This window comes from Streptomyces sp. NPDC005202 (assembly GCF_040608235.1).
Lineage (GTDB): Bacteria > Actinomycetota > Actinomycetes > Streptomycetales > Streptomycetaceae > Streptomyces.
Window position 1 is genome coordinate 1 of sequence record NZ_JBEXHW010000023.1, and the last position, 56884, is coordinate 56884.

Consider the following 56884-nt stretch of genomic DNA (forward strand, 5'->3'; position numbering starts at 1 on the left):
CCGCACCCACCCCATACGACAACGTCAGCCTTCAAGACCACAACCAGGTCTTGAAGGCCGACGTCACGCCCGGCCCCGAATTAACCAACAGCGTCGGCACCGCCCCGGGGCCCTCAGCGCTGTCGCCTGCCCGGCCGCCTGTCACATTCCTCCGCCGCCCCGGGTCATACCGGCGAACGCACACCGGCGGGCGCCCTACCCGGTGTGGAATAGAAAGGAGTGTCGTACAGGCGGACCAACCGTAGTCAGCAGTGGAAGTCTGCGGTCAGTCGATGGCGACGCCAGGAATGAAGGCCACAAGCCCGGACAGGAAGCTACCGATCGCGGCCAGCGTGACGAGGGTCGCCTTGGCGTCCGAGAACAGGCCAGAGCAGAACTCGCGCACTTGACGCCGAAGGATCAGCATCTTGAGTTTCTGCCATCGGTGTTGGCGGATGTGGCAGCCCATGAGGAGGCCGGTTGCGTTGTTGCGGCAACCGTCGTTCCGTCCCCTGACTGGAGCTCCGCAGGTCACCGGAGCTTGAAAGAAGGACCAGAGGAGCACTGCAGCGGACAGGACGGCGATCACCACCGGTCCCGCTGCTCGATTGATCCATGCCGCGATGAGTAGAGCACCGGCCAAGACGCCCCACCACTGCCCCAGACCGCCAAGCCGACCGCTCCTAGCCCCCGAAGTCGCCATGCCTGTAATCGTGGCGAGCGCCCAGGCGAATCATGCCTTCAGCGAGCGGTATGGCCGAAAATGCGCAGCAGCAGGCTGACGTTCTGCCCAGACGGTGTGCAATCTTCCGGCGGTGCCGCCGGTCACGAATCAGGCCGTCGGCAACGGTTGGTCAGACACCGGCCCGGATCGCTACTGCTCCGTGACTTCAGGCGCCGGGGCGATGCCCGTCGGGCAGGACGCCCCCCAGTTCGTCTCGAATGGGTCACTTAGCTTGACCCCCGTCCCACCCAGGCCGCAGTACCCGTTCGGGTTTTTGCTGTCCGAAAGGTACTGCTGGTGGTAGGCCTCGGCCGGGTAGAAGGGGTGGCCGTCCGCCGGGAGGATCTCCGTGGTGATCGTGCCGTAGCCCGAGGCGGTGAGGACCTTCTGGTAGGAGGCGCGGGAGGCTTCGGCGGTCGTGGCCTGGGCGGGGGTGTGGGTGTAGATCGCGGAGCGGTACTGGGTGCCCACGTCGTTGCCCTGGCGGAAGCCCTGCGTGGGGTCGTGGGACTCCCAGAAGGTCCTCAGGAGGCGGTCGTAGGAGATCACCTTCGGGTCGTAGACCACGCGGACCACCTCCGCGTGGCCGGTCAGGCCCGAGCAGACCTCCTCGTACGTGGGGTTCTCGGTGTAGCCGCCCTGGTAGCCGACCAGGGTCGTCCACACGCCCGCCGGGAGCTGCCAGAACTTGCGCTCGGCGCCCCAGAAGCAGCCGAGGCCGAAGTCGGCGATCTCCAGGCCCTCGGGGTAGGGGCCGAGGAGCGGGTTGCCGAGGACCGTGTGGCGGTCGGGGACCGTGAAGGCCGGCTCCGGGCGGCCGCGCAGAGCCTGCTCGGGGGTCGGCAGCTGGGGCGTACGGCTGTGCAGGAACATGCGGTCTCCAATCGGGGGTCCGCACAATTCAACGTGCGGGCACGCGCGGGAATTCCGGTATGCCGCCGGGCTCAGTGCGGCAGGGTCGCCGGGTTGCCGCCGTTCGCCTCGTAGCCCGCCACCGCCAGGGCCCGGTAGACGGCGAACTCCGCGGCCGGGTCCTCGGACAGCGTCCACGGCAGGGCCCCCACGTGGCCGTCGACGTGTATCAGCTGGTTCATGGCCTCCGCCCAGCGCTCGGCGCGGACCAGAAAGAAGACCAGCAGGTGGCGGACGTGCGCCAGCATCGGGTCGTCGGGGCGTGCCGCGTGCACCGCGAAGAGCGCGCCGTGGATCGCCTTCGTCACGACCTCGCTCTGGTAGAAGCTGCTGACCAGGTTCACCTCGGGGAGGTGCTCGAAGACCGCGAACAGGGGCATGGCCGCCAGGAGCGAACCCTGGGGAGCGCGGGCCGCCGCGGCCTCCGCGAAGGAGTAGGCCAGCTCGCGGGAGCCGTGCCACTTCTCGCACCAGTAGTGCAGAGCCGCCAGGTGCGCACCCATGTGGTTCGGCGCGCGGTCGAGGATCTTCAGCCAGAGCTTTTCGAACTCCGGCTGTGAGTACGCCAGTCCGCGCGCCACCGACAGCTCGACGATGTACGGGATCGGGTCACCGGGGGCCAGCAGCGCCGCCTGGCCGCACGCGTCCCTGGCCTCCTCCATGATGATCCGGAACTCGTCCGTCCCCCGCGTCGACGTCCGCCACGCCTGCTGCACCAGGAACTCGGCGTGCACCGCCGCGCCGCCCGGGTCCTTGGGCGCCTCGGCCCGCCACACCCTGAGCCACTGTCCGCCGGGCGTCTCGCTGACCCCGCCGGGCCGCTGCTGCAGTTCCAGCGCCGCGGCACCGGCGAAGGCCTGCACGCGCTGCCAGCGCAGCTCGCTCTCCGTCTCGGTGCCCGCGAGGAGCTGGGACGCCGCGCGGTAGTCCTGCGTGCGCTGCACCAGGTCCAGGACGTCCAGCAGGTCCTGGTCGGGGCCGGGCATGCGGACGTCCAGCTCCTCCTGCCGGGCGAATCCGTAGTTCGCCGGGTCCGCGGCGTCCGGGTGTCCCGGCGGCACCTGCTCGATCATTCCGCGCCTGCGCCGCAGGAACGGAAGCAGCACGAAGCCCAGCATGACCAGCGCCATCAGGACCCAGAAAATCTCCATGGCTCAAGCGAACCAGACGGCGCCGACAATTGGCCAACCCGTGCGACGGACCTGTGGAAAACCGCCGGGTGCGGGACGGGCAACCGGCGGAAACGCGGTCGAGCAGCCGTGGGGGATCAGCGGATACGCGGTCGGGCAGCCGTGGGGGATCAGCGGCGCGCAACGGTCGACGGCACGGTCGGCCCGTCGGGGAAAGCCCTGCCGTTCCGCTGCCCGGGCCCCGCCACCCGTCACCAGCCCCGCGCGCGCACTACCCTCGGTGCTCATGAGCGACAGGCACATCAGTCAGCACTTCGAGACCCTCGCGATCCACGCGGGCAACACCGCCGATCCCTTCACCGGCGCGGTCGTCCCGCCGATCTACCAGGTCTCGACCTACAAGCAGGACGGCGTGGGCGGCCTGCGCGGCGGCTACGAGTACAGCCGCAGCGCCAACCCGACCAGGGCCGCCCTCGAGGAGAACCTCGCCGCCCTGGAGGGGGGCAGCCGGGGGCTCGCGTTCGCGTCCGGACTGGCGGCCGAGGACTGCCTGTTGCGTACGCTGCTCAGCCCCGGCGACCACGTGGTCATCCCGAACGACGCCTACGGCGGCACGTTCCGCCTCTTCGCCAAGGTCGTCTCGCGGTGGGGCGTGGAGTGGTCGGTCGCGGACACCGGCGATCCGGCCGCCGTACGGGCCGCCATCACCCCGAAGACCAAGGTCGTGTGGGTGGAGACCCCCTCCAACCCGCTGCTCGGCATCACCGACATCGCCGCCGTCGCTCAGATCGCCCGGGACGCGGGCGCCCGGCTCGTCGTCGACAACACCTTCGCCACGCCGTACCTGCAGCAGCCGCTGTCGCTCGGCGCGGACGTGGTCGTGCACTCGCTGACCAAGTACATGGGCGGCCACTCGGACGTCGTCGGCGGCGCGCTGATCGTCAACGACGCCGGGCTGGGCGACGAGCTGGCCTACCACCAGAACGCGATGGGCGCGGTCGCGGGGCCCTTCGACTCCTGGCTGGTGCTGCGCGGCACCAAGACGCTCGCGGTGCGCATGGACCGGCACAGCGAGAACGCCACCAGGGTCGCCGACATGCTGTCCCGGCACGCGCGCGTGACGCAGGTGCTGTACCCGGGCCTGCCCGAGCACCCCGGTCACGAGGTCGCCGCCAAGCAGATGAAGGCGTTCGGCGGCATGGTCTCCTTCCGGGTCGAGGGCGGCGAGGAGGCGGCCGTCGAGGTCTGCAACCGTGCCAAGGTGTTCACGCTCGGCGAGTCGCTCGGCGGCGTCGAGTCGCTGATCGAGCACCCCGGGCGCATGACGCACGCCTCCGCGGCCGGCTCCGCCCTGGAGGTCCCCGCCGACCTGGTTCGCCTGTCCGTGGGCATCGAGAACGTCGACGACCTGCTGGAAGACCTGAGGCAGGCCCTCGGCTAGCCATCAGGACAGGGCCGCGGTCGGCGGCGGGCAACCGGGTCCGGGATCGCGGTCCTGCCAAGGGGCCGCGGTCTACCAACCGGTCACGGGTGGAGTCGTCTGCGACGGCGGCTCCACCCAGGGACGGGCCGTCAGCGCCCACACGACGAAGGCCACGGTCGCGGCGCACAGCAGCAGCCACATCATGCGGCGGGCGACCGTCCGGCGGCGCAGCATGCGCCCGCCGCGCCGCACGACGTCCGCGTACAGCTCCGGCGGCACCTGTGGCGGCGCCTGCTCCAGGATCCGCCGCACGGCCGCCTCGCGTTCCGTCCGGTTCACACCCGCCTCCCCTTCACACCCGCCTCCCCCTCACTCGGCCGCCTCCGGTCCCTGCCGGACCACCGTCGCCGTCGCGCCCGTCCTGCCGTTCCCCGGAGGCGGCTTCCGGTTCCGCCGGGGTCACCCGTCCCCGGCGCCGGCAACCCGTCGCTCCTCGACGCGGACACCCGGCACCGTTCCGGCTCCCGGCCGCCACATCCGTGACCTGCCCCGCGCGTTCACGACGGAGCCACCTTCGGGCCGCGTACCGCCGGTGCGGGGCCGCGTGGGAGGTGGGTGAGGGTGGCGATCGCGCGGTCGCAGATGGCGCGGACGCGCTCCGTGGGCAGGCCGAGCAGGGCCGCCGCCTGTTCCTCGGCGACCCCCTCGTACAGCCTGAGGACGATGATCAGGCGTTCCTGGGCCGTGAGGGCGGCCAGGGTGCCGGCGGGCTGCGGGCGGGCGCGGCCGAGGCCGAGGCCGCCGTACTGGTGCCACGCCTCGCGGGCGAAGCGGGTGGCCAGATACTGGCGGGCGCGGTCGTACGGGTCCTCGCCGCGCAGCCGGTCCCAGCACGCGTACGTCTGGGCGAGGGCCAGCGTCAGTAGCCGCCGCGCGCGCGGGTTGTCGTCCGGGGCCTCCGCGGTGAGCAGTGTGGCGGCATGCAGCAGCCGTCCGGCCGCGCCCGCGACGAACGCCTCGAACTCCCGGGCCCGGTCGACGCCTTGGGACGCCTGCCGTTCTCGCACCGTGCCTCCCGCCAAGGGCGACCGTGACGAATCGGGACCCCGTCCGCGTACGGGATACGGAAACCGTGTACGACGAGGGCCCGGTCTCATATGAGGCCGGGGGTGGCCTTTCGGTCAAGAGTCGCGCAGGCGGCTCAGGACGGCGAGGGCGTTTCCGTCACCGGCATGCCCTGGGCCGCCTGGCGGGCGGAGAGCGCGATGTTGAAGCGCGTCAGGAGCGTGCAGAAGGCCTCGCGCTCCTCCGGTGCCCAGTCGTGGGTCAGCTCGGCCATCAGCTGACGCCTCGAGGAGCGCACCTCGTCCAGCCGCGACAGCCCGCGCGGGGACAGCTGCAGCACCACCGCCCGCCCGTCCTCGGGGTGCGAGGTGCGCTTGACGAGCCCGGAGTCGACGAGCGGGGCCACCTGCCGGGTGACCGTGGAGGAGTCGATGCCCATGCTCGCCGCGAGCGCCTTGACGCCCATCGGCCCCTCCTTGTCGAGGCGGTTGAGCAGCAGGTACGCGGCGCGGTCCATGGAGTTGCGCACCTGCCCGACCCCGCCGAGCCGGGTCTGTTCGGCACGGCGGGCGAACAGCGCCACCTCGTGCTGCAGCGTGTCGAGAAGACTGGTGTCACCGACGGTCGTCATGTCCATCGACATTTCAGGTGTTGTGGGCATGGCCGGGGGCTCACTTCATGAAGGGGGTGCTGGGTTGGGGGACAGGGTACGCGGCCGGGGGGCGGGTCGTACCGGCGCTGCGCAAACCGGTCTCGGAGGTTGGTCACACCGGCCTCGCGTGCCTGGGAACTGCGAGACTCGAGTCATGAACTACAGCACGGCTGACTCCTTGCGGCCCGTCACCCTAGACGATGTGCGCGGAGCCCAGAAGATGCTCTCGGGCGTCGCGCGGGTGACCGCGATGGAGGGCAGCAGGCACCTGTCCCAGATGGTGGGCGCGCCGGTGCACCTGAAGTGCGAGAACCTCCAGCGGACGGGGTCGTTCAAGCTGCGCGGCGCATACGTCCGGATCGCCGGACTGCTGCCCGAGGAGCGCGCCGTCGGCGTGGTGGCCGCGAGCGCCGGCAACCACGCGCAGGGCGTGGCGCTGGCGTCGTCGCTGCTCGGCGTGCACGCCACGGTGTTCATGCCGAAGGGGGCCCCGCTGCCGAAGATCAGCGCCACGGGGGACTACGGCGCCGAGGTGCGCCTGCACGGCCAGGTGGTCGACGAGACGCTGGCCGCCGCCCAGGAGTACGCGGCCGCGACCGGCGCGGTGTTCATCCACCCCTTCGACCACCCCGACATCATCGCGGGTCAGGGCACGGTCGGGCTGGAGATCCTGGAGCAGTGCCCGGAGGTGCGCACGATCGTCGTCGGCATCGGCGGCGGAGGGCTGGCGGCCGGCATCGCGGTCGCGGTGAAGGCGCTGCGGCCGGACGTGCGGATCGTCGGCGTGCAGGCGGAGGGCTCGGCGGCGTATCCGCCCTCGCTGGCGGCCGGACGTCCCGTGGCGATCGAGAATCCGGTGACGATGGCCGACGGCATCAAGATCGGGCGGCCGGGCGACGTGCCGTTCGGGATCATCTGCGACCTGGTGGACGAGGTCCGCACGGTCAGCGAGGACGAGCTGTCCGCCGCGCTGCTGCTGTGCCTGGAGCGGGCCAAGCTGGTCGTCGAGCCGGCCGGCGCGAGCCCGGTCGCGGCGCTGCTGAGCGAGCCGGGCGGCTTCGAGGGGCCGGTCGTGGCGGTGCTGTCCGGCGGCAACGTCGATCCGGTGCTGTTGCAGCGCATCCTGCGGCACGGCATGGCTGCGCAGGGCCGCTACCTGGCCGTTCGGCTGCGCCTGACCGACCGGCCGGGCGCCCTCGCGACGCTGCTGGGGGTGTTGTCAGTGGTCGACGCTAACGTCCTCGATGTGAGCCACGTACGGACCGACCCACGGCTCGGGCTCACGGAGGCGGAGGTGGAGCTGCACCTGGAGACGAAGGGACCGGCGCACTGCGCCGAGGTTGGCCAGGCCCTGCGCGACGCCGGCTACACGGTCATCGACTGAGGCCGCGGCAGCGGCGGAGCCGCAGGTCACGGACCCCTTCGTCACCGGGTCGGTCAATTCCGTTGAGAGACGCGATACATCGCGTTATGGTGTGTCTCGCACCATCCCTCAGGCGAAGCAACACGTACAAACCAGGCACAAACCAAGTTTTTTCCGAAATCCCCGACGACGTGGAGATTCACATGCCAGGCGCCATCTATGCCGAAGGCCTGGTGAAGACCTTCGGTGACGTAAGGGCTCTGGACGGCGTCGACCTCGATGTCCCCGAGGGCACGGTGCTGGGACTGCTCGGGCCGAACGGCGCGGGCAAGACCACCACCGTCCGCTGTCTGACGACCCTGCTGCGCCCCGACAGCGGCAAGGCCGTTGTCGCGGGCCTCGACGTGCTCAAGCAGCCCAACGAGGTGCGGCGATCGATCGGCCTGTCCGGCCAGTTCGCCGCGGTCGACGAGTACCTGACCGGCCGCGAGAACCTCCAGATGGTCGGGCAGCTCTACCAGATGAAGGCCAGGGCCGCGAAGACCCGTGCCGAGGAGCTGCTGGAGCAGTTCAACCTCGCGGACGCCGCCGACCGGCCCGCGAAGACCTACTCCGGCGGCATGCGCCGCCGGCTCGACCTGGCGGCGGCGCTGGTCGTCTCCCCGCCGGTGATGTTCATGGACGAGCCGACGACCGGCCTCGACCCGCGCAACCGCCAGCAGTTGTGGGAGGTCATCAAGCAGCTGGTCTCGGGTGGTACGACCCTGCTGCTGACCACCCAGTACCTGGAAGAGGCCGACCACCTGGCGCACGACATAGCGGTGGTCGACCACGGCCGTGTCATCGCCCGCGGCACCTCCGACCAGCTCAAGGCCCGCACCGGCGGCGAGCGCGTCGAGGTCGTCGTGCACGAGCGAGAGCACATCCCCGCCGCCTCCGAGGTGCTGCGCGGCTTCGGCAAGGGCGACACCACCGTCGAGGAGCACACCCGCAAGCTCACCGTGCCCGTCACCGGCGGCGCGAAGCTGCTGGCCGAGGTCATCCGCGAGCTGGACACCCGTGGCATCGAGATCGACGACATCGGACTGCGCCGCCCGACCCTCGACGACGTGTTCCTGTCCCTGACGGGCCACGTGGCCGAGGTGAAGGACGAGGAGAACGGCGCCACCGGCGCGGACGCCAAGGACCGCAGGCGCAAGAAGGAGCCCGTCAAGTGAGTGCTGTCACCGACACCGCCCGGGTCGTGGCGCCCGGCAACCCCGTCAGTCAGTCCGTCCGCGACTCGCTGGTCGTCGCCAAGCGCAACCTGATTCGCATGTCACGGATTCCCGAGGTGGTCATCTTCGGGCTGATCCAGCCGATCATGTTCGTGGTGCTGTTCAGCTACGTGTTCGGCGGCTCCATGAACATCGGCGGCAGCACGAGCCCGTCCGTGTACCGCGAGTTCCTGATGGCCGGCATCTTCGCGCAGACCGTCACCTTCGCCACCGCGGGCGCCGGCGCGGGCATCGCCGAGGACATGCACAAGGGGCTCATCGACCGCTTCCGCTCGCTGCCCATGGCGCGCGGCGCCGTACTGACCGGCCGGACGCTCGCCGACCTGGTACAGACGGCGCTCACCCTGGTCGTGCTGGCCGTGGTCGCCCTGCTGGTCGGATGGCGCACCCACACCAACATCGGCGAGGTGCTGGGCGCCTTCGGGCTGCTCCTCCTGAGCGGGTACGCGTTCACCTGGATCGGCGCCCTGATCGGCCTGTCCGTGCGCACACCCGAGGCGGCCACCTCCGGCGGACTGGTCTGGCTCTTCCCGGTCACGTTCATCTCGAACGCATTCGTCGACTCCAGCCGGATGACGCCCTGGCTTCGGCACATCGCCGAGTGGAACCCCTTCAGCGCCACGGTCCAGGCCTGCCGCAAGCTCTTCGGCAACCCCGGGGTCTCGCCCTCGGACGCCTGGCCCATGCAGCACCCCGTCTGGGCCACGCTGATCTACTCGGCCCTGATCATCCTCATATTCCGGACCCTGGCGGTACGGAAGTACCGCTCGGCCACGGCGTGAGCAACGGGCGGCGCGGCCGACCCGGGCCTCGCCGCGGCTGACGGGGGCATGGCGAAGCCCCCGGCGCGCACAAGGGCGCCGGGGGCTTGCCGAAGGGCGTCTGCGCGGGGCTCAGCCCGAGTACGGCTCGGCCTTGAGGATCTTCACCGAGGCCTTCTTGCCGTTCGGGAGCTCGTACTCCGCGTCCTCGCCGACCTTGTGACCGATCACGCCGGCGCCCAGGGGCGACTGCGGCGAGTAGGTCTCGATGTCGGCGCTCGCGTACTCGCGCGAGGCCAGCAGGAAGGTCAGCGTGTCGTCCTCGTCACCGTCGAAGGCGATCGTGACGACCATGCCGGGCGCGACGGCGCCGTCCGCAGCCGGCGGCTCCCCGACCTTGGCGTTCTCAAGGAGCTGGGTCAGCTGGCGCACGCGGAGCTCCTGCTTGCCCTGCTCCTCCTTGGCCGCGTGGTACCCGCCGTTCTCGCGCAGGTCGCCCTCCTCGCGCGCGGCCGCGATCTTTGCGGCGATCTCCGTGCGCGCAGGACCAGTAAGGTACTCAAGCTCATCCTTGAGCTTGTTGTACGCCTCCTGGGTCAGCCAGGTGACGTTCTCGCTGGTCTGGGTCACAGGTGCTCCTCGTCGGTACTGGGAATACAAAGCATCGCCCTACCCAGAAGAATGTTCCCTCATGGATGGGCGAAACCACGAGCCTAACAATTCAGAAGCTCAAAGGGGAGGACATAAGCCATCAGAATGACGTCAACGCAGGTCACCGCGTACGTATTCCGGTCGATGCCGGAGCGTCAGTCGGCGTGGCAGCCGAGCAGCTCGGCCGTCGTGCCCCGGGACGTCGTACGCAGCGTGACGACCTTGTCGATCCGCGTCGCGTGTTGGTCGAAACGGAAGTCCGCGCGGCCCACCTCGTCGCCGTTCGCCGCCTGCGAGCGCAGGGTGCAGTAGCCGCGGGCGCCGGCGTCCTTGCGGACCTCCAGATGGACCTTCACCGCCTCGTCGGAGGTCTGGAACGTGATCACCTGGGCGCTGATCTTGTTCTGGCCGACATAGTGGTACGCGAAGTAGCCGATCACGGCGAGCAGGGCCGCGACGAGGACGGCACCCACGATCTTGAGCTTGCGGTCGGCACGCTCGTCCGAGGAGCGGCCGTAGCGGCCCTCCGGAAGCCGGGTGCTCGCCGTACTCATGATCGTCCTCTCGGCAGGGGCGGGACAAGGGTCCCGCAAGGGGCTCCCGGAGCCGTACCCCGGAATTATTCGCCCCCCGGTTCGGTCACTATAGAAGCCCCCGCCCGCCGCCCGACCGCCACCCCTGAACGACGTCCCTGCGGGACGGCACCTGTTGAATGCCCGCCGAAGCCGGGCGCCGACTTGACTGAGGATTGAGCCTTGACTGACCAACTGCGACTGATGGCCGTGCACGCGCACCCCGACGACGAGTCCAGCAAGGGCGCGGCCACCATGGCGAAGTACGTGTCCGAGGGGGTGGACGTGCTGGTGGTGACCTGCACGGGCGGAGAGCGCGGCTCCATCCTCAACCCCAAGCTGCAGGGCGACAAGTACGTCGAGGAGCACATCCACGAGGTACGCAAGAAGGAGATGGACGAGGCCCGCGAGATCCTCGGCGTCAAGCAGGAGTGGCTCGGCTTCGTCGACTCCGGCCTGCCGGAGGGCGACCCGCTGCCGCCGCTGCCGGAGGGGTGCTTCGCCCTGGAGGACGTCGACAAGGCGGCCGGTGAGCTGGTGAAGAAGATCCGCTCCTTCCGCCCGCAGGTGATCACCACCTACGACGAGAACGGCGGCTACCCGCACCCCGACCACATCATGACCCACAAGATCTCGATGGTGGCGTTCGAGAGCGCGGCGGACACCGAGAAGTACCCGGAGGACGAGTTCGGCCCGGCGTACCAGCCGCTGAAGCTGTACTACAACCAGGGCTTCAACCGCCCCCGCACCGAGGCGCTGCACAAGGCCATGCTGGACCGCGGCCTGGAGTCCCCCTACGGGGAGTGGCTCGAACGCTGGGACAAGTCGGGCCACAAGGACCGCACCCTCACCACGCACATCCCCTGCGCCGACTTCTTCGAGATCCGCGACAAGGCGCTGATCGCGCACGCCACGCAGATCGACCCCGACGGCGGCTGGTTCCGCGTGCCGATGGAGCTCCAGAAGGAGGTCTGGCCGACGGAGGAGTACGAGCTCGCCAAGTCCCTCGTGGACACCTCGCTCCCCGAGGACGACCTCTTTGCGGGCATCCGGCAGCCCTGAGGGACAATGCCTGACATGAGCGCAAGCGCGAGCCTGGCAATGACGCACCTCGTCTCCCTCGCGGAGGTCGACGAGAACAAGGTCACCCCTGGCGTCCTCGGCTTCATCGTCTTCGCGGCGATGGGCCTGGCGGTGTGGGCCCTGATGAAGTCGATGAACCGCCACATGGGCAAGGTCGACTTCAAGGAGGCACCGGATCCCAAGGCGGAGTCCGGGGCCCCCTCGGGCGACCCCAAGACCCACCAGGGCTGACGACCGGGCGGGCAGGGGCCGCCCTCACTGCTTCGCCGGCACCACCACCCCCATCACCTCGCGGGCGTGCCGGTCCGGCACCATGCCCAGGCGCCAGGCCTGCCAGCCCGCCTCCAGGCTCACGCCGCGCTCCAGGAGGAGCTGGTAGGCCTCCACGTAGTCGTCCAGCTTCTCGTCGCGCAGCGGGTGGCTGCCGCGGGCGAGCTGGGACAGGTCCTCCTGGGCCACCGCCGTGCCGACGTCCACGCCACCCGGGGCCGCGTAGGGCAGCAGGGTGCAGCGCAGGAAGCGGGCCCAGTCCTCGCCCCGGCGGTCGCCGTACGAGGTGAACAGGCCCACCGCCTCGTCGCACAGCGCCAGCGCCTGCCCCGTCCGGGCGTTGCCCGCGTCGACCACCGCGAGCTCCAGGCAGGTCCAGGCCTCGCCGTGGGCGACGCCGATGCGCTGGAAGTCGGCGCGGGCGTCCACCAGGAGCTGGCGGGCGAAGCCGGAGTTGCGCAGGGAGCCCGTCTGGGCCGCCCGCTGGTCGCGGGTCACCCGGGCCGAGTGGTGCCGGGCGCAGGCCAGGCCGTAGACGTCCCGCATCCGGGAGAACATCGTGCGGGAGCGCTCCAGCTCGCGGACCGCCTGATCCAGGTTGCCCGTCTCCTCCAGCGCCTGGCCCAGGTAGTACAGCGTCCAGGCCTCGCCGCGCGCGTCCTCGTTGTCGCGGTGCCGGGCAGCCGCCTGGCGCAGCCCGTCCACCGCCTCCGACGCATCCCCGGCCACCAGGCGGCCCCGGGCCAGCTGCGTCAGGGCCCAGGCCTCGCCGCGGGCGTCGTGGGTGCGGCCGTACCGGTCGAGGGCCTGCCGCAGTTCCTGCTCGGCGCGCGGCACGTCGCCCAAGCGCAGGGCCAGCTGGCCCAGCTGGAAGTGGGCCCAGGCCTCGCCGTGCAGCGAGCCGCCCTCCCGGTGCAGGACCAGGGAACGGGTCAGCAGGTCCAGGGCCTCCGCCAGGTGGGCCCGGTCCCGTTCGACCGCCGCCAGCGCGTGCATCGTCCAGGCGCGGTCGGTCGCCAGCCCGGGGGCCGCCTGGAGGTCGAGGGCCTCCCGGAGCTTGGCCGCCGCCTCGGTGAGGTTGCCCTGGTGGTGCAGGGTGATGCCGAGGGAGCACAGGGCGCGGGCCGCGCCCGCGTCGTGGTGGGCCTGCATGTACAGGTCCACGACGGAGGTCAGGGTGGAGCGTGCCTTGTCCAGCTCGCCCAGCTGACGGGCCGCGATGCCGGTGCGCCACTGCACCGAGCGGACCAGCAGGCCCTGGTCGACGGCCTGCGTCAGTTCGCTGATCTCGCCCAGGCGGTACAGGTCGCCGCGCAGCAGGCAGTAGTCGCACAGGGCGCCGAGCAGGTTGAGCACGGCCGCCTGGTTCACGTCCTCCGCGTGCCTGAGGGCCGCCGTGATGAAGCTCGACTCGTCGTCCAGCCAGCGCAGCGCCTCGTCGAGGGACGTGAAGCCGTGCGGGCTGAAGCGGTCCGAGCGGGTCGACATGTTGCCGTCGACCAGACGCAGCACCGAGTCGGCCAACTCGGCGTAGTTCACGATCAGCCGCTCCTGCGCCGCCGTCCGCTCGGCGGGGTCCTCCTCGTCGAGGAGGCGGGCGTGGGCGAAGGCGCGCACCAGGTCGTGCAAGCGGTAGCGGTTGCCCCGCACGTGGTCGATCAGGCCCGCCTGGGCGAGGGCCACCAGATTGCGGGTCGCCTCCGGCTCGTCCGTGGCCAGCAGCGCGGCCGCCGCGGCCGCACCGAGCGAGGCACGGCCGGCGAGGGCCAGCCGCCTCAGCAGCCGCCGGGCCGGCTCCGGCTGGTCGGTGTAGCGCAGCCACAGCACCCGCTCGACCGGCTCCACCGGGCCGTACGCGCCGAGGTCCGCGGCCAGTTGGCGGGGCGAGCGCGGGCCGAGGGAGGAGCCCGCGATGCGCAGCGCCAGCGGCAGCCCGCCGCACAACTCCCTGATCCGGTCGGCGGATTCGGCGTCGTAGGGACCTGAGCTGTCCTGCGCGACCGCGCCCAGCAGCTCCTCCGCGCCCGGCGCGTCCAGGGCCTCGACCGGCAGCTGGTACACCCAGGCGGCGAGGTCGGCCGGCAGGTCGAGAGGCTTGCGGGCGGTGACCAGGACGAGGCTGTCGGAGCGCTCGGGGACGAGGGCGCGGATCTGGTCGGGGTCGGAGGCGTCGTCGAGCACGATCGTGACCGGAAGGCCCGTCAGGTGCTGGTGGTACAGCTCGCTCAGCCGCTTGACCTGCTGGTCGGGGGAGGAGCGCTCGCGGAACAGCAGCTGTTCGCGGGGTGCGCCGAGCCGGTTCAGCAGGTGCAGCAGGGCGTCACGGGTGGGCAGCGGCGGCTCTTCCGGGCTGTCGCCGCGCAGGTCGACCACGACCGCGCCGCGGAACTGGTCCTTCAGGTCGTGCGCCGCGCGCACCGCGAGAGTGCTACGACCGGAGCCGGGCGCTCCGTGCAGCACGACCACCGTCGGCCGGGTCTGGGTGCTCGCGCGGGCCGCCTGCACCCACTGCCGGATCCGCGCCATCTCCTGCCGCCGCCCCGCGAACGCGCCCACCGGCTCGGGGAGTTGGCCGAACGACTGCTCCAGCACGCTGCGTCTGCGGGCCGCCGCGCTCTTGTCCGTGCCGCGCAGCCGGGGCGCCGTCTTCTTCGGGGTGGTGGAGGCGCTCAGCACGCGCTGCTGGTCGAGGAACGGGCGGATGCCGCGCACCTCCAGGGCGGTGAGCCACTGCAGGCGCAGCTGCTCCGGCCCGCCGGGCTGGCCGGCGGCGCCGGCACGGTGGTGGGCCGCGGGCAGGTGAGCGGCGGTCACCTTCACGACCGTGGCCGCCGCGCCGACGACGCCGGCGGTGACGCCCGCGCCGACCGCGGTGCCCGTGTCGGTGCCCAGCGCCACGTCCGCCACGGCGGCGGCGAGCGCGGCAACGGCCGCCACCAGCAGCGAAGTTGCGGCGCCCTCCTTCGCGTACCGCTGCGCGAACGTGAGCCGGCCGGCCTCCGCCTCGTCCAGAGCCCGTGTGTAGGCCTCGTACTCCTCGGCCGCCGACTCCGCCATGGCGTCCAGCGCGCCGCGGGCCTGGGACAGCAGGACACCGCCGTCCACCCGGCCGCCGGAGCGGCGCACCTCCTCCTCCACGGCCCGCGTCAGCAGCCGTTCGGCCTCCGCCCGATGACTGTCCCGCATGTCCCGTCCCCCTCCGGCGGCAACTCCTTTGCCTACGAGTGTCCTTCGGGTCGGACGCGAGCGCGAGAGGGCCGGATCACTCCGACGGGCGGTTCGAGGCGGCCGGGTGACGACTCCTCACTCCCGAATGCCGTGTCCCCGGCCCTTGGACAACGCCAGGAACACGCACGCGCAGGCCAGCCCCGCTTCCGCCACCGCACAGGCCAGAGCCTGGGCGAAGGCGGTACCCGCCTGGGTGGTGGTGATGTCGAACCAGGCGTCGAGTATGGCCACCGATGCGGTCGCGGACGCCGTCAGCCGGGCGCGGGAGTCGCCGCGCAGGCCCAGCAGGGCGGTCGCCGCGCAGCCGGTGGCCATGAGGACGTCGAGGCCGATCCAGGCCAGCGACCAGTTGTGCACCCGTGTGCTGGCCGGAAGCGTCGGCGCCAGCACCACCATCCACGGCACGAGCAGCACCGCCGCCGAGCCGAGCAGTATCAGCGTCCACCTCTTCACCCGTCGGGCCCCCTTCCGCTCCATGTCACAGGCCCACAGTAGAACCGCAGAGGGAATTCTGCAAAGAAAATTCTGCAGAAGTCTCTCTGTGGCCGGGATACCGTGTTCCCATGGCCGCCCCCGACCCGACCGAGCTCACCAGCCTCGAGCGCACCGCCCTCTACAAGTCCCTCGGCAACCCCCTGCGCCGCCGGATCCTCGAGTACCTCGGCCGGTACGGCGAGGCGAACTCCACCGTGCTGGCCCGCGAGCTCGGCGAGAGCTCCGGCACGACCAGCTACCACCTGCGCAAACTCGCCGAGCAGCGGCTCATCGAGGAGATCCCGGAGAAGTCCGGCGGCCGTGAGCGGTGGTGGCGGGCGCTGCCCTTCCGGCACACGGCACCCGACCCGGCGACGATGGCCCCGGAGGAGTACGCGGCCGCCGAGCACCTGGCCCTGCTGAAGATCGACGTGGATACCGAGCTGTTCCGCCGCGTCCACAAGGAGTACCGGGGGCCGGAGGGCTGGGCCCAGGTCATGCGGGCCGGAGCGTGGATGACCAAGGACGAGCTGCTGGACTTCGTCCGCGAGTACCAGGCACTCCTCGACCGCTACGGCCACCATCGCGAGGACGCCCCCGAAGGCGCGCGCCCGGTGAATCTCCGCTTCTACGCGGTACCCGACGCACCCGTACCCGACGCACCCGTACCCGACGCACCCCCGCCGGACGCCTCCCCGTCCTGCCCCCCCGTGGGAGAGTGGAACAGTGAACCGACTGGCCCATGAGACGTCCCCGTACCTGCTCCAGCACGCCGACAACCCGGTCGACTGGTGGCCCTGGTCGGCCGAGGCCTTCGAGGAAGCCCGCAAGAGCGACAGGCCCGTGCTGCTGAGCGTCGGCTACTCGAGTTGCCACTGGTGTCATGTCCTCGCAAGGGAAAGCTTCGAGGACGAAGCCACCGCCGCCTACATGAACGACCACTTCGTCAACATCAAGGTCGACCGCGAGGAGCGCCCCGACGTAGACGCCGTCTACATGGAGGCCGTGCAGGCGGCCACCGGGCAGGGCGGCTGGCCCATGACCGTGTTCCTCACCCCGGACGCCGAGCCCTTCTACTTCGGTACGTACTTCCCGCCCGCGCCCCGTCACGGCATGCCCTCCTTCCGCCAGGTCCTGGAAGGCGTCCACCAGGCCTGGGCCACCCGGCGGGATGAGGTCACCGAGGTCGCCGGGAAGATCGTGCGGGATCTCGCCGGGCGCGAGGTGAGCTTTGGCGGCACGCAGGTGCCCGGCGAGGAGGATCTCGCCCAGGCCCTCCTCGGCCTGACCCGCGAGTACGACCCGCAGCGCGGCGGATTCGGCGGGGCGCCCAAGTTCCCGCCGTCCATGGTGATCGAGTTCCTGCTGCGCCACCACGCCCGCACGGGCTCCGAGGGCGCGCTGCAGATGGCGCAGGACACCTGCGAGCGGATGGCGCGCGGCGGCATCTACGACCAGCTCGGCGGCGGCTTCGCCCGCTACTCCGTCGACCGCGACTGGGTCGTGCCGCACTTCGAGAAGATGCTGTACGACAACGCGCTGCTGTGCCGCGTCTACGCCCACCTCTGGCGGTCCACCGGTTCCGAGCTCGCCCGCCGCGTCGCCCTGGAGACCGCCGACTTCATGGTGCGCGAACTGCGCACGGACGAGGGCGGGTTCGCCTCCGCGCTGGATGCCGACAGTGAAGAGGAGGTGCCGCGCGAAGCGCGTCTTCAGAAGGGTGGTGGCGGGAGACGGGAGGGCGGCAACGGCAGGCACGTCGAGGGCGCGTACTACGTCTGGACCCCTGCGCAGCTCCGCGAGGTCCTCGGGGACGAAGACGCCGAACTCGCCGCCCAGTACTTCGGGGTGACCGAGGAGGGCACCTTCGAGCAGGGCTCTTCCGTCCTGCAACTCCCGCAGCGGGAGGGCGTGTTCGACGCGCGGAAGATCGACGCGATCAAGGCCCGCCTCCTCCGGGCCCGCAGCGCACGCCCCGCCCCCGGCCGCGACGACAAGGTCGTCGCCGCCTGGAACGGCCTCGCCATCGCGGCCCTCGCCGAGACCGGCGCCTATTTTGACCGTCCGGACCTGGTCGAGGCCGCGGTGGGCGCCGCCGATCTCCTCGTACGGCTGCATCTGGACGAGCACGCCCGCCTCGCCCGCACCAGCAAGGACGGGCAGGTCGGCGCCAACGCGGGCGTGCTGGAGGACTACGCCGATGTCGCCGAGGGATTCCTCGCGCTCGCGTCCGTGACGGGGGAGGGTGTCTGGCTCGACTTCGCCGGGCTCCTCCTCGACCAGGTTCTCGCCCGGTTCACCGACCCGGAGTCGGGTTCCCTGTACGACACCGACGCCGACGCCGAGAAGCTGATCCGCCGGCCCCAGGACCCCACCGACAGCGCCACCCCCTCGGGCTGGACCGCGGCCGCCGGCGCGCTGCTGAGCTATGCGGCGCACACGGGCTCCGAGTCCCACCGCACCGCCGCCGAGCGGGCGTTGGGCGTTGTCAGGGCGCTCGGCCCACGTGTCCCGCGGTTCATCGGCTGGGGGCTGGCTGTCGCCGAGGCCCTGCTCGACGGGCCGCGCGAGGTCGCGGTTGTCGGGCCGTCGCTCGACGTCGAGGCCGCAAAGGCCCTGCACCGTACGGCACTTCTGAGTCCCGCTCCCGGTGCGGTCGTCGCGTACGGCACTCCGGGGAGTGACGAGTTCCCGCTCCTCGCCGACCGTCCGCTCGTGGACGGTGAGCCAACCGCGTATGTCTGCCGTAACTTCACCTGTGACGCCCCGACGACCGACCCGGAGCGGCTGCGCGCGGCGCTGAGCGGCTGAGACGCGAAGCGGGCGGGTTCGTTCACGTTGTCGAAAATGAGCAGGTGTTCGGAAACGTCCCGATGGACCACCCCCGTTCCGAAACACGCTATTTATCGGAAGGGCGCTCATACTTCACAGTTCCCCCCTAGTCTCTCCACAGTGACGCGACGGGTGTGACTCGCCGTCGCGACAGGGGGATTCGGGATCTGGGGGGATCTGTTTGCTGACGTCTGTCTTCGTTGCTGCCGTCTCGCTGGCCCTGTTCGGGATGGCGGCCTTCACCTTGTGGTGGCAGATGCACGCGTGGCGTACGCCCGAGGTGCTGGCCTCCACCCGGTTCAGCAGACCGGACGGCGACGAGCACGTGTCGTTCTCGCTGCTGCTGCCCGCGCGGCACGAGCAGGCCGTGCTCGACCACACCATCCAGCGGCTGCTCACGTCCACGCACACCGACTTCGAGATCATCGTCATCGTCGGGCACGACGACCCGGAGACCACCGCGGTGGCCCGGAAGGCGGCCGAGCGCGACGAGCGCGTCCGTGTGGTCGTCGACACCCACGAGAAGAAGAACAAGCCGAAGGCCATGAACACGGCGCTGCCGCACTGCCGCGGCGACGTCGTCGGGGTCTTCGACGCCGAGGACCAGGTCCACCCGGAACTGCTCGCGCATGTCGACCACGCCTTCCGCACCACCGGCGCGGACGTCGTCCAGGGCGGGGTGCAGCTGATCAACTTCCACTCCAGCTGGTACAGCCTGCGCAACTGCCTGGAGTACTTCTTCTGGTTCCGCTCCCGGCTGCACCTGCACGCGCAGAAGGGGTTCATTCCGCTCGGCGGCAACACGGTCTTCGTACGGACCGACGTGCTCAGGGGAGCCGATGGCTGGGACCCCAACTGTCTGGCCGAGGACTGCGACCTGGGCGTGCGGCTGTCCAGCGTCGGCAAGAAGGTCGTCGTCGCCTACGACTCCGACATGGTCACCCGTGAGGAGACCCCGGGCTCGCTGATGTCGCTGCTGAAGCAGCGCACCCGCTGGAACCAGGGCTTCCTGCAGGTCTACCGGAAGAAGGACTGGAAGCAGCTGCCCGGATTCGGGCAGCGGTTGCTGGCCCGCTACACCCTGATGACGCCGTTCCTGCAGGCCTTCTCCGGCGTGATCATCCCGCTCAACGCGGCGATCGCGCTCTTCCTCGACGTGCCCGTCGGGATCGCCTTCCTCACCTTCCTGCCGCTGCTCACGGCGGCCGTCACCTTCGTCTTCGAGGTCGTCGGCCTGCACGATTTCGGCCAGCAGTACGGGCTATGCGTCCGCCTCGTCCACTACGTGAAGCTCATCGTGGGCGGCCCCTTCTACCAGGTCCTCCTCGCCGGGGCCGCGATCCGCGCCGTCTGGCGTGAGCAACGCGGCCGCAGCGACTGGGAGCTGACCGCGCATGTCGGCGCGCACCTGGCCGACACCGCAGTGATCCGAGAGGACGTTTCTGCGTGACCTCCACTCTTCCCGCGGCGACCAGCACCGAGGTCCCCGCGCTGCGCCGGCCTGTGCCGGAGACAGGTTCGACCGGTCGAACAACACCGCCGAGCCGCCTGCGCTCCTCCCGTCCCGACCTCCTGCTGTGCGGCGCGCTCCTCGTGGCGATCCTCGTCGTACAGGGCTGGAACATCGCCGACTACCCGACCCTCAGCGACGACGAGGGCACCTACCTCGCCCAGGCCTGGGCCGTGCAGCAGGGCAAGGGCCTGGCCCACTACACGTACTGGTACGACCACCCGCCGCTCGGCTGGCTCCAGATAGCCCTGCTGACCTGGATCCCGTCCGCGATCAGCCCCGGCGCGATGACCGTCGGCACCATGCGCCTGGCGATGCTGCTGATCGGCGCCATCAGCGCGGTCCTCGTCCACGTCCTGGCCCGCCGGCTCGCGCTGCCCCGCTGGGCGGCCGGGCTCGCCATGACGCTGTTCGGGCTCTCGCCCCTCTCCGTCGTGCTCCAGCGGGAGATCTTCCTCGACAACATCGCGGTGATGTGGACGTTGCTCGCCTTCTGCCTGGCCGCCTCACCGAGCCGTCACCTCTGGCACCACTTCGGCGCGGGGCTCGCGGCCGCGGCGGCCGTCCTCACCAAGGAGACGATGCTCGTCGTCGTGCCCGCCCTCTTCGTGACCATGTGGCGGCACAGCCACCGAGACACCCGCAAGTTCGCGCTGACCGGCGCCGTCACGGCCTGCGCGCTGATCGGCTTCTCCTACCCCCTGTTCGCCCTGCTGAAGGGCGAGCTGTTCCCGGGCAGCGGGCACGTGTCGCTGTGGGACGGGCTCACGTACCAGATGACCAGGCCGGGTTCGGGCTTCGTCCTCGACGAGGGCTCCGGTTCGTGGGGGGTTCTGCACTCGTGGCTGTACTACGACCGCGTCCTGCCCCTCGGCGGCCTCGCCGGCGCGCTCCTGCTCCTGCTCACCTGGCGCTGGTCGGTCACTGCCCGGGCGCTGGCCGGACCCGCGCTCACGGTGGCGGTCCTGGCCGCCGTCGCGATGCGGCCGAACGGCTACCTGCCCGCCATGTACGTCATCGGCGCGCTGCCCTTCCTCGCCCTCGTGCTCGCCGGGGGAGCCGCTTTTGTCGCCCGCCTCGTGCTGCGCAGGTGGCGCGCGGAAGGCGAGAGGCGGTACGTCACCGGGGGCAGGTACGCCCTCGCGGCCGTCCTCGCCCTCGCCGCCGGTTCCTACGTCGTCCCCCGCTGGTACGACGGCGACCGCACCGCCGTGACCGCCGACGCCAACGCGCCCTACCGGGCGGCGTCGAAGTGGCTCAGCAGCGAGGTGAAGGATCCCGAGGACACCCGCGTCCTCGTCGACGACGCCCTCTGGCTGGACCTGGCGCACGCCGGGTACCGGCCCGGGCTCGGCGTCATCTGGTTCTACAAGGCCGACCTCGACCCGGCGGTGACGAAGACGATGCCGCGCGGCTGGAAGGACCTGGACTACGTCGTCGCCTCTCCGACCGTACGCCGTGACGCCCGGGACCTGCCCACCGTACGGGCCGCGATCCGGCACTCCACCCCGGTCGCCATCTTCGGCACCGGCCCGGACCGCATCGAGATCCGGCAGATCGCCGGCCAGGCCGCGGGAGGCACCCGATGAGCTACGAGTCCACCGTCCCCGGCGAACTGGGCGATCCGTCCGTCCGCGCCGCCGAGGTCCCCGAGCCAGGGGCCGTCACCATCGTCGTACCGACGTTCAACGAGTCCGCCAACATCCGGGAGCTGCTGCACCGGATCACCGACTCGGTGCCGTCCCGGCTGCCGTGCGAGGTCGTCTTCGTGGACGACTCCACCGACGACACCCCGCAAGTGATCGCCGAGGCCGCGCAGGACTGCCCGTACCCGGTGACCCTGCTGCACCGCGAGGAGCCGGCCGGCGGGCTCGGCGGTGCGGTCGTCGAGGGCATGAAGGCGGCCTCGTCCGACTGGATCGTCGTCATGGACGGCGACCTCCAGCACCCGCCGTCCCTGGTGCCGGAGCTGGTCGGCACCGGCGAGCGGACGAACGCCGGTCTGGTCGTCGCCTCCCGCTCCATCAAGGGCGGCAGCCAAGCCGGGCTCGCCGACAGCTACCGGGTGGCCGTCTCGCGCGGGGCGACCTGGCTGACCAAGTCGCTGTTCCCGCACAGGCTGCGCGGCATCAGCGACCCGATGAGCGGCTTCTTCGCCATCCGGCGCAGCGTGGTCACCGCGGAGGCGCTGAAGCCGCTCGGCTACAAGATCCTCCTGGAACTGGCCGTGCGCTGCCGGCCCCGCGAGGTCACCGAGGTGCCCTTCGTCTTCCAGGACCGGTTCGCGGGGGAGTCCAAGTCGACCGCGCAGGAGGGCTTTCGCTTCCTGCGCCATCTGGTCGGCCTGCGCACTGCCTCGCCGGTCGCGCGCATGGTGGTCTTCGGGCTGATCGGCGCGAGCGGCTTCGTGCCGAACCTGGTCGGCCTGTGGGCGCTGACCGTCCTCGGTCTGCACTACGTCCCCGCGGAGATCCTCGCCAACCAGCTCGGCGTCGCCTGGAACTTCCTGCTCATCGAGCAGCTGCTGTTCCGGGACCGGCGCCGGCACCGGCGCTGGTGGGACCGCCTGGGCCGGTTCGCGCTGCTGGCCAACGCCGACCTGGTGCTGCGCATCCCGCTGATCGCGCTGTTCGTCGACCGGTTCGGGATGGGCGCGTTGCCCGCCACCGCGCTTGCGCTGGTGATGACCTTCGTCCTGCGCTTCGCCGGGACCGAAGCGCTGGTCTATCTGCCGCGCCGGGGCCGCAAGGCCGAAGGGGCGCGCCGGGGTCGAGAGGCCGTGGGGGTACCCCCGGCTCGAAGAGTTCGGGGGAGCGCGGAGGCCCGAAGGGCTGAGCACGGTCGGGCTCTCGACACCGGCTGGAGCGCCCCGGAGGCCAACAAATGAACACTGCCTCCCGCGACGGCCGCACCACAGCAAGGAGAGCCGTGTGACCAAGCACCGCAGAAGAACCGCACTGGTCGGGGTGGGGGCCCTGACCGCCGGTCTCCTCCTCACCGCACCCCAGCCCGCCGAGGCCGCCAACCTGGTCAAGAACCCCGGGTTCGAGACCGCGGGCACCGACGGGATGCCGTACTGCTGGGAGAAGTCCGGCTGGGGCGACAACGACTTCGGCTTCGCGACCGTCTCCGACGCCCGCAGCGGCGCCGGCGCCCTGAAGGTCACGCTGACCCGGCGGGTCGACGGCGACCGCAAGGCGCTGATCACCGAGTCGGCCGAGTGCGCGCCGGTGGTGGCGGCGGGCAGGCAGTACGACCTCGGGCTCTGGTACAACTCGACGACGCCGGACGCGAACATCACCCTGTTCCGGCACGACACGACGGCGGGCTGGCAGTACTGGACCGACCTCAAGACCCTGGACATGGCCTCGGCCTGGACGCAGGCGACGGTCCGCACCCCCGAGGTCCCGGCCGGCACCGACCGCATCACCTGGGGCGTCTCCGTCTACGGCACCGGCTCGGTGACCACCGACGACTACACGATGGAGCAGGTCCCCGACACACTTCCGCCCCCGCAGTGCACCGGCACGGCCGACCAGTGCGCGAACGGCAGTTGGTCGGTGCTGCCCACGCAGAACCCGGTCCGCTCCATGCACTCCGTCGTCCTCAACAACGGCAAGGTGCTGCTGATCGCGGGTTCCGGCAACAGCGAGGAGAACTTCGACGCGGGCACGTTCACCTCCGCGGTGTACGACCCGGCGAACGGCACCTACAAGGTGATTCCCACGCCCAAGGACATGTTCTGCGCCGGGCACGTCCAGCTCCAGGACGGCCGGGTGCTCGTGCTGAGCGGCAACAAGGCGTACCCGGTCGCCGGCGGCCACGGCTACGAGGGCTTCAAGGACTCGTACGTCTTCGATCCGAAGAACGAGAGCTACAGCAGGACGAACGACCTGAACGACGGCCACTGGTATCCGTCGGCGACCGAGCTCGGCAACGGGGACGTGATCTCCTTCGGCGGGCTGCGCGAGGACTCGACCGGGTCGGTGACCGCCGAGTACTGGTCGGACAAGGACCAGCAGTGGCTGCCGCTGTGGAAGGTCAACCAGACCTGGTCGTACTGGGGCCTGTACCCGTCGATGATCCTCATGCAGGACGGGCGGCTCTTCTACACGGGCAGCCATGTCTTCGGCAACAACATCCCCGGCACCGGCTCGGCGATCTACGACTACGACGCCAACACGGTCACGCATATCCCGGGGCTGCGGAACAAGGACGAGCGGGACCAGTCGGCGAGCGTGCTGCTGCCGCCGGCGCAGGACCAGAAGGTCCTCACCCTCGGCGGCGGCAACATCGACTCCAACCCGGACGCGAACCGGCTGACCGACCTCATCGACCTCAAGCAGGCCAACCCGTCGTACACGCCCGGTCCGCTCATCCCGCAGGGCACGGTCGACCTCGGCAACGGCAAGGTCGCCGAGAGCGGCGCCCAGGGCAAGATGTACGTCTCCGCCGTGCTGCTGCCCGACGGCAAGGTCCTGGAGACGGGCGGCGCGCTGCACAACCGGGCCAACCCGGTGTACGAGTCGTCGGTCTTCGACCCGGCGACGTCGACGTTCGACCCGGTGGCCGCCGACCCCGAGGCCCGCGGCTACCACTCCGCGGCGTTCCTGCTGCCCGACGGCCGGGTGATGGCGACCGGCGACAACCCGGGCAACGGCACCTGGAACCACAACGTGTCGATCTACACCCCGCCCTACCTCTACCAGGGCACGCGCCCGACGATCACGTCGGTGATCGACACCGAGTGGACCTACGGCGACACCCAACGGATCACGGTCGACCGCCCCATCGCCAAGGCCGAGCTGATCCGCCCGGCAGCGGTGACCCACTCCTCCGACCCGAACCAGCGCTTCGTCGACCTGCCCCTGTCGGTCGACGGCAACAACGTCGACCTGAACGTCACGAGCAACCCCAACCTCGCCCCGCCCGGCTGGTACATGCTCTTCGCGGTGGACGCGAACGGCGTGCCCTCGGTGGCCCAGTGGGTCCACCTCCAGGGCCCGGCGGCCCTGAGCGCCTCCGACGCCTCGCCCCACGTCCACGCCTTCGCCGACTCCCTCTCGGGCAAGGTCTCGGGTCCCGGCACGAAGCGCACGTCCCAGAAGATCAGCCCCACGATCTCCGGCTGCGACCGCCACTACGGCTCGGTCAACGTTTGCGTGCCGACGGTGTTCCCGCCGGAGGTCAAGAAGACGACCAGCGCCCGCTGCACCTGGCTGAAGCAGAACCACTACGGCCGCCTGAAGGTCAACGGCCGGGACGACCCCCTCGGCCTGGACCCGGACAGGAACCAGGTTGCCTGCGCGTAAGGGGATGTGAGGAGGCGTCAGCTCAGGTCGGCGTACTCGGCGAGGGCGCGCTCCACGATCGCCTCCAGCTGGTCGTGGTGGGCGCCCTTCCAGTAGGCGCGGCCGCAGGCGCGGCACTGGGCGAAGACGTCGTACGAGCGGTGGGTGCCGTGCTTCAGCTGGTGCGCCACCTCCTCCTTCGTGGCCTCCTTCAGCAGGCCGTTGCAGGCGGTGCAGCGGGTCCAGGGGCAAAGCTCGGGGCGGAAGCGGTCGAGGACGTCGCGGAGCTGGTCCTCGGGACGGGTGCTGTAGACGAAGGCGCCCGCCCAGAGTTCGCGGCGGCGGAGCAGGCCCCGGTCGCGGCTGAGCATGACCCGCTTCTCGGCCGCCGAGCGGGCGGCCAGCGCCGGGTCGCCGATGTCCGTCGACTCGTACGCCGTGTCGACGCCCAGCAGGCGCAGCCGGCGGGCCAGCGTGCCGAGGTGGACGTCGAGGAGGAAGCGCAGGGGAGCGCCGGGGACCTGCTGGGGCCGCTCGACCGCCCGCACGCTCACCGTCTCGCCCGGCGCCGGGACGTGCGACACCGGCACCTCGCGGCCGTCCACCACCAGGGCGCCCACCTCGGTCAGCGGGACGCCGAGGGACTCGACGACGTGGCCGAGCGTGGAGACGCCGTCGGTGACGACCGGGGTGGCGCCCCCGCGTCGGGTGTGCGGGACGAACAGGCGCAGGCTGGGGGCGAACTCGACGTGGATCTCGGTACCGTTCACCCGGCCAGGATGGCACGGGGGAGGGCCGCCACCTCAGGGATTTTCGTTGGGCAGGCCGTGTTCCAGGACGTCCAAAGTGCGGTCCACGAGGTCCTCGAAGTCGTCCCGGTGGCCGCGCTCGGCCCAGTACAGGGAGGTCTCCATCAGGCCGCCGATCAGCGACATCGCGTAGACCCTGACCTCCAGGCTGTCGGGATCCCGGCCGGTGCGCTCGCCGATGGCCTGGCACAGCATGCGGCCCGTGGACGACATGCTCTCCATCATCCGTGAGCGCACCGCGGGGACCTCGACCATCAACCGGGTCCGCAGCCGGGACACCTCGACGTCCTCCATGACGCCCATCCGGACCGCCCGGTGCATCACGTGCCGCAGGGAGTCCGGCCACGGCTCGTCCGCGGGCCGGGCGCGCAGCTCCTCCAAGAGGACGGCGTCGTACTCGTCCGTGAGGACGATGTCCTCCTTGGTCGGGAAGTACCGGAAGACGGTCGACGGCGACACCTCGGCCCGGTCGGCGATCTGCTCGATCGTCGTGGCGTCGTACCCCTGCTCCTCGATCAGCGCGTACGTCGCCCTGCGGATCGCCTCGCGGGTCTTGATCTTCTTCCGCTCGCGGAGTCCCAACTGGGGGCGGTCGGCGGGGGTGGTGGTGCGTGCGGCCGTCATGACGGTCATTGTCCGGCATCCGCCCCGGGGGCGACCATGGCCCGGTCCCCCGCCGGGGTCTTCCGCGGCTCGTTCCCTACGGCCGCCGCGGTGCCCGGCAGGAACGCGGCCGCCAGCAGTGCCGCCACCAGCGATGCGATGCCGCAGACCAGCAGTACCAGGCCCATGCCGTGCACGTACGCGCCGTCCGCGGAGGCCGCCAGGTGCGCAGAGCCCGCCTTCTGGGCGACGAGGTGTGCGGCGACCACGGACTCCCTGGCGGTGTGCGCCGCCTGCGCGGGCAGCCCGGTGACGTCGAGCCGGTCGCGGAAGGCGCCCGCCGGCAGGCTGCCGAGCAGGGCGATGCCGACGGCGCCGCCGACCTGGCGCAGCGTCATCAGCAGCCCGGAGCCGCTGCCGGCGCGGTCGGCGGGCAGGGCGGCGAGCGCCCCGTCCATCGCCGGGACGACGGAGAAGCCGAGGCCGAGGCCGGCGATCGACAGCCACAGCGCGGTGAAGCCGTAGCCGGAGTCCACCGTCGTACGGCTGCCCAGCAGCGCGGCGAAGGCGAGCACCACCAGGCCCGCGCTGACCACGGCCCGCGCCCCGAACTGGGCGACGACCGGCTGTGCGCCCTTCGCGGCGACCATCAGCCCGCCCATCATGGGCAGCAGCCGCAGGCCGGTGCCGAAGGCGTCGTGGCCGAGGACGGCCTGCAGATACGGCGGCAGCACGAACATCAGGCCGGACAGGACGAACATCACCAGGGTCGCGGCGACCGTGTTGAGAGGAAGCCGCGCCGGCCAGGGCCCACCAGCGGCGGGGATCGCGCCGCACGTCTTCGCTGTGAGTGACAGTAGGCATGAAATGAAAGTAGCTCTCAAAATCGAGACACTGTCAATCAGAGCGACTAGCGGCATAGAAAAATGGCCACGGCTCCTGGAGCCGTGGCCATCGGGGAGGACGGGATTACGCGTGCTGGTACGCCACCAGCGAGATGCCGATGTAGTGCACGACGAAGGCGGCGAGGGTGAAGGAGTGGAACACCTCGTGGAAGCCGAACCAGCGCGGTGACGGGTTCGGTCGCTTGATGCCGTAGACCACGCCGCCCGCGCTGTACAGGAGGCCGCCCGTGACCACCAGGACCAGCACGGCGATGCCGCCGTTGCGCAGGAAGTCCGGCAGGTAGAAGACGGCCGCCCAGCCCATCGCGAGGTAGCAGGGGGTGTAGAGCCAGCGCGGGGCGCCGACCCAGAAGACGCGGAAGACGATGCCCGCGGCTGCCGCGGCCCAGATGCCCCACAGTAGCCACTGCCCCTGGGCGCCGGGCAGGAGCAGCAGTGTCAGCGGCGTGTAGGTGCCGGCGATGATCAGGAAGATGTTCGCGTGGTCGAGGCGGCGCAGCACGCCGTCCATGCGGGGGCCCCAGTTGCCCCGGTGGTACAGCGCGCTGACGCCGAACAGCAGGCAGGCGGTCAGGGCGTAGATCCCGCAGGCGATTCTCCCGCGGGTCGAGTCGGCGAGGGCGGTGAGCACCAGTCCCGCGATGAGTACGGCCGGGAACATGCCGAGGTGCAGCCAGCCGCGGAGCTTGGGCTTGACCGGATGCGGCAGGGAGAGCGCGACCGGACCGCGGCCGGCGGCCGGGGAGTCCTGAGGCGCGTCGGAGGCGGACGCAGTCATGCGGGGCATGGTACCTACGCCCCCGTAAGTCGGGGGTCAGTGCCGTGCCGTGGCCGGCCGGAACACAAAAAGACCTTCAGCTGAACCCCACGTGCCGCAAAGAGTCGCGGAAACCGTGGCATTCCTCACGTCGCTCACCTGTGAGGCGCTCTGGACAGATGCGCACTATCATCAGATGATCAAATGAGTGCGGTCGACACCGGATGAGCGGCTACGAAGCATCCGGGTCGCAGCCCCCACGGGGCAACAAGGATAAAATCCCTCTTTTAGGAGCAACCGTGGCGCGCGACATCGCGGCTCCCCCCGTCATCCCCACCAACCATCAGGAACTGATCTCGTGGGTGAACGAGATCGCTGAACTGACGCAGCCGGACAACGTGGTCTGGTGTGACGGATCCGAGGCCGAGTACGAGCGACTGTGCGAGGAGCTCGTCGAGAAGGGCACCTTCAAGAAACTCGACCCGATCAAGCGCCCCAACTCCTACTACGCGGCCTCCGACCCGACCGACGTCGCGCGCGTCGAGGACCGGACCTTCATCTGCTCCGAGAAGGAGGAGGACGCCGGCCCCACCAACAACTGGAAGGCGCCCGCCGAGATGCGGGAGATCTTCCAGGGCACGGAGGGCAAGGGTGGCATATTCCGCGGCTCCATGAAGGGCCGCACGATGTACGTCGTCCCGTTCTGCATGGGCCCGCTCGGTTCCCCGCTGTCCGCGATCGGTGTCGAGATCACCGACTCCGCGTACGTCGCCGTGTCCATGCGCACGATGACCCGCATGGGCAAGGCCGTCCTGGACGAGCTCGGCGACAGCGGCTTCTTCGTCAGGGCCGTCCACACCCTCGGCGCCCCGCTGGAGCCCGGCCAGCAGGACGTGCCGTGGCCGTGCAACTCCACCAAGTACATTTCGCACTTCCCCGAGACCCGCGAGATCTGGTCCTACGGCTCCGGCTACGGCGGCAACGCCCTGCTCGGCAAGAAGTGCTACGCCCTGCGCATCGCCTCCGTCATGGCGCGCGACGAGGGCTGGCTGGCCGAGCACATGCTGATCCTGAAGCTGACCCCGCCGCAGGGCGAGTCGAAGTACGTCGCCGCGGCCTTCCCGAGCGCCTGCGGCAAGACGAACCTCGCCATGCTGGAGCCGACGATCTCCGGCTGGACCGTCGAGACCATCGGCGACGACATCGCCTGGATGCGGTTCGGCGAGGACGGCCGCCTGTACGCGATCAACCCCGAGGCCGGCTTCTTCGGCGTCGCGCCCGGCACCGGCGAGCACACCAACGCCAACGCGATGAAGACGCTGTGGGGCAACGCGGTCTTCACCAACGTCGCCCTCACCGACGACGGCGACGTGTGGTGGGAGGGCATGACCCAGGAGCCGCCCGCCCACCTCACCGACTGGAGGGGCAACGACTGGACGCCGGAGTCCGAGACCCCGGCGGCCCACCCCAACGCCCGCTTCACCGTCCCCGCCTCGCAGTGCCCGATCATCGCGCCCGAGTGGGAGGACCCGAAGGGCGTGCCGATCTCGGCGATCCTCTTCGGCGGCCGCCGCGCCACCGCGGTTCCGCTGGTGACGGAGTCCTTCAACTGGAACCACGGCGTCTTCCTCGGCGCGAACGTCGCCTCCGAGAAGACCGCCGCCGCCGAGGGCAAGGTCGGCGAGCTGCGCCGCGACCCGTTCGCGATGCTGCCGTTCTGCGGCTACAACATGGGCGACTACATGGCCCACTGGATCGAGGTCGCCAAGGACAAGGACCAGTCCAAGCTGCCGAAGATCTACTACGTCAACTGGTTCCGCAAGAACGACGAGGGCAAGTTCGTCTGGCCGGGCTTCGGCGAGAACAGCCGCGTCCTGAAGTGGATCGTCGAGCGCCTCGGGGGCAAGGCCGAGGGCGTCGAGACCCCGATCGGCATCCTGCCGACCAGGGAGGCCCTGGACACCAACGGCCTGGAACTGTCGGAGTCCGACCTCGACTTCCTCCTCACCGTCGACAAGGACGTGTGGCGCGAGGAGGCGGCACTCATCCCCGAGCATCTGAACACCTTCGGCGACCACACGCCCAAGGAGCTGTGGGACGAGTACCGCGCCCTGGTCGAGCGCCTGGGCTGACGCCCGCCCGAGCTCCGCGGCCGGCCCGACTTGCCCTGACCTGCGACGTCGCCACGGCCGGCCGCGGTGACGACCCGCAAGAGGCCGGTCGCGCACAACGGCGTGCGCGACCGGCCTCTTCGGCGTCCGCGACGGGTCCCTTCGGGGCGTCCGTGACGACCGCTCCCTCTTTCCCGGCCGCAACGGCGAGCAACCCCCATGACGCAGCCCGGCGGTGCCGAACCGTGCGCAACACAAGGCAGCCGCCGCACCCACACCCCGTACCCACACCACTGCCCCGCAGCCGCACAGCAAACGGCCACACAGGACAACGGCCAAGCCGGCGCAGTGCCATGGCGCCCGGTCCGCGCGTCGCTGCGGGTGCACGCGGACCGGGGCCGTTCAGGGAACCCTCGGCGGAGGGCTAATGGGCGGCGCCGCTCAACTCCTGCGGCTCACCCTGCGCGGCAGCGGCGGCGTGCGCGTCCATCCGCTCGGCCGCCAGAATCGCCGCCGCCGTGTCCGCCCGGGACGCGGCGACCACGAGTGCGCGCCCGGCGAGCGCGTGCGCTCGCTGGTGCAGAGCCGACGGCTCCCGGACGGTGGCCACCGATGCACGGACCGGGGCACAACCTCCCCGCAGCCGGGTCACCTGCTCGGCGAGCCGCTCGGCCGCGGCGTCCAGGTCGGCGGACGGGGCCAGCGCGCGCAGCTCGTCCGTGACGGCGAGCAGCGCGGCGAGATGGCCCGCGAGCTGGATGTCCAGCTCCTCCTCGCGGGAGCGGTGGGGGAAGTCGGAGGGGGTGCCGGCCATCGTGCTGTGGACCGACTTGGTGCGGATCGGCTCGTACATGGGATGGCCTCCTGTGCTCTGACAGAAACCATCCTAGCTTAGAAGCTGTCTAAAGTTGCTTCGGTTCGCGGAACCGGACCGTACGGCCACCCAGGGTGAGCGTCAGGGCTGGCTGTAGCCGTCCAGGAAGTTCCCGATCCGCCCCATCGCGTCCCGCAGGTCCCCGACCGTCGGCAGGGTGACCACCCGGAAGTGGTCCGGCTCGGGCCAGTTGAAGCCCGTGCCCTGGACGACCATGATCTTCTCGCGGCGCAGCAGGTCCAGGACCATCTGCCGGTCGTCCTTGATCTTGAAGACCTTGGGGTCGAGGCGCGGGAAGAGGTACAGCGCACCCTTCGGCCGTACGCACGTCACGCCCGGGATCTGGGTGAGCAGGTCGTAGGCGACGTCCATCTGCTCCTTCAGCCGCCCGCCGGGCAGCACCAGGTCGTTGATGGTCTGCCGCCCGCTGAGCGCGGCGACGACACCGTGCTGGCCCGGCATGTTCGCGCACAGGCGCATGTTCGCCAGGATCGTCAGGCCCTCGATGTAGGAGTCGGCGTGCGCGCGCGGCCCGGAGATCGACATCCAGCCGACCCGGTAGCCCGCCACCCGGTAGGCCTTCGACATCCCGTTGAACGTCAGCGTCAGCAGATCGGGGGCGACCGCGGCGGTCGGCGTGTGCGTGGCGCCGTCGTACAGGATCTTGTCGTAGATCTCGTCGGAGCAGACCAGCAGGTTGTGCCGGCGGGCGATGTCGGTCAGGCCCTTGAGCACGGCCTCGTCGTAGACCGCGCCCGTCGGGTTGTTCGGGTTGATGATGACGATCGCCTTGGTGCGGTCGGTGACCTTGCGCTCGACGTCGGCGAGGTCGGGCATCCAGTCGGACTGCTCGTCGCAGCGGTAGTGGACGGCGGTGCCGCCGGACAGGGACACGGCGGCGGTCCACAGCGGGTAGTCCGGCGCCGGTACGAGTACCTCGTCCCCGTCGTCCAGCAGGCCCTGCATCGCCATCACGATCAGTTCGGAGACGCCGTTGCCGATGAAGACGTGCTCGACGTCCGTCTCGATGCCGAGGGTCTGGTTGTGCATGACGACCGCGCGGCGCGCGGCCAGCAGGCCCTTCGCGTCGCCGTAGCCGTGCGCCGACGACACGTTGCGGAGGATGTCCTCCAGGATCTCGGGCGGACACTCGAAGCCGAACGCGGCCGGGTTGCCGGTGTTCAGCTTGAGGATCCGATGGCCAGCCGCCTCAAGCCGCATCGCCTCCTCGAGTACCGGGCCCCGGATCTCGTAACAGACGTTGGCGAGCTTGGTCGACTGGATCACCTGCATGTCAGGGAGCTTACGACCGGGTAACGCACCGTGGGCCGTGTTTTCCACCACGTGAGACGCGTCGGTGTGGGCTGTTGTCGCCGGTAGCTGTCTCGCCGGCCTCTGACGTCCCTGGAATTCCCGGCCCTGTCCGGCGATGCCGGTGCGGAGCCGGGGCTCGGTGGCGGCGAACGTCGGTTTCCGCCGAACGTGTACCACCCGCAGGCCGCGCTCACCCCGGCGTACGGCGTACGGGGAGTCGCCGAGCCGGCGGCCGCCCATGAGTGGCAGAACGCGTACGACGGGACGCGCGGGCTGCCCCCGGTGCCGTACGCCGGGGTCGCGGGCGGCGAACGGCGGCCGGTGCGCGCGGAGGAAGACGAGGAGAGCGGCCGGCGGCCGCGCCGCATGGCGGTCGCCGCCGGGGCGGTCGGGGTCGTGTCCTCGCCGCCCCGGTCGCGTGGGTCTCCGGCTCGGGGTCCTCCGTCTCCGCCCCCACCACCACGGCTGCCGCCTCCGCGCCCACCTCCACCGCGGGGGCGTCGGCCCCGGGCGACTCCGGCGGCAGGGGACACGGGAGGGGTGCCGCCAAGGTGCCAAGTGAGCGCCTGTCCCGGTCAGTTGACGGACCATCCGTATCCCTCGGACCGCATACAGCTCCTTGTGGCCACCCCCTCGGCCCCATCACAATGCGCATGACAAGACAGGCGACCGGAAGATCTCCGGTCGCTCACGTCTGAAGAGGGGACCCCCACATGAGCAAGCCTCTCCTTGCCACGCTCGCGGCCCTGGTGATCACCGGGGCCGGCATGGCACCCGCGGCCGCGGCCACCCGGACGACGAGCGCGGCACCCGCGGTCAAGGCCGTCGACTTCGCCGGCACCGTGGCGCTCAGCAACTGCTCCGGCTCGGTCGTCCGCTTACCCAGCTCCGCGGACAGCGACCCGGCGCTCGTGCTCACCAACGGCCACTGCCTGGAGACCGGCTTCCCGTCACCCGGCGAGGTCATCGTCGACCAGGCCTCCAGCCGCTCCTTCGGCCTGCTCGACTCGGCCGGCACCCGGGTCGCGACGCTCCGCGCGAGCAAGGTCGCCTACTCGACCATGACCGACACGGACGTCACGATCTACCAGCTCACCCTCACCTACGCGCAGATCAAGAGCTCCTACGGCATCAGCGCGCTGACCGTGAACGACACGCACCCGGTCGCCAGCACCGCCATCAAGGTCGTCTCCGGCTACTGGAAGCGGATCTACAGCTGCAACATCGACGGCTTCGTGTACCGGCTGAAGGAGGGCGACTGGACCTGGAAGGACTCGGTCCGCTACACCTCCGCCTGCGACACCATCGGCGGCACCTCGGGCTCGCCGGTCGTCGACGCGACCACCGGCAAGGTCGTCGCCGTCAACAACACCGGCAACGAGGACGGCGAGCGCTGCACCGTGAACAACCCCTGCGAGGTCGACGCGAGCGGCAACGTCACCGTCCGGCAGGGCATCAACTACGCCGAGGAGACCTACCAGATCCCCGCCTGCTTCGGCACCGGCAACAAGCTGAACCTGAGCGCGAGCGGCTGCACCCTGCCCAAGCCGTAGTCCCCGCAAGCCGGTGACGGCGGGCGGTCACACCGGAGTACGGCGGACCGCCCGCCCCGCCAGCACGTCCGTCCGCCGCCCGTCCTCGATCACGAACCGGCCGTCGATCAGGACGTACGGGATGCCGGTCGGCAGGGCGCGCGGCTGCGCGAAGGTGGCGCCGGGCGCGACCGTGGCCGGGTCGAAGAGGACCAGGTCGGCCCGGTGCCCCTCGCGGACCAGGCCGCGGTCCGGCAGGCGCAGCCGGGCCGCGGGGCGCCCGGTGAGGTGCGCGACGCACTCCTCCAGCGACAGCACGCCCAGCTCCCGTACGTACCGGCCCAGGTACTGCGGGAAGGTGCCGTAGGCACGCGGGTGCGGCTTGGTGCCCTGGAGGATGCCGTCGGAGCCGCCGGTGTGGACGCGGTGGCGCATGATCGCCCGGACGTTCTCCTCGTGGCCCACGTGCTGCAGGATCGTCGAGCCGAGCCGGTCCTCGACCAGCAGACGGCGGGCGGTGGTCCACGGGGTCTCGCCGCGGCGGTCCGCCGACTCCTGCACCGTACGGCCGACGTACTCGGCGAGCGCCGGGTCGGTGACGCCGGAGATCTCGATCGTGTCCCACTCCACGGGCACGCCGTGGCAGCCGTCCGAGCCGGTGACCTCCAGGTGGTGGCGGATCCGCTCGGCGGTCTCCAGGTCCGTGAGCCGCTTGAGGATCTCCTCCGGGCCGCCCTCGCTCGCCCAGCTCGGCAGCAGCGCGACGAGGGTGGTGCAGCCGGGGGTGTAGGGGTAGGTGTCGAAGGTGATGTCGGCCCCGGCGGCGAGCGCGTCGTCCAGCAGCGCCAGCAGCTCGGGCGCCCGGCCCCTGTTCGGGCCGAAGTTCATGGTGGCGTGCGCGAGGTGCAGCGGGCAGCCGGCCTCGCGGGTCAGGGCCACCATCTCCTCGTACGCCTCCAGCGCCCCGGCACCGTACGAACGGTGGTGAGGGCAGTAGTAGCCGCCGTAGGCGGCCACCACCCGGCACAGCTCGGTCAGTTCGGCGTCCTCGGCGTACATCCCGGGCGGGTAGGTGAGCCCCGACGACATGCCGACGGCGCCCTGCTCCATGCCCTCGGCGACCAGCTGCCGCATCCGGTCCAGCTCTTCGGGCGTCGCCTCGCGGTCCTCCCAGCCGACGGCGAGCGCGCGGACCGTGCCCTGCGGGACGAGGTAGGCGGCGTTGACCGCGATGCCCTCGCCGTCGAAGCCGTGGTCGAGCCGGTCGAGGTACTCGCCGACCGTCCGCCAGGTGAAGTCGATGTCGTCGCCGTAGCCGTTCCAGCCGGTGATCGCGCGGCGCACCTCCTCGAGTGTGCGGTCGTCGACCGGCGCGTAGGACAGCCCGTCCTGCCCGATGACCTCGAGGGTGACGCCCTGCGCGGCCTTCGCGCTGTGGTCCGGGTCGCGCAGGAGGGCGAGGTCGCTGTGGGCGTGCATGTCGATGAAGCCGGGGGAGAGGACCAGGCCCTCGGCATCCAGCTCCCTCGTGGCCCGCGGGCGCTGGCAGCCCGCCGCCGCGGCCTCCTTGACGATCGAGACGATCCTGCCGCCCCTGACGGCCACATCGGCGCGGTAGGAGGGGGCGCCGGTGCCGTCGACGACGTCCGCGTCACGGATGACGAGGTCGGCGAGATCGGCGAGATCGGCGAGATCCACCGGATCCATGGGGCGCCTCCTAGAAGAACGTGCGGATGTAGTCGACGACCGTGCCGTCCGCCTCCGCCACCGGGATCAGCGGCCACTTGTCGAAGGACGTGCACGGGTGGGACAGCCCCAGGCCGAGCCAGTCGCCGACCTCCAGATCCGCCTCCGGCGTCGTGCGCAGCCAGGCGTGCTGGTCGGACAGGGCGTTGACCGAGATACCCGCGGCGGGGCGTTCGATGCCGTCCCGGCGCACGACCTGGGCGAAGGGGAGGTCGAGATCGTAGGCCGCGTCCCGCTTGCCGGCGTTGACGAAGGCCTGTTCGGCGGAGGGGCGGGAGACGACCTGCGTCCAGAGGCGGAAGGCGGGGTGCAGGGCGCCCTCCTCCGGGATGCGGGTGAAGGGGGTTACCTTGCGGTAGTGGCCGTCGTCGTGCGAGACGTACGCGCCCGAGCGCAGCAACTTCAGCACCGGCAGGGAGAGTTCGGGGATCTCGGCGAAGACGTCGGCCACCGCGTCGAACCAGGCGCTGCCGCCCGCGCTGACCACGATCTCGTCGAGGCCCGTGCCGGAGAAGCGCCCCGCCTTGTCGAAGTCCACGGCGAGGGAGACGAGCCGACGCAGCCACGCCCGCACCCGCTCCGGGTCCGCCTGCGGGACCTCGCCCTCGTATCCCGCGACACCGACCAGACGCAGCGTTCCCGCGTGCGCCACCGCCTCCGCGACCGCCGCGCACTCCGTCTCCGTACGGACCCCGGTACGCGCGTCCTCGCCCGCGCCCAGCTCGACGACCACGTCGACCGGTCGGGCGGCCCCCCGCAGCGCCGCGTCCATCAGCTCCACCCCGCGCACGGAGTCGACGTAACAGACGAACCGGAAGGACGGGTCGGCGGCGAGTTCCGCGGCGATCCAGCGCAGGGCTGCCGCGTCCACCAGCTCGTTGGCCAGGAACACCCGCTGGATGCCGAACGCCCGCGCCACGCGCACCTGGTGCGGCACCGCGAGCGTGATGCCCCAGGCGCCGTGCTCGAGCTGGCGGTGGAAGAGCTGTGGGGCCATGGAGGTCTTGCCGTGCGGCGCGAAGGCGAGGCCGTGGCGGGCGGCGTACGTCTCCATGAGCTTCAGGTTGTGCTCCAGGCGCTCCGCGGAGAGGACGAGCACGGGCGTGGCGAAGCCGTCGGTGAAGAGGTTGCGGCGCTGGGCGGCCAGCTCGCCGACGGTCAGACCGTCCGCGTCCGGCGGGAGGCCCTTGAAGCGGTGGTCGACGCGTTCCTCGGCCAGGCGGGCGAGCGCTGCGGAGGGATCGACGGGGGTTGCGTCGGCCATGGAGCCTCCCTGATCGAGTGCGTTGCACTGCTTGCAACGCTCATTGCGTATGTCGCTTACCGTTGTCTAACATCTCGGCCAACGCGGGGTCAACGAAAGCGCCGGACCCGCGCAACCGACGAGGAGCTACGACCATCGTGACCGCCGACGGACACCCCACCGCCCCCGACGTCGTGGACGTCGTGACACTCGGCGAGTCCATGGTCACGTTCCTGCCCTCCCGTCCGGGCCGCCTCGCCGACGTCCCGTCCTTCGAGAGAACCATCGGCGGTGCGGAGTCGAACGTGGCCTGCATGCTGGCGGCCGCCGGGCACTCCGCGCGGTGGGTGAGCCGGGTCGGTGCGGACGGCTTCGGCGACCACCTGGTCGAGACGATCGGGGCGTACGGCGTCGACGTGTCGTCCGTACGCCGGGACCCGAGGCGCCCGACCGGCATCTACTTCCGCACCGCCGAAGACCGGGCCACCGACGCCCACGAGGTGGTGTACTACCGGGCCGGATCGGCGGCCTCCGCGATGGCGGCGGACACCGTCGACCTGGACGCCGTGCGCGCGGGCCGCGTCCTGCACCTGTCCGGGATCACGGCCGCGCTGTCCGAGGAGTGCCTGGACCTGGTGCGCGAACTGACCGCGCCCCACCCCGGCCGCCCGCTCGTCTCCTTCGACGTCAACCACCGGCCCGGCCTGTGGCGCGACGCGGACGGGCCTCGGGTGCTGCTGGAACTGGCGCGCGGGGCGGACATCGTGTTCGTGGGGGACGACGAGGCACGCGAGGCCTGGGGCCTGCACGGCGGCCGCGACATCCGGGAGGCACTGCCCGAACCGGAGATCGTGGTCGTCAAGCAGGGCAAGGGCGGGGCGACGGCCTTCGACAAGAACACCGAGGGGCTGATGTGCGACGCCGACGGCACCGTCACGTTCGTACGCGCCCTGCACGTCGACGTCGTGGCCGCCGTCGGCGCCGGCGACGCCTTCGCCGCCGGATTCCTGTCCGCCACCCTGCGCGGGCTCCCCGTACGCGACCGTCTCCGGCACGGCCACCTGATGGCCGCCGCCGCCCTCACCGTCCCCGGCGACCTCGCCGCACCCCCCGCCCGGAGCCACGCCGACCGCCTGGCCGCCCTCGACGACCAAGCGTGGGGGAGACTTCGACTCGGCCCCGGCTGGACACGGACCGTGCAGGGGGCCGAGGAGGAGGTACCCACGCCATGAGCCAGACCGTCGACCGCGCGCTGAGCATCCTGCCGCTGCTCGCCGAGGGCCCCGCCGACCTCGGCCAGGTCGCCGACCGCCTCGGCGTCCACAAGTCCACCGCCCTGCGCCTGCTGCGCACCCTCCACGAGCACGGGCTGGTCTACCGCCAGTCCGACCAGCGCTACCGCCTCGGCGCCCGCCTCTTCGCCCTCGCCCAGGAGGCGATGGAGAACCTCGACATCCGCGAGATCGCCCACCCCCACCTCGTACGCCTGAACGAGCAGTGCGGGCACACCGTCCACCTCGCGGTGTACGAGGAGAACGAGGTCCTCTACATCGACAAGGTAGAGAGCCGCTACCCGGTGCGCATGTACTCCCGGATCGGCAAGCCCGTCGCCATCACCGTCGCGGCGGTGGCGAAGCTGCTGCTCGCCGACCTGCCCGAGGCCGAGCGGCGCGCGGTCGCCGAGAAGCTCGACTACCCGATGTACACGGCCCGTTCGACGCCCAACGCGCCTGCTTTCCTACGCGAGTTGGAGAAGGTGCGCGAACAGGGCTGGGCCACCGACCTCGGCGGCCACGAGGAGTCCATCAACTGCGTCGCCGCCCCCATCCGCGGTGCCGACGGCCGGGTGGCCGCCGCGATGTCGGTCTCCGCGCCGAACGTCGTCGTCACCGCCGACGAACTCCTCACCCTGCTCCCCCTGGTGCGCCGTACCGCGGACGCCATCAGCGGCGAGTACTCCGGCAGGACCCCAGCTAAGGACACCGAATGACGGACAAGATCGCGCTCACGCCCAAGACCCACACCACCCCGCCCGCGAAGTTCTCGCACGGCGTCAAGAAGGGGAACGTCCTCCAGGTCGCCGGCCAGGTCGGCTTCCTGCCCGCCGAGGAGGGCAAGCCGCCCACGCCCGCCGGTCCGACCCTGCGCGAGCAGACCCTCCAGACCCTCGCCAACGTCAAGGCGATCCTCGAGGAGGGCGGCGCGACCTGGGACGACGTGATGATGATCCGCGTCTATCTGACGGACGTGGACCACTTCGCCGAGATGAACGAGATCTACAACGCCTACTTCGAGGAGCAGGGCCTCACCCAGCCGCCCGCCGCGCGCACGACCGTGTACGTCGGTCTGCCCGCGGGACTCCTCATCGAGATCGACGCGCTCGCCGTACTGGGCTGAGCCACTGACGGTCTCTCACCCCCCGCACTCCGTACGTCTGCACGGCACGGCGCCCCCCATCCCCTGGGGCGCCGTGCCGCGATCCCCCCTGCCCGAAAGCTGTATGTACTTACGCAGAGGACCCCCGTATGTCCCATCCATTCGCCGCCACCGCTCCCGCCGCGCCACCCCACACCGGTGGCTTGCTCCTCCTCGTCCACGGCACCGCCGGACTGCTGCTGGTCGCCGCCCTCGGCATAGCGCTCCTGCTGTTCCTGATCATCAAGGCGAGACTCCAGCCGTTCGTCGCGCTGCTCGCCGTCTCCATAGCCGTCGGCCTGCTGGCCGGCCTGTCGGTCACCGAACTGTTCGGCACGGTCCAGCGCTCGGACGCCGTCTCCACCATCGAATCCGGCATGGGCGGCATCCTCGGCCACGTCGCGATCATCATCGGGCTGGGCACAATGCTCGGCGCCATTCTCGAAGTCAGCGGCGGCGCCGAGGTGCTGGCGTCCCGGCTGCTGGGGCTGTTCGGCGAACAGCGGGCGCCCCTCGCCATGGGCCTGACCGGCCTGATCTTCGGCATTCCCGTCTTCTTCGACGTCGGCATCTTCGTCCTCGCGCCGCTCGTCTACGCGGCCGCCAAACGCTCGGGCAAGTCGATCCTGCTCTACTGCCTGCCCCTGCTCGCGGGCCTGTCCATGACGCACGCCTTCCTGCCGCCGCACCCCGGCCCGGTCGCCGCCGCGGGACTGCTGCACGTGCAGCTCGGCTGGGTCATCCTCATGGGCATCGTCTGCGGCATCCCGGCCGTGCTCGCCGCCTGGGCGTTCTCCGCTTGGATCGGCAAGCGCATCTTCGTCCCCGTACCGCAGGACATGGTCGAGGCGGCGGCGGAAGCGAAGCTGGCCGTCATCAACGAGCAGCGCGAGGCCGGCGTCGAACCGCAGGAGAAGCCGGTGCCGCTGGGCATGGTCCTCGGCATCATCGGTACCCCCCTGGTGCTGATCCTCGCCGCCACCTTCTCGTCCATCGCGCTCGACCCCTCCACGGGCCGCTCGGTCATCGAGTTCTTCGGCCACCCGTTCGTGGCCCTCACCATCGCCCTGCTCCTCGCGTACTACCTGCTCGGCATCCGCCGCGGCTGGTCCCGCAAGTCCCTGGAGACCGTCTCGACCGCGTCGCTCAAGCCGGTCGGCAACATCCTGCTGGTCGTCGGCGCGGGCGGCGTCTTCGGCGCGGTCCTCAAGGCGAGCGGGGTCGCGCAGGCCCTGTCGGACACCTTCAACGGCGTCGGCCTGCCGGTGATCGTCCTGTCGTACCTGATCTCGGTGGTGCTGCGCGTGGCCCAGGGCTCGGCCACGGTCGCGATCGTGACGACGGCGGGCATCGTGGCCCCCCTCCTGACCGAGGGCCACCACTCCCAGGCCTTCGTCGCCCTCGTCATCATGGCGATCTCCGCCGGCTCCATCTTCGCCTCGCACGTCAACGACGGCGGCTTCTGGATGGTGGCCAAGTACTTCGGCATCAGCGAGCGGGACACCCTGAGGACGTGGACGGTGCTGGAGAGCGTGCTGTCGGTGGCGGGGTTCGCGGGGGCGGCGGTGCTGAGCGTGTTCGTATAAGGACCGGGATCCGGGGGCGGGGACCTCCCGGGGCGGGGGCCGGGGACCGGGGGCGCACCCGGGCAACCGGACGGGGGCGCACCCGGGCAACCGGGAACCGCCCCGGAACCGACCCGCCCGCGACCGCCTTGTCGTGTCCAATGGGATGGGGGGAGCACGGATCGGGCTTGTGGGGGTGGCCGCGACGATGGGATTCTTGAGCCCATGTCGCAGCTCCCTCACCTGCCCGATCACGGAGCGGTACTCGCGGAGGTGAGGACGGTGCGGCGGGCCGGAGTCGTCAGGCTGCGCGGGCTCGACACCCCCGAACTCACCCGTATTGCGGGCGAACGGCCGGGTGAACAGGGCGAGTTACCGGCCCACGCGGTCGAACGACTGCTGCGGGACGCGGTCGCCGCGATCGGCGGCGGAACCCTGCAGACCGCGGCCGAGTACAGCCTCGGGCTCGCCCAGGGAACCCGTGACTGGCCCGCCGCCGACCTGCGCCGACGGGCCGCCGAGGTATACGGCGTCAGCGTCGAACGGTTCCGCAAACACCACGAGTTGATGGTGCTCGGGCAGATCACGGAGCAGGTCCTCGGCATCGCCGCCCGCACCGGCCTCCCGTCGGCAGACACGCGGCCCGTCCGTCTCGCCGCCGCCCACCGCGTCGTCAAGCCCTACGTCCACGACCGGGCCGTCCCCGTCACCCTGCACGTCCACTCGGTTGACCTGCTGCGGGACGTCGACGTCGTCGTCTCCCCGTCCAACACCTACTTCGCGCTGCCCGCGCCGTACAAGGCCTCGGTCGCCGCGACCCTGCGCTGCGCCGCAGCACGCACCGACCCCACGGGGGGACTCGTCCAGGACCACATCCACGACGAACTCCGGGCGTGGGCCCTCCGCAAAGGGCCCCCCGCCGGGCGGCCCTGCCCGGCACCGTCGCCGCCACTCCGCGGGCGCCCTCGCCGACCAGGGCATCCGCCGCGTCTACCACCTGGCCGTCGCCGTGCCGCGCCCCGGCACCAACGACTACGACGTCCAGGCGGCCGACATCACCCGTGCCGTCACCCGGGCGTTCCGGTTGCTGGCCGAGGAGTCCCCGCGCCACGACCCGCCGCTCGCCTCCATCTGCCTGCCCCTGCTCGGCGCCGGCCGCGGGGGGCCGCCACCGCTGGAGAGCTTCGGCGCGCTGTGGACGGCCGTCGAGGCGGAACTGGCCCGCGGCGCTCACTGGGACGTCCACCTCGTGATGCGCCGCCATGCCCGGGCCGACCTGGTGGAACGGTTGCTGGGCGAGATGGGGCGGCGTTCGTAGGGGAAGGCCGGTGTCGAGGTGTCGGGGGCGGCGGGGGTCGGCCAAGTGGGTTCAGGACCACACCCGTTGACCACACAACCGTAGGGCGACGCCCGCAAGCGACGCCCGCAAGCCGACAAGGGGGAACCGTGAATCCATACGCCGTGCTCGCCGCGGCCGCGGCCGGGTGGGACCGGTTCGCCGACCGTATCGCGGAGCCGACGCGCGAGCGGCTCGCCGCGCTGCTGGCCGTCGTACGCCACCGGCGGACCGACGAGCATGCCCGCCGCACCGCCGCCGAGGAGGCGCAGGTGTGACTCAGGTGAACCGGGGTGAGAGGAGGGCTGGCTGTTCCCGGCACAGGTACGTCGTCCATACTTCCGGCGTGGAGCAGCGTATAGGTTCGAGCAGCCAGCCCCTGGAGGGCGCCGGATTCGACCCGGCCTTCATCCCCGGGCTCACCTCACCCGCGTCGGCGGAGCAGGAGGACGCAAGGTCGGAGGAGGCCAGGTCGGAGGAGGCCGAGGAGAAGGCCGAGGAGAAGGCCGAGGAGAAGGCCGAGGAGAAGGCCGAGGAGAAGGCCGAGGAGAAGGTCGCCGCAGAGGACGCCCCGGTCGAGGACGGGGTCCCCGAGGACGCCGAGGAGTCCTCCGACGAGCAGGAGCCCTCCGGGGGCCCCGTCTTCGAGGCGTCCGACCGCCGCGCGAAGATCGTCGCCGACCACAAGGGCGTACGCCTCGCACTCGACGACCAGGAGTGCGAGTTCCGCTGGGACGAGATCGGCGCCGTCGAGACGGAGATCCCGCGCTTCGGCAAGCGGTTCACCGTGACCGTGCACACCCCTGACCGCCGCTGGTACCCGATCGAGATCGAGGCGACGGCCAGGAGCCGCTTCAAGGAGTGGGAGGAGCAACTGGACGCGGTGCTGGACGCGTACTTCGAGGACGGCGAGGAAGAGCCGGCCGAGGCGCCCGAGGCCACCGAGGCCACCGAGGGCAAGGCCTAACCGCAGTACTGGGCTTCCTTGCCGATCGACCGGTACATGCAGTCGGCGTTCTCCAGAAGCTGTAGCACCGCGTCCCGGTTCCGCGACGGCCGTGATCTGCTGCTTCCCGCCGACGACCCGGCTGCGCGCGAAGTCGGCGACGACCTTCACCTCGGGCGCCGACTCGGGGGCGGATCCCCGGTACGTCTCGGAGGACGTGGACCCCGAAGAGCCGCCGCAGCAGCCCCACTTGTAGTTCCAGTTGCGGTTGAGGTCCGTACCGACGTACGACGACCCGCTGTTGGGCTGCCGGTTCTTGCGCCACGAGCGGTACGACCCGGTCGCGATGTCGTACTCGCCGCCGTCCGGGTTGAGGTCCGGCACGATCCAGATCTCGCGGCTGTTGACGAGGTTGGTGATGCGGGAGTCGGTTCCGTATCCGGCGCCGAACTCGCGCAGCAGGTACAGCGCCATCTCCACGGTGAGGTGCTCGCGGGCGTGCTGGTGGAAGGTGAGGAGCACCTCGGGCTCGTTCTCGTCGGTGGCGACATTGTCGCTGACCTTGATGGCGACGATGTCCCGCCCCTGGTACGACTTGCCGATCACGCGCTTGCTCATGATGGCCGGGTAGGCGGCGAGCCGCTGGTCGATCTCCCCGGTCATCTCCGCGTAGTTGTGGTACTTCGAGTCGGCGGAGGGAAAGTCGTAGAGCCCTACGTCGCCGGAGCCGGCGGAGCGGTCGGGGGCGGCGCCCAGGGCGCTGACGTCGTACCCGAGCCGACGTAACCGCCCGATCTGGTCGGCCCGTCCGGAGACGACCACGGTCTCCTCGTCGGCCTCGTCCACGGTGACGCCGGTCTGCTGGATGGCCGTACGGGTCAGGGGGCGGTGCCCTGGTGGATCTCGTACTGCCGGACGTCGTCGGCGGAGGGGCCGGCTGCGCGAGAGCCGAAGCCGTGGCGCTGTTGGTTGCCGTCGCCGAGACGGGCGCCGCGAGGGCGAGCGCGAGCAGGGCGGACAACGCGGCGGAACGTCTGCCGGCGCGGACGCCTGAGCCGCGGGTGTGAAGTCGCATGAATTCTCCTCGATTCTCCAGGGATCCGGGGTCACCGGACGTGGGGAGCGGAGTTCGGAGTGGAGCTGGGGGGTGCTTCAGTGCGACGTGCGCGTGCGCTTACGGCGTGCGGGGATGGCCCATGCGGGGAAGGCCCATGCGGGTGTGGCGCTCATGGTGCGGCGCTGGCATGCTCAGGTCAAGAGACCTCAAAGAGCCGCTCCCCGGAAGTGACCGGAAAGCGGCGACGGCTCGCGGCTCAGAGCAGGTGGTCGGCCCTGCCCGCCTTGATGTCCGTGATGAGAGCGCGGAGGGCTTCGCGGGTGTCGCTGAGGTAGCGCTCCTCCTGGCCGGCTATGGCGATGTAAGCGTTGCCTTGGGGATCGGTGCCGAAGCGGAAGCAGGCCGATCCCTCAGCGCAGAACGGGTCTTCCCAGGTGATGTCGGGCACGGCGTCTCCTCAGAGCTGGCTGGCGATGTCCTGGATGAAGGCGTACGACTCCTCGGGCGACAGGGCGCGGTCCTCCATCCAGTCCAGTTGGGCGCGGTACTTGGACAACTGGGCTTCCTGGTACAGGAATTCCGGACCGTGCGCACTGTCGATCTGGACCGTGTCGAGTTGCGGCACGGGCCCCTCCAGGTAGACCACGGTCTGCCCCGCGCCGGGGAAGGATCCCGCGTCGAACGGGATGACCTGCAGCACCACATGAGAGCGCTCTGACATGGCGAGCAGGTGTTCCAGCTGTGCTCGGGCGACCTTGCGGCCGCCGAACTGCATGCGGAGGGCCGCCTCGTGGACTATCCCGACGTATTCGGTCGGACTGTCGCCCTCGAGGATCCGCTGGCGCTCCAGACGGTGTGCGACTCGCAGGGCGATCTCGTGCTCGGGCAACGGCGGCAGCGCGGCCTTGAAGACGGCCTGAGCGTAGTCGCTGGACTGCAGGAGCCCAGGCATGTGGATCAGGTGCACGCTACGGATCCGCGCCGCATGGTGTTCCAGCTCGGCGATGTCGAGAAGGCCGGCCGGAAGGGTGCCGCGGTATCGCTCCCACCAGCCCCGTTCGGCGGGTTGGGTCATCTCGGCCAGCGCGTCGATGTACGCCTCGTCGTCACAGTCGCAGTTGCAGGCCAGCGTGCGCAGTCGCTCGGGGCTGATGGCGCGCGTGCCCGACTCGATGTTGGAGATCTTGCCGCGGTCCACACCGAGCAGCCCGGCGGCGCGTTCGCCTGTCATTCCGGCGGCGGTGCGCATCTTCCGCACCTCTGCCCCGAGCCTCTTCTGACGCTCTGTCGGGGACGTCCTCGCGGCCATGCCGTTCCTTCCTCCAAGCCAGAGACACCCTACGTGGTGCTTGGGTTCCCCTAAATGCGGGGCAACTTAACCCCCCGATGCTCTACAGTCAGTTATGCACAAGCTACACACCGCAGTTGGCAGTGCATCGCGCGAGTCTGCCCGCAATCTCCTTCCCTGGGAGGGGCAGGGCCGCGTCAGGGAGACGAGCCACCGACTGCACGCAACCAGTCCGCGAATCCATGCCCGCCCCCCGACACTTGGAGACACACGCATGTCCCGCTGCCCGATCACCCCCACGTACCCGGGGGACCGCACAACCCCCACCCCCGACACCCTGGCCTACAGCTTCACGCTCCCGGCGTCACTCGCGAGCCCGGCCTTCGCCAGAACGGCGGCCAGGGAGATTCTCAGGGCGCACGGACTGCACGACATGCTGGACCCGGCGCTGCAAGCGGTGGGCGAACTGACGGCAACGGCCTGCCAGTTCACCGAGTCCCCGAACTACTACCTCCGCCTGCGCTACCGAACCGGCACGCTCCGCCTGATCGCCTACGACAGCCATCCCCGCCACACGCACCCGAACCTGGCCACGGCCTGCGACACCCGCCGCCGCGCAGCCCTGCGCCTCCTCGCCTGCGTCTGCCGCGCCTGCAACGGAGCCTGGGGCTTCGGCGAGGCACACGAACCGGGCGGCGGCACCCGCATGTGGGCGACCCTGCCGAGAGAGGGCACGGCAACGTACGGCGCAGTCGCCCCACCGCGCACCATCAGCCCTACCGGAAGGGGATGGTGAGCCAGGGGCTGTCGGGCTCGGACATGAGGATCCGGTGGGCCTCCAGCACGTCCGTGTACCAGTGCCCGAACTCCTCGTCGTCGAAGTGCAGACACCGGCCGAGGATGTACCCCGCGGAGAAGTCCTGCCAGGAAGTACGCCGCCCAGTCACCACGCCCCTTCGCCTCCAGGAGCGCCTGCTCGACCTCGGTAGGCGGCACCCAACTCGGCGAGACTGGAGGCCCAAAACCGACGGGTGGCGGCCCGAACGACATCTACTTCCTCTCTCTCGAGGGCGGAGCAGCTACGGTCGACGGCGGAGCCATCAACTCCACAACTCATCACGGCAGTTCCGGCCCGGGAGTCGAAGGACGACGACGTCGCTCGCAGGCGCCGCGAGTTCGCCGCGCTGCTCGGCGAGTTCCGGCGTACGGCCGTGCTCGTACCGCTCGACGAGGACGACGTACCCCTCGTGGGGGACTATGGCGGAATCCGGTGGATCTACGCCTTCTCCGACGAGGCGGCGCTCGCCCGCTTCGCTGTCGCGAGGGGTGAAGGTTCGCGGGAGTGGGCGTACCGGCGGGTCCTGGGCGCGCGGCTGCTCGATGCCGCCGTGCCGGCGACGGGGGTGCCGTGCGGGGTGGCCCTGGACGTGGGGAGTGACGGCGACGGCGTGCTGTTCCCGCCGGTGGCGGGGATCGTGCCGGACAAGTCGGCGTTGGACGTGGAAGAGAAGGGGAGCAACCGCGGTGAGCGGTGACTGGGGCAATGACATCAAGGCCGAGGGACTGGACCTCATCACCCAGGGCATCACGCTGACGTTGGGTGAGCTCAAAGAGATCGGCATCGACAGCGTCGCCGGCGTGGGGCGAGGATTCGAGAACGTCGCCCTGTCCGGGCTGGAGTTGGGGCACGACGGGCTGACGTCGGCCTTCAAGTCCTTCTGAAAACGAGCGCTGGGAGTGGGGCGTGCGCGCCCTGATCGTCGAGGGCAACAACTTCGCGGCCGGCGTGGGCCTCTCCGCCGGAACGCTCCACGAGACGGACCAGTACGTCGAGGGCGCCTTCAAGGTGGCCGCCAACTCGCTGATGGGCAACCCCTACGCGTCCGAGGACGACATCACGAACATGAGTTGGTGGACCACAACACCGCCTACGCGCACGCCGACTACAGCAGGGAGTCCGCCGAGCAGGCGTGGGACAACATGAAGCAGGGCTGGAAGGACGCGGGGCGCGACATGATGACCTCGAACTCCTTCGTCGGTGGGGTTCCCATTCCGGTGAATCCCCAGCAGCTCTCCGGTATGAGTGACGAGCAGTACGAGGCCATGCTGGACAAGATGTTCGGGCCGTCGCCCGAAGAACGGGCGCGGGCTGCCGAACAGCAGGGCGGGGGCGCCGGCTGATGGGCCTCGGGGATCTCGTCGACTCCGGCCTGGACAAAGTCGAGGACGGCTGGAACGCGGGCAAGAAACTCGCCGGCGAGGGCATCGACAAGGGCACCGACTTCGTCGGTGAGACCTTGGACAAGGTCGGAGCCCACGACTGGGCCGACAGGGTCGAGGACCTCGGCGACAGCGTCGCCTCCGACCTCGGCGCCACGCCGGGCGAGCAGCAACTCGGCGAGACCGAACAGCCCCACGACCTCATCCATGGCAACCCGGGGGCCATCCGGGCCGGCGCCAAGCACCTCAAGGACTTCCACGCGGCCTTCGACAAGGTCGGCCAGGGCATGCGGAAGCTGGACTCCTCCCACTGGAAGGGCGAGGCCGCCGACACCTTCCGCGAGAAGTTCGCCATGCACCCCACCAAGTGGCTGCACGCGGCGGACGCCTGCGACAAGGCGGCCAAGGCGCTGGAGACATATGCCGACACGGTCCAGTGGGCGCAGGGGCAGGCGAAGGAGGCGATACGTCTCTACAAGCAGGGGAAGAACGCATCCCACGAAGCCGCCGCGGCGTACAAGGAGCGCGTCGACGCCTACGAGGCGGCGATCAAGGCGGACAAGGATCCCGGCCCGCGCCCGGAGCCCGCCAAGGACCCCGGCGACGCCGACATCAAGCGGGCCCACGAGATCCTCGACGAGGCGCGTCGCCAGCGCAACGCCGCCGCCCGCACCGCCGAGGACTCCGTACGCGCCGCCCTGGCACACGCACCAGCCGAACCCCCGCCGCTCGCCCGGCTGAAAGCCGACGCGGTCGACGGTTTCGGCGCGCTGAACACCGAGCTCACCCACGTCGTTGGTGGGGTGATCAAGGGCACCGCAGGCCTGGTCAACTTCGCCCGCGGCCTGAACCCGATGGACCCCTACAACCTCACGCACCCGGCCCAGTTCGCCCAGAACTGCAGCATGACCCTGTCGGGGCTCGTCTCGACGGCCGCCCACCCCGAGCGCGCGATCAAGTCCGCCTGGGACGACTTCAAGAAGGACCCCGCCGAGGGCTTCGGCCGCATGCTCCCCGAGTTCGTCGGCAGCAAGGGGCTGGGGCTGGCCCGGGGGCGGGGTGCGCGCCGCGGTCAAAGAGGGGATGGAGGAGGCCGCGGAGTCAGCGGCACAGAGGGCGGCCCGTAGGACTGTCGAAGAGGACGCGAGCAGCGTCTCCCACACCGAAGATTCCAGGGTGTGCCGAGGCACCGATCCCATCGACCTCGCCACCGGCAAGATGTACCTGCCGCAAACGGACGTCGCCCTCCCCGGCGCCCTGCCGCTGGTGATCAAACGACGGGTGGAGTCCGGCTACCACCTGGGCCACTGGTTCGGACCCTCCTGGTCCTCGACTCTCGACCAGCGCCTGGAAATCGACTCCGAGGGCGTCGTCTTCGTCACCGAGGACGGCCTGCTCCTCGCCTACCCGCACCCGGCACCCGGCCTGCCCACCCTCCCCAGCCACGGCCCACGCTGGCCGCTGGACCGCGAGGACGGCGGCTACACGGTCACCGACCCGCAGACGCGACGTGTCTGGCACTTCTCCGACCGCGGTGACGACCTGGCTGTCCTGGACCAGATCGACGACCGCAACGGCAACTGGATCACCTTCGAGTACGACGCCGACGGCACCCCGCTGGCCATCGCATCCAGCGGCGGCTACGAGGTCCGGATCACCACGGCCGACGGCTGTGTGACGGCACTGCACCTGGCCGCGACCGGCCAGGAACTCAAACGCTACGGCTATACGGACGGCAACCTGACCGAGGTCATCAACTCCTCGGGTCTGCCGCTGCGTTTCACGTACGACGAGGCGGGCCGCGTCACATCGTGGACGGACACGAACGACCGCAGCTACACCTACGAATACGACGATCAGGACCGGTGTCTCGCGGAGGGCGGCTCGGCGGGCCACATGAGCCTGCGCGTCACGTATGACGGGACCGACGCGGACACTGGCCTGCGGGTCACCACCACGACGACTGCCGAGGGCCACACGCGCCGGTTCCTCATCAACGACGCCTGGCAGGTGGTCGCCGAGATCGACCCGGTCGGCGCGGTCACCCGCTACCAGCGCGACCGCTACAACCGCCTGCTCTCCCAGACGGATCCCCTCGGTCACACGACGTCGTTCCGCTACGACGAGGCGGGGAACCTGGTCACCCTGACCCGCCCGGACGGGCGCGAGGCGAAGGCCGAGTACAACGACCTCGGCCTGCCGGTGAAGGTGGTGAACCCGGACGGCACGGTCTGGCACCAGACGTACGACGGCCGCGGCAACAGAACGTCGGTCACCGACCCGGCAGGCAAGACGACCCACTTCACGTACGACGAGGCGGGCCACCTCACGGCCGTCACCGATCCTCTGGGCCACACGACCACGGTCCGCTGCGACCGGGCCGGGCTGCCCGTCTCGATCACGGACCCGCTCGGCGCGACGACGACGTACGAGCGGGACGCCTTCGGTCGGCCGGTCGCGATCACGGACCCCTTGGGCGCGGTGACCCGCCTGGAGTGGACGGTCGAAGGCCACCTGGCCCGCCGCACGGCCCCCGACGGCACCACCGAGTCCTGGACATACGACGGCGAGGGCAACTGCACCAGCCACACCGACCCGATGGGCGGCGTCTCGCGCTTCGAGTACACCCATTTCGACCTGCTCACGGCCCGCACGGGCCCGGACGGGGTGCGCTACGAGTTCGAGCACGACACCGAGCTGCGCCTGACGAAGGTCACCAACCCGCTGGGCCTGACGTGGAGTTACGAGTACGACCCGGCTGGACGCCTGATCGCGGAAACGGACTTCGACGACCGCACCCTGACGTACACGCACGACCCGGCAGGCCGCCTGACGTCCCGCACCAACGCGCTCGGCCAGGTGGTGACGTTCGAGCGCAACGAGCTCGGCCAGGTGGTACGCAAGGACGCGGTCGGCCAGGTCACGACGTACGCCTACGACCTGACGGACGCGTTGGCGCAGGCAACGGGCCCGGACGGCACGACGTTGACGGTGCTGCGCGACCGTTACGGCCGCGTGCGGTCGGAGAGCGTCAACGGACACGAGCTGACGTACACCTACGACGAGTTGGGCCGCCGCACGGGCCGTACGACACCGACGGGTGCGACGACGACATGGTCGTACGACGCGGCCGGGCGCCGCACCGGCATGACGGCCTCGGGCGCACCATCGACTTCGCCTACGATGCGGCGGGCCGCGAACTGGCCCGCCGCATCGGCGAGACGGTCACCCTGGAGCACGCCTTCGACGCGCTCGGCCGCCTGACGACCCAGTCGGTGACGGGCGCACGCGGCCGTATAGTCCAGCACCGCACGTACACCTACCGCGCCGACGGCAACCTGATCGGCGTGGACGACCGTCTCTCCGGCTCACGCCGCTTCGAGCTGGACGCGGCGGGCCGGGTGACCGCGGTGCACGCGGCGCACTGGACGGAGACGTACGCCTACGACGCTGCGGGCAACCAGACACACGCTTTCTGGCCGGCGGGCCACCCCGGCCAGGAGGCGACAGGCGAGCGCACGTACACCGGCACCCGCATCACCCGCGCGGGCAACGTCCGCTACGAACACGACGCCCTGGGCCGCATCATTCTGCGCCAGAAGACCCGCCTGTCCCGCAAACCGGACACCTGGCGCTACGAATGGGACGCCGAGGACCGCCTGACGTCAGTCGTGACACCCGATGGCACGCGGTGGCGCTACACCTACGACCCGCTGGGCCGCCGCACCGCGAAACTCCGCCTGGCCCCGGACGGCGAAACGGTCGTCGAACGGGTCGACTTCACCTGGGACGGCACGACGCTGTGCGAGCAGACGACGACGTCCCCGGATCTGCCGCACCCGGTCACCCTCACCTGGGACCACCAGGGCCTGCACCCCATCGCCCAAACCGAACGCATCACCCCGGCAGCCGACGCACCGCAGCAGGAGATCGATTCCCGCTTCTTCGCCATCGTCACCGACCTCGTCGGCACCGCGAGCGAACTCATCGACGAAGACGGCGACATCGCCTGGCGCACCCGCAGCACCCTGTGGGGCACAACAGCCTGGGCCGCGAACAGCACGACCTATACCCCCTACGCTTCCCCGGCCAGTACTACGACCCCGAAACAGGCCTCCACTACAACTACTTCCGCCACTACGACCCCGAAACCGCCCGCTACATCACCCCCGACCCACTAGGGCTGGAACCGGCACCCAACCCGGATGCATACGTCCAGAACCCGATGGTGTGGACCGACCCTCATGGCCTGTCGCCCTGCCCGGCAGAGCAGGACCGGCGAGCGCAACCCACCCACGGTGTTGGAGAGGGGCACGAATGGGCGAAGAGTGTAACCCAGAAAGGGAGGACCGACAATTCAAAAGTGATCTCCGGACATGGTTATTACGAGTTCGGCGCAGGAGAGATGACCGTACCGCCCGGAACCTGGCTCAAGTTCTATGTGGAAGATGGGAAGCGTCTGAACGATGCCTTCGCTCACGAGATCGAGACCGGTGCCAATCATGCGCCGGTGGAGACGTTCGGCCCAGGGAAAAAGCTGCCAGACTACACGGTAGATATTCCGAAGAACCTCATGATCAGTAGTAAGTCGATTACCGTGAACACAGCGACGCGACTCAGTGAGATAGTCACCGATAGGATGGGGGCGGTTCATGTCCTGATCTGTCGCGAGCACGTGAAGCCTTGGTGAGACGATGGCGTACTACCCCGACCTCAGCCCGTACACCTATGACACAGCGGACCGGGAAATGCTGACCGTGGGTTGGCTCTCTCGTGAGCATCCGTATACCACCGGAACTGCTCCGGAGGGGCTCGTGGAGGCTCTGGTGCGACTGGCTCGCGAAGCGGTGAATGTGCAACGTGGAATGCATTTCTGCAATCTGTGCCCGGATTTTCAGACGGCCAGGGCGCACACTTCTCGTGGTGATGTGTTCATCGGAAGTGGGGAGATCCGCGTGACAAGTGACAGCGGAATTGTTTACGCGGCTCCGACAATGATCGTTCACTACGTCGAGGATCACGCCTATTTGCCGCCCGAGGAATTCTGTGTCGCGGCTCTGGGAGCAGTTTGAATTGGCTTGTCAGTGCGACGCCGTCTGCCAGGCGCCGCACCGACATCAAGTCAGCGTTCGGCTCACGGCAGCGCGTGCACGTGTGCCCCCACCGTGTTCGACCACGCGTTCCCCGATGCCGCGTCCCAGTTCGTCGACCACGTCATCGCGCCCCGCAGGTCGGGGTACGTCTTCGACGGCTTGAAGGTGCCGCAACCCGTGGCCTTCGTCAGGCAGTCCAGGGCGTTGTTCACCACGGAAGGCGACACGTAGCCGCTGCCTGCCGCGCTCGTGGAGGCCGGGAGGCCGAGGCCGACCTGGGACGGGGACAGGCCGCCCTCCAGCTGGATGCAGGCCAGGGCCGTCAGGAAGTCCACCGTGCCCTGGCTGTAGACCTTGCCGTCGCAGCCCAGCATCGAACCGCTGTTGTAGTACTGCATGTTGACGACCGTGAGGATGTTTTTGATGTTCAGGGCCGTCTGGAAGTAGCCGTTCGACGTCGACTGCATGTCGATCGTCTGCGGGGCCATGGTGATGATCAGTGACGAGCCCGCTTTCGCTGACAGAGCCCTCAGCGCCTGCGTCATGTACGTGGCGTTGATGCCGTTCTCCAGGTCGATGTCGACGCCGTCGAAGCCGTACGTCTGCATCAGGGAGTAGACCGAGTTCGCGAAGTTCGCCGCCGACGTGGAGTCGTTGATCGACACCGTGCCGTTCTGGCCGCCGACGGAGATGATGACCTTCTTGCCGGCCGCCTGCTTCGCCCTGATGTCCGCCTTGAACTGGTCCACCGTGTAGCCGCCCAGGCCCGAGGAGTCCAGCGTGAAGGAGACCGCGCCCGGCGTGGTCGTCGCGTCGGCGAAGGCCACCGCGATGATGTCGTACGACGACGGCACGTCCGAGATCTTCTGGACCGTCGCGCCGTTGTTGAAGTTCTGCCAGTAGCCCGTCACGGCGTGCTTCGGCAGGCCGGTGCCGCCTCCGCCGCCCCCGGACGCCGTCGTCGTGCCCGTCACCGTCGCCGACTTCGGCGACTCGCCGGCCGCGTTCGTCGCCGTGACTTGGAAGGAGTACGTCGTGGAGGCCGCAAGGCCCGTCACCGTCGCAGTCGTGCCCGTCACCGCTGTCACCTTGGTGCCGTCGCGGTAGACGTTGTAGCCCGTCGCGCCCGACACCGCGTTCCAGGCCAAGGACACCGCCGACGACGTGGTGCCCGTGACCGTGAGGCCGCCCGGTGCCGACGGGACCGTCGGGGTCGGGTCACCGCTGCCGCCCCCGTCGGGGCCGAAGACCGAGACGTCGTCCGCGTAGTACGCCGCCTGGCCGTACCAGCCGTGCAGATACACCGTCACCGACGTCGTCGACGCGCCGGTGGTGAAGGTGGTCGACAGTTGCTTCCACGCCGTCGTGTCCGGCGTCCACGTCGACACGTCCGTCGTGCCCGTGCCGGTCGCGCCCAGGTAGGTGTACCCGCCCTGCACCCACGCGCTCAGCGTGTACGTCGAGTTCGGCTTGACCGCCACCGTCTGGGTGCACTGGGCGTTGTCCTGCCCGGCCGGCGTCGCCTTGAGCGCGGCCGAGCCGCCGTGCACCGGCGAGGAGACGGTCGTACCGCTGTTCGCGGAGCAGGTCCAGTTGTCCAGACCCGACTCGAAGCCGGCGTTCTTGGCGTTGTTGACGTCCGCCGCCTGCGCCTGGCCGGTGCTCGCGAAGGAGAGGGCGAGGGCTGCGGTGACGGCTCCCGACCAGATGCGCAGAAGCCGTCTGCGTCTGGGCATGCCTGGTGCGCGGTCCACTGGGGCCTCCGGTGGGGGAGAGGGGAGGGGCAGGAAGACGGTGGCCACCGCTTAGCCGTACAAGTTGGTCCAGACCAATTGCCTCTGTCAAGAGGTCCAGACCAACTGGGCTCCCGGTCCTCAACCCCTTGCCCCCATACGCCCTTTACGCCCGCGTCTCCCGCCACCTGTCGAGCAGCAGACCCATGGCACATCCCGCCAGCAGCACGCCCGTCGACATCCAGAACGCGAGCGACGTGAACCCCGTCCGGTCCCAGCGCAGTGACAGCGTCAGCACCTGCGCCGCCGCCGGGACCGCGCACGCTGCCACCGCGTGCCCTACCGGCATCTCCCGCCAGGGCTCGGGGTGCGCCCGCGCCGCCGCCCAGGTGGCCAGCACCACGCAGACCAGGTTCGGCAGGTGGACCAGCGCCAGCGCCGCCCCGAACGAGCCGACGCCCCGCGGGCCGACCAGGTGCCCGTACAGCAGCGTCATCTGGAGGTACTCGGTGACGACGAGGACGACCACGCCCGCCGCCCACGACCGGACGAGGGACAGCAGGGGAGCGGGGGTGGTGTCGGCGGTGGGAGCACCGTAGCCGTCGTAGCGCGGCATCACTTGCCTCCCCAGATCCGCATCACGTGCCTCCCAAGACCTGCATCACGTGTCTCCCCCAGATCTGCATCATGTGCCTCCCAAGACCTGGTAGAGCAGCAACGTCGTGAAACCCAGCGCCGCCAGACCGCAGCCCGCGGTCAGCGCCAGGGCCTGCAGGACCGGGGACCAGCTGCCCCGGCCCGCGACGGTCGCCGTCCCCTGCGGATCGCGGGGGTCGTAGGTGACGGTGACCCAAGTGCCCTCCTTCATCGACCAGCTCGCCAGGTCCTCGAACTCGACCTGTGTGCCGTCCGCGGTATGGAAGGCGAAGTAGTGGCGGGCGGCGTCGGAGCGGTTGTACGGCTCGGTTTCGACGCGGACGCACTCGCCGCCCGTGCGGACGCCGCGCCGCAGCACACGCGCCACCGTCAGCAGGCGCCTTGCGTACTTCCACGACAGCGCGCCGAAGAAGGCGACCAGCAGGGCGAGGACGACGTACCCGGCGCCCGGGACCTTCATCGTCGTCCCACCTTCATGGCCGTGACCGGGTGCCTCTCCACGGCTAGTGCACCTCGACCGAGTCGGTGATCTTCTTCAGGTCGCCGTCCGACAACGTGCCCCGGGCCGCGTCGATGCGGACCGCGAAGGTCGTGCCGGAGGAGTCCAGGCCCGTCAGGATCACGCCCTTGATCGGCGTGCCCTTGGGGGGATTGCCGGCCTCGCCGGTCGACTTGAAGGTGAAGTCGATCCGTTTGGCCTCGTCGGTGCCGGCCGGCTTCACGTTCTTCTCGCCCTTGACGCTCGCGCCCATCTGGATGCCCGCCTCGGCGGCGATGGCGGCCTGCTCGGCCGAGTCCGCCTGGGTGAAGTCCAGTTGCACGGTGATGGTCGAGACGGTCCTGCCGCCCTGCTTGCGCACCGCCGCCGCGGCGTTGTACCTGCTGCGTTCGGCGGCGCTCTGCTCGACGTAGCCCGTGGGGCCCTTGGGGTACGACACCGAGACGCCCTTCGTCTTCAGCGTCCCCCAGCCGTCGGGCACGGAGGCGGTGTCCGAGGCGCCCTTTCCACAGGCGGACAGGGTCAGGGCGGCGGCGGTCAGCAGGCCTGCGGCCACGGTCACGGCCCCGGACGTACGGTGGGTTTTCATCGGCGTCGGCTCCCGTCGGCGGCGGTCGGTTCGCATGACTCTTCCCCGATCCCGATCAGTTCGCACAGTAGCTGTAGGGGACGTACGAGCGGCTGTCACCCTGCGGGGCACCCAGAAACTGCGCGTTCGTCAGCGTCTCCGACTTCTTCTCCGTGCTGATCGACATGCCGAGGCTGAGCCCGAGGTTCAGCTCGAAGCCGTACTCGGCGGCGTTCACCTGGCCGGTGTACGTCATCCTGTTGGACTTGCCCTTGTTGAACATCAGCTGTCCGAAGGGGTCGTCGCCGCCGGGCCGCTTGGTCGGGGCGTGGTCGTCGAACATGTACTGGAAGGGCGTGGCGACCTGTTCGTTGTTGCTGTCCAGCCACTGCTCGGCGATGGCCCGGTCGTGGTCG

52 protein-coding genes and 4 pseudogenes (1 of these 56 cut by a window edge) are annotated in these 56884 nt (G+C 70.4%); 28 read left to right on the forward strand and 28 right to left on the reverse strand.

The features are described from left to right. Positions 1 to 265: 265 nt before the first annotated feature. From ABZV31_RS26715 to ABZV31_RS26725, 3 genes are all read right to left on the reverse strand, one after another. A complete protein-coding gene (locus tag ABZV31_RS26715; protein WP_355898601.1) occupies positions 266 to 571 on the reverse strand; it encodes a hypothetical protein in 306 nt (101 codons plus the stop codon). A gap of 282 nt (positions 572 to 853) precedes the next feature. Next, positions 854 to 1576, reverse strand: a complete 723-nt coding sequence (msrA, locus tag ABZV31_RS26720; protein ID WP_355898604.1) for a peptide-methionine (S)-S-oxide reductase MsrA — start codon at positions 1574 to 1576, stop codon at positions 854 to 856. Between the two features lie 71 nt (positions 1577 to 1647). Next, complete coding sequence (locus ABZV31_RS26725; RefSeq protein ID WP_355898606.1) at positions 1648 to 2766, reverse strand: hypothetical protein; 1119 nt, start codon at positions 2764 to 2766, stop codon at positions 1648 to 1650. A 265-nt stretch (positions 2767 to 3031) separates the two neighbouring features. Here ABZV31_RS26725 and ABZV31_RS26730 point away from each other — a divergent pair, with 265 nt between their 5' ends. Then, a complete protein-coding gene (locus tag ABZV31_RS26730) occupies positions 3032 to 4186 on the forward strand; it encodes a cystathionine gamma-synthase (RefSeq protein ID WP_355898609.1) in 1155 nt (384 codons plus the stop codon). 72 nt (positions 4187 to 4258) lie between these two features. On the opposite strand, the gene ABZV31_RS26735 is transcribed toward ABZV31_RS26730, so the two are convergent. From ABZV31_RS26735 to ABZV31_RS26745, 3 genes are all read right to left on the reverse strand, one after another. Beyond that, on the reverse strand, positions 4259 to 4507 hold the full coding sequence (locus ABZV31_RS26735) for a hypothetical protein (RefSeq protein ID WP_355898612.1): 249 nt from the start codon (positions 4505 to 4507) through the stop codon (positions 4259 to 4261). Positions 4508 to 4725: 218 nt separating this feature from the next. Further along, positions 4726 to 5235, reverse strand: a complete 510-nt coding sequence (locus tag ABZV31_RS26740; protein WP_355898614.1) for a sigma factor-like helix-turn-helix DNA-binding protein — start codon at positions 5233 to 5235, stop codon at positions 4726 to 4728. A gap of 134 nt (positions 5236 to 5369) precedes the next feature. Next, entirely contained in the window at positions 5370 to 5876 is a 507-nt protein-coding gene (locus tag ABZV31_RS26745) for a MarR family transcriptional regulator (RefSeq protein ID WP_355898852.1), read from the reverse strand. A 163-nt stretch (positions 5877 to 6039) separates the two neighbouring features. On the opposite strand from ABZV31_RS26745, the gene ilvA reads away from it, so the two are divergent. The 3 genes from ilvA (at position 6040) to ABZV31_RS26760 (ending at position 9307) form a co-directional block, all read left to right on the forward strand. Continuing rightward, a complete protein-coding gene (gene ilvA, locus ABZV31_RS26750) occupies positions 6040 to 7269 on the forward strand; it encodes a threonine ammonia-lyase (protein WP_355898616.1) in 1230 nt (409 codons plus the stop codon). Between the two features lie 182 nt (positions 7270 to 7451). Continuing rightward, positions 7452 to 8465: an ATP-binding cassette domain-containing protein gene (locus ABZV31_RS26755; RefSeq protein ID WP_355898618.1), complete on the forward strand. Its 1014-nt coding sequence runs from the start codon at positions 7452 to 7454 to the stop codon at positions 8463 to 8465. Next, positions 8462 to 9307 carry an ABC transporter permease gene (locus ABZV31_RS26760; RefSeq protein WP_355898620.1) on the forward strand — a complete coding sequence of 282 codons (846 nt, stop codon included), beginning with the start codon at positions 8462 to 8464 and terminating at the stop codon, positions 9305 to 9307. The genes ABZV31_RS26755 and ABZV31_RS26760 overlap by 4 nt, the downstream gene beginning before the upstream one ends. 111 nt (positions 9308 to 9418) lie before the next feature. Here ABZV31_RS26760 and greA read toward each other — a convergent pair whose 3' ends face one another. Together greA and ABZV31_RS26770 are read right to left on the reverse strand one after the other, a co-directional pair. After that, complete coding sequence (gene greA, locus ABZV31_RS26765) at positions 9419 to 9916, reverse strand: transcription elongation factor GreA (protein ID WP_355898623.1); 498 nt, start codon at positions 9914 to 9916, stop codon at positions 9419 to 9421. A 176-nt stretch (positions 9917 to 10092) separates the two neighbouring features. Beyond that, positions 10093 to 10491: a DUF4307 domain-containing protein gene (locus ABZV31_RS26770; RefSeq protein WP_355898626.1), complete on the reverse strand. Its 399-nt coding sequence runs from the start codon at positions 10489 to 10491 to the stop codon at positions 10093 to 10095. A 222-nt stretch (positions 10492 to 10713) separates the two neighbouring features. On the opposite strand from ABZV31_RS26770, the gene mca reads away from it, so the two are divergent. Together mca and ABZV31_RS26780 are read left to right on the forward strand one after the other, a co-directional pair. Further along, positions 10714 to 11571, forward strand: coding sequence for a mycothiol conjugate amidase Mca (gene mca / locus ABZV31_RS26775; protein WP_355898855.1), 858 nt, complete (start codon positions 10714 to 10716; stop codon positions 11569 to 11571). 6 nt (positions 11572 to 11577) lie between these two features. Next, a complete protein-coding gene (locus tag ABZV31_RS26780) occupies positions 11578 to 11823 on the forward strand; it encodes a hypothetical protein (protein WP_355898629.1) in 246 nt (81 codons plus the stop codon). Between the two features lie 24 nt (positions 11824 to 11847). Here the strand turns inward: ABZV31_RS26780 and ABZV31_RS26785 are convergent, their stop codons facing one another. Together ABZV31_RS26785 and ABZV31_RS26790 are read right to left on the reverse strand one after the other, a co-directional pair. Next, positions 11848 to 15048, reverse strand: a complete 3201-nt coding sequence (locus tag ABZV31_RS26785) for a tetratricopeptide repeat protein (RefSeq protein ID WP_355898631.1) — start codon at positions 15046 to 15048, stop codon at positions 11848 to 11850. A 117-nt stretch (positions 15049 to 15165) separates the two neighbouring features. Continuing rightward, a complete protein-coding gene (locus ABZV31_RS26790) occupies positions 15166 to 15543 on the reverse strand; it encodes a hypothetical protein (protein WP_355898634.1) in 378 nt (125 codons plus the stop codon). A gap of 110 nt (positions 15544 to 15653) precedes the next feature. Between ABZV31_RS26790 and ABZV31_RS26795 the strand changes: the two genes are divergently transcribed. The 6 genes from ABZV31_RS26795 to ABZV31_RS26820 all read left to right on the forward strand — a co-directional run bounded on the left by ABZV31_RS26795 (position 15654) and on the right by ABZV31_RS26820 (position 25218). Further along, the gene (locus ABZV31_RS26795) at positions 15654 to 16310 is read left to right on the forward strand and encodes a helix-turn-helix domain-containing protein (RefSeq protein WP_355898637.1); all 657 of its coding nucleotides are present in this window, start codon (positions 15654 to 15656) and stop codon (positions 16308 to 16310) included. Continuing rightward, on the forward strand, positions 16291 to 18375 hold the full coding sequence (locus ABZV31_RS26800) for a thioredoxin domain-containing protein (protein WP_355898639.1): 2085 nt from the start codon (positions 16291 to 16293) through the stop codon (positions 18373 to 18375). The genes ABZV31_RS26795 and ABZV31_RS26800 overlap by 20 nt, the downstream gene beginning before the upstream one ends. A gap of 202 nt (positions 18376 to 18577) precedes the next feature. Continuing rightward, complete coding sequence (locus ABZV31_RS26805) at positions 18578 to 19846, forward strand: glycosyltransferase (protein ID WP_355898642.1); 1269 nt, start codon at positions 18578 to 18580, stop codon at positions 19844 to 19846. Further along, on the forward strand, positions 19843 to 21495 hold the full coding sequence (locus tag ABZV31_RS26810) for a phospholipid carrier-dependent glycosyltransferase (protein WP_355898645.1): 1653 nt from the start codon (positions 19843 to 19845) through the stop codon (positions 21493 to 21495). Before ABZV31_RS26805 ends, ABZV31_RS26810 begins: the two co-directional genes overlap by 4 nt. Beyond that, entirely contained in the window at positions 21492 to 22793 is a 1302-nt protein-coding gene (locus ABZV31_RS26815; protein ID WP_355898648.1) for a glycosyltransferase family 2 protein, read from the forward strand. The genes ABZV31_RS26810 and ABZV31_RS26815 overlap by 4 nt, the downstream gene beginning before the upstream one ends. A gap of 43 nt (positions 22794 to 22836) precedes the next feature. Continuing rightward, positions 22837 to 25218, forward strand: coding sequence for a galactose oxidase early set domain-containing protein (locus ABZV31_RS26820; protein ID WP_355898650.1), 2382 nt, complete (start codon positions 22837 to 22839; stop codon positions 25216 to 25218). 17 nt (positions 25219 to 25235) lie between these two features. Here ABZV31_RS26820 and ABZV31_RS26825 read toward each other — a convergent pair whose 3' ends face one another. From ABZV31_RS26825 to ABZV31_RS26840, 4 genes and pseudogenes are all read right to left on the reverse strand, one after another. Beyond that, positions 25236 to 25967 (reverse strand): Mut7-C RNAse domain-containing protein, encoded by a 732-nt coding sequence (locus tag ABZV31_RS26825; RefSeq protein WP_355898653.1) that lies wholly within the window; start codon positions 25965 to 25967, stop codon positions 25236 to 25238. Positions 25968 to 26000: 33 nt separating this feature from the next. After that, positions 26001 to 26639 (reverse strand): TetR family transcriptional regulator, encoded by a 639-nt coding sequence (locus tag ABZV31_RS26830; protein WP_355898656.1) that lies wholly within the window; start codon positions 26637 to 26639, stop codon positions 26001 to 26003. Beyond that, positions 26636 to 27408: pseudogene (locus ABZV31_RS26835) on the reverse strand (MFS transporter); the annotation flags it as partial. The pseudogene ABZV31_RS26835 and the gene ABZV31_RS26830, both read right to left, overlap by 4 nt. A gap of 170 nt (positions 27409 to 27578) precedes the next feature. Continuing rightward, entirely contained in the window at positions 27579 to 28292 is a 714-nt protein-coding gene (locus tag ABZV31_RS26840) for a hemolysin III family protein (protein WP_355898659.1), read from the reverse strand. A 278-nt stretch (positions 28293 to 28570) separates the two neighbouring features. Between ABZV31_RS26840 and ABZV31_RS26845 the strand changes: the two genes are divergently transcribed. Next, on the forward strand, positions 28571 to 30403 hold the full coding sequence (locus ABZV31_RS26845; RefSeq protein ID WP_355898662.1) for a phosphoenolpyruvate carboxykinase (GTP): 1833 nt from the start codon (positions 28571 to 28573) through the stop codon (positions 30401 to 30403). Between the two features lie 403 nt (positions 30404 to 30806). Here the strand turns inward: ABZV31_RS26845 and ABZV31_RS26850 are convergent, their stop codons facing one another. Continuing rightward, the gene (locus tag ABZV31_RS26850) at positions 30807 to 31235 is read right to left on the reverse strand and encodes a hypothetical protein (RefSeq protein WP_355898665.1); all 429 of its coding nucleotides are present in this window, start codon (positions 31233 to 31235) and stop codon (positions 30807 to 30809) included. A gap of 102 nt (positions 31236 to 31337) precedes the next feature. Further along, on the reverse strand, positions 31338 to 32549 hold the full coding sequence (locus ABZV31_RS26855; RefSeq protein WP_355898668.1) for a pyridoxal phosphate-dependent aminotransferase: 1212 nt from the start codon (positions 32547 to 32549) through the stop codon (positions 31338 to 31340). Positions 32550 to 33283: 734 nt separating this feature from the next. Here ABZV31_RS26855 and ABZV31_RS26860 point away from each other — a divergent pair. Further along, the gene (locus ABZV31_RS26860) at positions 33284 to 34123 is read left to right on the forward strand and encodes a serine protease (RefSeq protein WP_355898671.1); all 840 of its coding nucleotides are present in this window, start codon (positions 33284 to 33286) and stop codon (positions 34121 to 34123) included. 27 nt (positions 34124 to 34150) lie between these two features. Here the strand turns inward: ABZV31_RS26860 and ABZV31_RS26865 are convergent, their stop codons facing one another. After that, positions 34151 to 35809 (reverse strand): D-aminoacylase, encoded by a 1659-nt coding sequence (locus ABZV31_RS26865; RefSeq protein WP_355898674.1) that lies wholly within the window; start codon positions 35807 to 35809, stop codon positions 34151 to 34153. A 10-nt stretch (positions 35810 to 35819) separates the two neighbouring features. Then, on the reverse strand, positions 35820 to 37112 hold the full coding sequence (locus ABZV31_RS26870; RefSeq protein WP_355898677.1) for an amino acid deaminase: 1293 nt from the start codon (positions 37110 to 37112) through the stop codon (positions 35820 to 35822). Positions 37113 to 37249: 137 nt separating this feature from the next. Here ABZV31_RS26870 and ABZV31_RS26875 point away from each other — a divergent pair, with 137 nt between their 5' ends. The 4 genes from ABZV31_RS26875 to ABZV31_RS26890 all read left to right on the forward strand — a co-directional run bounded on the left by ABZV31_RS26875 (position 37250) and on the right by ABZV31_RS26890 (position 41092). After that, positions 37250 to 38323, forward strand: a complete 1074-nt coding sequence (locus ABZV31_RS26875) for a sugar kinase (protein WP_355898680.1) — start codon at positions 37250 to 37252, stop codon at positions 38321 to 38323. Continuing rightward, the gene (locus tag ABZV31_RS26880) at positions 38320 to 39081 is read left to right on the forward strand and encodes an IclR family transcriptional regulator (protein WP_355898683.1); all 762 of its coding nucleotides are present in this window, start codon (positions 38320 to 38322) and stop codon (positions 39079 to 39081) included. The genes ABZV31_RS26875 and ABZV31_RS26880 overlap by 4 nt, the downstream gene beginning before the upstream one ends. Beyond that, entirely contained in the window at positions 39078 to 39488 is a 411-nt protein-coding gene (locus ABZV31_RS26885; RefSeq protein ID WP_355898686.1) for a RidA family protein, read from the forward strand. Before ABZV31_RS26880 ends, ABZV31_RS26885 begins: the two co-directional genes overlap by 4 nt. Before the next feature lie 128 nt (positions 39489 to 39616). Beyond that, positions 39617 to 41092 carry a gluconate:H+ symporter gene (locus tag ABZV31_RS26890; RefSeq protein WP_355898689.1) on the forward strand — a complete coding sequence of 492 codons (1476 nt, stop codon included), beginning with the start codon at positions 39617 to 39619 and terminating at the stop codon, positions 41090 to 41092. A 351-nt stretch (positions 41093 to 41443) separates the two neighbouring features. Here the strand turns inward: ABZV31_RS26890 and ABZV31_RS26895 are convergent, their stop codons facing one another. After that, a complete protein-coding gene (locus ABZV31_RS26895; protein ID WP_355898692.1) occupies positions 41444 to 41761 on the reverse strand; it encodes a hypothetical protein in 318 nt (105 codons plus the stop codon). Between the two features lie 319 nt (positions 41762 to 42080). Between ABZV31_RS26895 and ABZV31_RS26900 the strand changes: the two genes are divergently transcribed. The 3 genes from ABZV31_RS26900 (at position 42081) to ABZV31_RS26910 (ending at position 43374) form a co-directional block, all read left to right on the forward strand. Beyond that, the gene (locus tag ABZV31_RS26900) at positions 42081 to 42389 is read left to right on the forward strand and encodes a hypothetical protein (RefSeq protein WP_355898695.1); all 309 of its coding nucleotides are present in this window, start codon (positions 42081 to 42083) and stop codon (positions 42387 to 42389) included. Positions 42390 to 42517: 128 nt separating this feature from the next. After that, positions 42518 to 42685, forward strand: coding sequence for a hypothetical protein (locus ABZV31_RS26905; protein ID WP_355898698.1), 168 nt, complete (start codon positions 42518 to 42520; stop codon positions 42683 to 42685). A 68-nt stretch (positions 42686 to 42753) separates the two neighbouring features. Beyond that, the gene (locus ABZV31_RS26910; protein ID WP_355898701.1) at positions 42754 to 43374 is read left to right on the forward strand and encodes a hypothetical protein; all 621 of its coding nucleotides are present in this window, start codon (positions 42754 to 42756) and stop codon (positions 43372 to 43374) included. On the opposite strand, the pseudogene ABZV31_RS26915 reads toward ABZV31_RS26910, so the two are convergent. The 3 genes and pseudogenes from ABZV31_RS26915 to ABZV31_RS26925 form a co-directional block, all read right to left on the reverse strand. Continuing rightward, positions 43371 to 44428 (reverse strand): annotated as a pseudogene (locus tag ABZV31_RS26915) (M14 family zinc carboxypeptidase). The gene ABZV31_RS26910 and the pseudogene ABZV31_RS26915 sit on opposite strands and share 4 nt — an antisense overlap. A 238-nt stretch (positions 44429 to 44666) precedes the next feature. Continuing rightward, positions 44667 to 44858 carry a hypothetical protein gene (locus tag ABZV31_RS26920; RefSeq protein WP_355898703.1) on the reverse strand — a complete coding sequence of 64 codons (192 nt, stop codon included), beginning with the start codon at positions 44856 to 44858 and terminating at the stop codon, positions 44667 to 44669. A 9-nt stretch (positions 44859 to 44867) separates the two neighbouring features. After that, positions 44868 to 45719, reverse strand: a complete 852-nt coding sequence (locus ABZV31_RS26925; RefSeq protein ID WP_355898705.1) for a helix-turn-helix transcriptional regulator — start codon at positions 45717 to 45719, stop codon at positions 44868 to 44870. Positions 45720 to 45972: 253 nt separating this feature from the next. Here ABZV31_RS26925 and ABZV31_RS26930 point away from each other — a divergent pair, with 253 nt between their 5' ends. Next, entirely contained in the window at positions 45973 to 46494 is a 522-nt protein-coding gene (locus ABZV31_RS26930; RefSeq protein ID WP_355898708.1) for an ATP-binding protein, read from the forward strand. Here the strand turns inward: ABZV31_RS26930 and ABZV31_RS26935 are convergent. Continuing rightward, a pseudogene (locus ABZV31_RS26935) lies at positions 46475 to 46627 on the reverse strand (DUF1266 domain-containing protein); the annotation flags it as partial. The gene ABZV31_RS26930 and the pseudogene ABZV31_RS26935 overlap by 20 nt on opposite strands. A gap of 186 nt (positions 46628 to 46813) precedes the next feature. Here ABZV31_RS26935 and ABZV31_RS26940 point away from each other — a divergent pair. The 6 genes and pseudogenes from ABZV31_RS26940 (at position 46814) to ABZV31_RS26965 (ending at position 52990) form a co-directional block, all read left to right on the forward strand. Further along, positions 46814 to 47233 (forward strand): hypothetical protein, encoded by a 420-nt coding sequence (locus ABZV31_RS26940; protein WP_355898857.1) that lies wholly within the window; start codon positions 46814 to 46816, stop codon positions 47231 to 47233. Continuing rightward, positions 47223 to 47420: a hypothetical protein gene (locus ABZV31_RS26945; RefSeq protein WP_355898711.1), complete on the forward strand. Its 198-nt coding sequence runs from the start codon at positions 47223 to 47225 to the stop codon at positions 47418 to 47420. The genes ABZV31_RS26940 and ABZV31_RS26945 overlap by 11 nt, the downstream gene beginning before the upstream one ends. Before the next feature lie 22 nt (positions 47421 to 47442). Then, complete coding sequence (locus tag ABZV31_RS26950; protein ID WP_355898714.1) at positions 47443 to 47682, forward strand: hypothetical protein; 240 nt, start codon at positions 47443 to 47445, stop codon at positions 47680 to 47682. Next, complete coding sequence (locus ABZV31_RS26955; RefSeq protein WP_355898717.1) at positions 47610 to 47879, forward strand: hypothetical protein; 270 nt, start codon at positions 47610 to 47612, stop codon at positions 47877 to 47879. Before ABZV31_RS26950 ends, ABZV31_RS26955 begins: the two co-directional genes overlap by 73 nt. Continuing rightward, positions 47879 to 52608: pseudogene (locus ABZV31_RS26960) on the forward strand (putative T7SS-secreted protein). The gene ABZV31_RS26955 and the pseudogene ABZV31_RS26960 overlap by 1 nt, the downstream one beginning before the upstream one ends. A gap of 4 nt (positions 52609 to 52612) precedes the next feature. Further along, positions 52613 to 52990, forward strand: a complete 378-nt coding sequence (locus ABZV31_RS26965; protein ID WP_355898719.1) for a hypothetical protein — start codon at positions 52613 to 52615, stop codon at positions 52988 to 52990. A gap of 62 nt (positions 52991 to 53052) precedes the next feature. On the opposite strand, the gene ABZV31_RS26970 is transcribed toward ABZV31_RS26965, so the two are convergent. The 5 genes from ABZV31_RS26970 to ABZV31_RS26990 all read right to left on the reverse strand — a co-directional run. Further along, positions 53053 to 54747 (reverse strand): glycoside hydrolase family 18 protein, encoded by a 1695-nt coding sequence (locus ABZV31_RS26970; protein ID WP_355898722.1) that lies wholly within the window; start codon positions 54745 to 54747, stop codon positions 53053 to 53055. A gap of 163 nt (positions 54748 to 54910) precedes the next feature. Further along, the gene (locus tag ABZV31_RS26975; RefSeq protein WP_355898725.1) at positions 54911 to 55360 is read right to left on the reverse strand and encodes a hypothetical protein; all 450 of its coding nucleotides are present in this window, start codon (positions 55358 to 55360) and stop codon (positions 54911 to 54913) included. A 69-nt stretch (positions 55361 to 55429) separates the two neighbouring features. After that, positions 55430 to 55861 (reverse strand): DUF3592 domain-containing protein, encoded by a 432-nt coding sequence (locus ABZV31_RS26980; protein WP_355898727.1) that lies wholly within the window; start codon positions 55859 to 55861, stop codon positions 55430 to 55432. 43 nt (positions 55862 to 55904) lie between these two features. Further along, positions 55905 to 56462 (reverse strand): hypothetical protein, encoded by a 558-nt coding sequence (locus ABZV31_RS26985; protein ID WP_355898730.1) that lies wholly within the window; start codon positions 56460 to 56462, stop codon positions 55905 to 55907. An 82-nt stretch (positions 56463 to 56544) separates the two neighbouring features. Continuing rightward, positions 56545 to 56884, reverse strand: the 3' end of a protein-coding gene (locus ABZV31_RS26990; RefSeq protein WP_355898733.1) for a hypothetical protein. The gene runs 1259 nt beyond the window's last position; the window shows 340 of its 1599 coding nt (coding positions 1260-1599); the start codon falls outside the window, past its right edge; its stop codon occupies positions 56545 to 56547.

Bases quoted from the DNA above. Each gene is read 5' to 3' on its own strand.
- msrA (WP_355898604.1), bottom strand. From the start codon at position 1,576: ATGTTCCTGCACAGCCGTACGCCCCAGCTGCCGACCCCCGAGCAGGCT.
- ABZV31_RS26725 (WP_355898606.1), bottom strand. From the start codon at position 2,766: ATGGAGATTTTCTGGGTCCTGATGGCGCTGGTCATGCTGGGCTTCGTG.
- ABZV31_RS26730 (WP_355898609.1), top strand. From the start codon at position 3,032: ATGAGCGACAGGCACATCAGTCAGCACTTCGAGACCCTCGCGATCCAC.
- ABZV31_RS26745 (WP_355898852.1), bottom strand. From the start codon at position 5,876: ATGTCGATGGACATGACGACCGTCGGTGACACCAGTCTTCTCGACACG.
- ilvA (WP_355898616.1), top strand. From the start codon at position 6,040: ATGAACTACAGCACGGCTGACTCCTTGCGGCCCGTCACCCTAGACGAT.
- ABZV31_RS26755 (WP_355898618.1), top strand. From the start codon at position 7,452: ATGCCAGGCGCCATCTATGCCGAAGGCCTGGTGAAGACCTTCGGTGAC.
- ABZV31_RS26770 (WP_355898626.1), bottom strand. From the start codon at position 10,491: ATGAGTACGGCGAGCACCCGGCTTCCGGAGGGCCGCTACGGCCGCTCC.
- mca (WP_355898855.1), top strand. From the start codon at position 10,714: ATGGCCGTGCACGCGCACCCCGACGACGAGTCCAGCAAGGGCGCGGCC.
- ABZV31_RS26780 (WP_355898629.1), top strand. From the start codon at position 11,578: ATGCCTGACATGAGCGCAAGCGCGAGCCTGGCAATGACGCACCTCGTC.
- ABZV31_RS26785 (WP_355898631.1), bottom strand. From the start codon at position 15,048: ATGCGGGACAGTCATCGGGCGGAGGCCGAACGGCTGCTGACGCGGGCC.
- ABZV31_RS26795 (WP_355898637.1), top strand. From the start codon at position 15,654: ATGGCCGCCCCCGACCCGACCGAGCTCACCAGCCTCGAGCGCACCGCC.
- ABZV31_RS26815 (WP_355898648.1), top strand. From the start codon at position 21,492: ATGAGCTACGAGTCCACCGTCCCCGGCGAACTGGGCGATCCGTCCGTC.
- ABZV31_RS26830 (WP_355898656.1), bottom strand. From the start codon at position 26,639: ATGACCGTCATGACGGCCGCACGCACCACCACCCCCGCCGACCGCCCC.
- ABZV31_RS26840 (WP_355898659.1), bottom strand. From the start codon at position 28,292: ATGACTGCGTCCGCCTCCGACGCGCCTCAGGACTCCCCGGCCGCCGGC.
- ABZV31_RS26850 (WP_355898665.1), bottom strand. From the start codon at position 31,235: ATGTACGAGCCGATCCGCACCAAGTCGGTCCACAGCACGATGGCCGGC.
- ABZV31_RS26855 (WP_355898668.1), bottom strand. From the start codon at position 32,549: ATGCAGGTGATCCAGTCGACCAAGCTCGCCAACGTCTGTTACGAGATC.
- ABZV31_RS26860 (WP_355898671.1), top strand. From the start codon at position 33,284: ATGAGCAAGCCTCTCCTTGCCACGCTCGCGGCCCTGGTGATCACCGGG.
- ABZV31_RS26865 (WP_355898674.1), bottom strand. From the start codon at position 35,809: ATGGATCCGGTGGATCTCGCCGATCTCGCCGATCTCGCCGACCTCGTC.
- ABZV31_RS26870 (WP_355898677.1), bottom strand. From the start codon at position 37,112: ATGGCCGACGCAACCCCCGTCGATCCCTCCGCAGCGCTCGCCCGCCTG.
- ABZV31_RS26880 (WP_355898683.1), top strand. From the start codon at position 38,320: ATGAGCCAGACCGTCGACCGCGCGCTGAGCATCCTGCCGCTGCTCGCC.
- ABZV31_RS26885 (WP_355898686.1), top strand. From the start codon at position 39,078: ATGACGGACAAGATCGCGCTCACGCCCAAGACCCACACCACCCCGCCC.
- ABZV31_RS26890 (WP_355898689.1), top strand. From the start codon at position 39,617: ATGTCCCATCCATTCGCCGCCACCGCTCCCGCCGCGCCACCCCACACC.
- ABZV31_RS26925 (WP_355898705.1), bottom strand. From the start codon at position 45,719: ATGGCCGCGAGGACGTCCCCGACAGAGCGTCAGAAGAGGCTCGGGGCA.
- ABZV31_RS26930 (WP_355898708.1), top strand. From the start codon at position 45,973: ATGTCCCGCTGCCCGATCACCCCCACGTACCCGGGGGACCGCACAACC.
- ABZV31_RS26965 (WP_355898719.1), top strand. From the start codon at position 52,613: ATGGCGTACTACCCCGACCTCAGCCCGTACACCTATGACACAGCGGAC.
- ABZV31_RS26970 (WP_355898722.1), bottom strand. From the start codon at position 54,747: ATGCCCAGACGCAGACGGCTTCTGCGCATCTGGTCGGGAGCCGTCACC.
- ABZV31_RS26975 (WP_355898725.1), bottom strand. From the start codon at position 55,360: ATGCCGCGCTACGACGGCTACGGTGCTCCCACCGCCGACACCACCCCC.
- ABZV31_RS26980 (WP_355898727.1), bottom strand. From the start codon at position 55,861: ATGAAGGTCCCGGGCGCCGGGTACGTCGTCCTCGCCCTGCTGGTCGCC.